Genomic DNA, 56,253 nt, shown 5'->3' on the forward strand with positions numbered 1-56,253 from the left:
CGGTTCCGGCCGGAGGGTGCGGGCCGGATCCTGGTTCTGGCCGGGGCGTGGGCCGGATCCCGGTTCCGCCCGGGGAGCGCGGGTCAGCTCCCGGTTCTGGCCGGGCGGCGGAACTCGGTGTCCACGTCGGCGGCGTAGACCGACCGGCTGCAGCGCGCGCAACGGTACATGATCGGACCCTCGTCGAGGGACGTTCCGCAGCGGGGGCAGGCGTGGCGGCGAATAGTGGAGTTTGTCATGGTTCTCACCTCCTGTGTTGTTCCCAGGGTGCCTCGCGGCACCTGCATTCCGATTGCGAACGACTTGCCGGCGGCTCACCCGGCACCGGGACATGGCATGCTGCTCGTCATGGCGGCAACCGATCCGGCACCCGTGATCCTGATACTCGGCGACGAGGAACTCCTGGCCGACCGCGCGGTGAGCGAGGTGACCTCGGCGGTCAAGGCCGCCGATCCGACCGCCGAGGTGCACGATCTGCCCGGCTCGAAGATGGAGCTCGGAGAGCTCACCCGCATGACGTCGCCCTCACTGTTCGGCGACAGGTCCGTGGTGGTCGTCCGCTCGGCCCAGGACCTCGGCAAGGACGTCATCGCCGAGGTCGTCTCCTACGCGGCCCACCCGGTGGACGAGACCGTGCTGGTCCTCGTCCATCCGGGAGGCGTCAAGGGGAAGGCCCTGGTCGACGGGGTCAAGAAGGCCGGAGCCCAGGTGGTCTCCGTCACCAAGGTGACCAAACCGGCCGAGCGCCTGGCGTTCGTCAAGGCGGAGCTGAAGCGGGCCGGACGCACCATCGGGGCCGACGCCGCCGCCGCGCTCCTCGACGCCGTGGGCAACGACCTGCGCGAGCTGGCCGCCGCGTGCAACCAGCTCGCCTTCGACACCCCCGGCAAGACGATCGACGAGGCCGCCGTCGCGCGCTACCACCGGGGCAGGGCCGAGGTCAGCGGGTTCACCGTGGCCGACTCGGCCGTCGAGGGACGGCTGGGCGACGCCCTGGAGCAGCTGCGCTGGGCGCTCTCGACCGGTACGGCGCCGGTCCTGCTGGTGAGCGCGCTCGCCGGAGGCCTGCGCTCGCTGGCCAAGGTGGGAGGCGCGCCCCGCAACCTCCGGGGCGGCCAGCTCGCCAGCCATCTCGGCATGCCGCCCTGGAAGATCGACCGGGTCCAGCGGCAGCTGAACGGCTGGGGCCCCGAGGGTCTCGCCCGCGCGATCCAGGCCGCCGCCACCGCCGACGCGCAGGTGAAGGGCGGCGGAGCCGACCCCGCGTACGCGCTGGAGCACATGGTCCAGACCGTGGTCGCCAGCCGCACGGGGCGTTAGGTGTTTCGGGGAGAGACGGCCTGAGCCACAGGGCGGGACATGGGGGGCACCGGGAAGAGGCGCCTGAAACGCAAGAACGCCGCATCCCCGAAGGGTGCGGCGTTCGCGAAACGTGGAGCTACTTGGCGACCGACAGGGCGGCGGCGCGCTGGGCGATCGCCGACTTGCGGTTGGCGGCCTGGTTCTTGTGAATCACGCCCTTGCTGGCAGCCTTGTCCAGCTGGCGGGAGGCGGCGCGCTGCAGCGCGGCGGCCTCTTCGACGTTACCCTGGTCGGCGGCCTCGCGGAACTTGCGGATGGCCGTCTTCAGGGAAGACTTGACAGCCTTGTTACGCAGCCGGGCCTTCTCGTTCTGCCGGTTGCGCTTGATCTGGGACTTGATGTTCGCCACGAAGAAGCCTCGGTGAATGTCGTTGGATGGGGCGCGCGGGCAGAGAGGGCGCGCCACACGCAGTTGACTAGGCTACCAACTGCCATGGTCGACACTCAAATCGACAGGCCAGGCAGAAGGATGCCTGATCAGTTTAGCGTGTGGTCGTGGTGGCTCGGACCGTAATCCTCACGGCTTGAACCAGAACTTCTCGTACTCCGCCCAGTCCTCCTTGGTGGCGGCGAAGTCGACGTAGAGCGCCAGGCCGAACCGTTCACGCGGTTTGCCGTACGAGGTCAACGCCAGCCGGGCGCCCCTGGCCGCCTTCTCGACGCTCTCGGCCGCGTCGGCCCAGGAGACGTCGTGGTCGTGATAGGCCGGGGCGCCGATCAGCACCGTCTTCTCCTCGGGGACGAGCTCCAGCGCCAGCGAGCTCTGCCGTACGACGTAGCCGCCGTAGACGGAGGGGAAGGGGAGGTAGGAGTCGTAGGTCATGATCGCCACCTGGTCGGTGAGCTTCGCCACCTGGCGGAAGTAGTCGGGTGACCAGTACTTGTCGTGGCCGATGGCGGCGCGCGCGGCCGGGCGGACGAGCGGGAACGGCTCGATCTGCGGGGTCGAGGTGGACAGCAGGCCGTCGCCCACGATCGCGCGGGTCCGGGTCAGCAGGTCGAGGAAGTCGGTGTCGCCGTCGCCGATCGGCTCGAAGTTGTAGTGGACGCCGTCGAAGCCGAGCGCCGTGATCGCGCGGGCGCCGTCCAGCACGCGCTGCCTGGAGGCCGCGTCGTCGAGGTCCAGGACGCCGTCGACCTTCTGGCCGAGCCAGGCCGACACCCTGACCTTGGGGAGTTCCTCGCGCCACCACTTCAGGAAGTCGGCCGCCTTCGGATATTTGGCGACAGGTAGTGTCCCGTCCGGGTCGAACGGGCCAGAATGGACGTACACGTCCTTGATCCCGGTCTTTCGCAGCCGGGCGGCGAGGGTGCGCACGTCGTCGGCCGTCTTGCGGCCATCGACCCACGCGTGGCCCAGCCACAGGGCGTCGTGGCCGGTCGTCTTCGCCCATGGGGCGGGTGTCCCGGTAAACTGCAGGGTGAGGGTGGCCACGGCCACCCCTGGAAGCGCGAGGAGCAGGGCCGCCACCATAGCGAGGAACCGCAGGCCGCGCCGTGCTCTGGTCCGGGCAATCACCCGGACATGTCACCATGGAAGACGGCTGGCATGCCAGCCGTATGATCGTCATCAATCTGTTGAAACGGACCCCGGTGCGCATTCAGCCTGGCCAGACCGACCCCGCTGTGCTCCGCAACTTCTGCATCATCGCGCATATCGACCATGGCAAGTCGACGCTCGCCGACCGCATGCTGCAGATCACCGGAGTGGTCGACGACCGTTCCATGCGCGCCCAGTATCTCGACCGGATGGACATCGAGCGCGAGCGCGGCATCACGATCAAGTCGCAGGCGGTCAGGCTGCCGTGGCAGGTCGGCGACACCGACTACGTCCTCAACATGATCGACACCCCCGGGCACGTCGACTTCACCTACGAGGTCTCCCGGTCGCTCCAGGCGTGTGAGGGCGCGATCCTGCTGGTCGACGCCGCGCAGGGCATCGAGGCGCAGACCCTGGCCAACCTCTACCTGGCCATGAACAACGACATGACGATCATCCCGGTGCTCAACAAGATCGACCTGCCGGCCGCCCAGCCGGAGAAGTACGCCGCGGAGATCGCCCACCTCATCGGCTGCGAGCCCGAGGACGTGCTGAGGGTCTCCGGCAAGACCGGCATCGGCGTCCGCGAGCTGCTGGACCACGTGGTGGCGAACGTCCCGGCCCCGGTCGGCGACGCCGACGCGCCCGCCCGCGCGCTGATCTTCGACTCGGTGTACGACACCTACCGCGGCGTGATCACGTACGTCCGGGTGATGGACGGTCACCTGGGCAAGCGCGAGCGCATCCTGATGATGTCCACCACCGCGGCCCACGAGACGCTGGAGATCGGCGTCATCTCGCCCGAGCCGAAGATCGCCGACAAGGGGCTCGGCGTCGGCGAGGTGGGCTACCTGATCACCGGCGTGAAGGACGTCCGCCAGTCGCGGGTCGGCGACACGGTGACCTCCGTGACGCGTCCGGCACTCAAGGCGCTCAGCGGCTACGAGCACCCCAAGCCCATGGTCTTCTCCGGCCTGTATCCGATCGACGGTGACGACTACCCCGACCTTCGCGAGGCCCTGGACAAGCTCCAGCTCAACGACGCGGCCCTGGACTACGAGCCGGAGACCTCCGCGGCCCTGGGCTTCGGATTCCGCTGCGGCTTCCTCGGCCTGCTCCACATGGAGATCGTCCGCGAGCGGCTGGAGCGTGAGTTCAACCTCTCGCTCATCTCCACCGCGCCCAACGTGGTCTACCGGGTGATCATGGAGGACGGCAAGGAGGTCGTCGTCACCAACCCCTCGGAGTTCCCCACCGGCAAGGTGGAGAAGGTCTTCGAGCCGATGGTCAAGACGACCGTGCTCGTCCCCTCGGAGTTCATCGGCGCCATCATGGAGCTCTGCCAGAACCGCCGGGGCAACCTGCAGGGCATGGACTACCTGTCCGAGGACCGCGTCGAGATCCGCTACACCATGCCGCTCGGCGAGATCATCTTCGACTTCTTCGACCAGCTCAAGTCCCGTACGCGCGGCTACGCCTCGCTGGACTACGAGCCCTCGGGCGAGCAGGAGTCGGACCTGGTGAAGGTCGACATCCTGCTCCAGGGCGAGGCCGTGGACGCCTTCAGCGCCATCGTCCACCGGGAGAAGTCGTACGCCTACGGGGTCGAGATGGCCAAGAAGCTGCGCGAGCTCATTCCCAGGCAGCAGTTCGAGGTGCCGATCCAGGCGGCCATCGGTGCCCGGGTCATCGCCCGGGAGAACATCCGCGCCATCCGCAAGGACGTCCTCGCCAAGTGCTACGGCGGCGACATCTCCCGCAAGCGCAAGCTGCTGGAGAAGCAGAAGGAGGGCAAGAAGCGGATGAAGATGGTCGGCCGCGTCGAGGTTCCCCAGGAGGCGTTCGTCGCCGCGCTGTCCACCGAGTCCTCCACGGACAAGGCCAAGAAGTAGGCACTCCCCCAGGCGCGCCCGGGTCCGCCCCGCGACCGGCCCGGCCCACCCCGCGCCGTCCCCGCACCGGCTCGGCCAGGGGTGAAGGGCGCCGGGGGAAGAACGTGCGGGCGAGGCCGCTGGTGACCCGGATCCTGCGGCCTCGCCCGGTATGAGGGGGTCGCTCAGCGCAGGACGCTGTAGAGCGCCGAGGTGAGCGACGCCTTGGTGTCGTCCTGGTCGATGGACCACATCATCGAGCCGCCGAGGTCCTTCAGACGGATGTAGGCCGCCTTCTGGAGCAGCGAGGCCGGGTCGTCGTAGGACCAGAACTCGTTGCCGTCGTAGAGCCACACGGACCCGGTCAGCAGGTCGCGGTAGCGCTTGCCCGGCTTGTTCACGAGGATCTTGTAGTCCTCGCTTCCCGCGGCGAAGGTGCCGGGAGCGGGGCCGGTGGCGGTGCCGTACAGGCCGTTCCTCCCGCCGGTGACGCCGGTCCAGCCCTGGCCGTACGCCGGTACGCCCACCACGATCTTCTTGGCGGGTGCGCCGCGCGTCAGGTAGTCGCGGACGGTCTGGTCCACGCTGTACTTCACCGGGTGGGGGTCGCGCCGGTCGTTGAACAGGTTGCCGTTGTGGCCGGTGACGGTCTCCCACGAGCCGTGCAGGTCATAGCCCTGAACGGTGGCGAAGGTGAGCTGCCTGAAGACGTCGCGGACCTCGAAGCCCGCGTCGATCTTCGCGGCGGCGGCGGGCAGGAAGGCGGTCAGCTCGGTGCGCCGGTCGAACTCGTTCATCTGGCGGCGGAGCTCGGTGACGAACAGGGTGAAGTTCCGCTTGTCCTCGGGACGGATGATGTTGCCGTCGGCCCCGGAGGAACCGGGCCACTCCCAGTCGAGGTCGATGCCGTCGAACACGCCCGCCCCGGTACCGGCGGCGGTGCCGGGCAGGTTGCCCTTGAGCCACAGGTCGATGCAGGAGGAGGCGAGCTTGGCACGGCCCTCGGGGGTCAGCACCGCGTCGGAGAAGTACTTCGAACCGGTCCAGCCGCCGAGGGAGATCAGCGCCTTGAGGCCGGGGTGCTTGGCCTTGAGCTTCTTCAGCTGGTTCAGGTTGCCGTTCAGCGCCTGGCCCTCGGTGTCGGCGACGCCGTCCACGCTCTGTTCGGCGGGCACCGGGCGCTGCCAGTCGGCCCACGGGTCGGGGGAGTAGCAGTCGCCCCCGGCGTTGACGAAGCCGAAGGCGTAGTTGATGTGGGTCAGCTTGGCGGCGGCGCCGCTGGTCTCCATGTCCTTGACGTGGTAGTTGCGACCGTAGACGCCCCACTGGATGAAGTAGGCGACCCGCTTGTAGCGGTCACCGTGCTCCCGGGGGGTCTGGGCCTGGGCCGCGGCCGGCACGGCCACGGCCGCGAGACCCGCGGCGAGGGCTGCCGCGAGCATTTTACGGAGGAGTCTCTGCACGGGCTTCTCCACTGCTTGAAATAAGTAACTTATAGGAAACTTTCCTTTAAGTTTTCCCGGATCGTAGACCTGCGGGATCTGGCCGTCAACGGCCAACGGCGTTTTGACCGGTGGACGGCGGGATGCTTCGGCTAACTTGGTAAGGCATGGAGCAGCAGGCGTTCTGCAACCGATGTGGCACCCCTGTGCGCGGGCTGTCGCGATGCCCCGGGTGCGGGGCGTCGACGGGGGGCCGGCCTCCGCTGGATCAGTCCTCGCCGGCCCGGTTTCCACCGGCTCAGCCCTCGCGGGACGTTCCCGCGGGCGGGGCCCGGGTCCCGCCGGAGGAGTGGCGGCAGGACCCCGCCGACTGGCAGCAGCATCTCCCCCCGGACCAGCGGCCCCGGCAACCCCCGGCGGGGGACCGGGCTCCGGCACCGCCGCCGGGCCGAGGCCGGGACCGGCCGCCCCGCGAGGATCGCAAGGTCTGGCCACTGGTCGCGACGGCCACGGTCCTCGCGATGTCGCTGGCCACCGCGGGGTCCTTCTGGCTCACCCCGCGAGGCGGCGAAACGTCCGTGGCGGGCGGCATCCGGACGGCGACGACCGGCGACCGGGCGGAGGCCGAGGCCGAGACACCCCCGGCGGGGCGCGCCCCCCAGGGGCCCCAGGACGCCGAGACCCAGGCCAGGGTCCTCGACGCCCTGCTCGCCGACAGCGGCGGCTCCAGATCGGGCCTCGGCTCGGCCCTCGACCAGCTGCGCTCCTGCGAGGGCACCGCCACCGGGCTCGCCACGCTCCAGCGGATCACCGCGGCCCGCCGCGAGCAGGTGATCCAGGTCGACGCGCTGGGCACCGGCGAGCTCGACGGCGGCGACGCGGTCAAGGCGCGCCTCACCAGGGCCCTGACCGCCTCGTTCAACGCCGACGAGGCGTTCCTCGCCTGGGCGACCCGCCAGGAGGCCGGGTGCAGCCGCGCCTGGAGCCGCGACGACGACTACCGGCGCGGTCTCGCCTTCTCCGGCGAGGCGACCACCGCCAAACGGGGCTTTCTGAAGCTGTGGAACCCCCTCGCCCGGCGGTACGGCCTGCCGGTGCGGGACGAGCACGAGATCTGACGCCCGGGAGTGCCGCTTCGGCGTCCCCGAGCACCGGATCCTCGGCGTACCGGGCATCGCGGAGGAGGCGGCAGACTTGGGGCGTGCCATCCACACTTCCCGACGGGGACCCCGCGCCCGCCTCGGGCGAGCTCCCGGAGAGCGCGCTCGCCGGGCTCGGCGAGCGCCCCTTCGGCTTCTACGTCCACGTCCCCTTCTGCGTGACCCGGTGTGGTTACTGCGACTTCAACACCTACACGGCGTCCGAGCTCGGTCCCGGCGCGTCGCAGAAGGACTACGCGGACACCGCCGTCGACGAGGTGCGACGGGCGCGGGCCAACCTCGGCGCCGCGCACCTCCCCGTCGAGACCGTGTTCTTCGGCGGGGGAACCCCCACCCTGCTCCCCGCCGGCGACCTTGTACGGATCCTGCGGGCGATCGAGGAGGAGTTCGGGCTCGCCCCCGGCGCCGAGGTGAGCACCGAGGCCAACCCCGAGTCGGTGGATCCCGCCTACCTGGCGGAGTTGCGCGCGGGCGGGTTCAACCGGATGAGCTTCGGGATGCAGAGCGCCCGCGAGCACGTGCTCCAGGTGCTGGACCGCCGCCACACCCCCGGCCGCCCCGCGCGGGCCGTACGGGAGGCGAGGGAGGCGGGGTTCGACCACGTCAACCTCGACCTGATCTACAGCACGCCCGGGGAGAGCGACGACGACTGGCGCGCGTCGCTGGCCGCGGCGATCGAGGCGGGCCCCGACCACGTCTCCGCGTACTCGCTGATCGTCGAGGACGGGACGAGGCTGGCCGCCAGGATCAGGCGCGGCGAGCTCCCGATGCCCGACGACGACGTGGCCGCCGACCGTTACCTGATCGCCGACGCCATGCTGGCCGAGGCGGGGTTCGAGTGGTACGAGGTGTCCAACTGGGCGACCTCGGAGGCCGGGCGCTGCCGGCACAACCTGCTGTACTGGACCGGCGGCGACTGGTGGGGCGTCGGCCCCGGGGCGCACAGCCACGTCGGCGGCACCCGCTGGTGGAACGTCAAGCACCCCGCCGCCTACGCCCAGCGCCTGGCCGCGGGCACCTCGCCCGCGCACGCGCGCGAGGTGCTGGGCCCTCAGGACCGGGCGGTGGAACGGCTGATGCTGGAGCTGCGGCTCGCCCGGGGCTTCCCGCTCCGGGAGCTGGAACGCCCCCCGGTGGTCGCCCGCGCGCTGGCCGACGGCCTGCTGGAGGTGGAGCCGTTCAAGGCGGGCCGCGCGGTGCTCACCCTGCGCGGCCGCCTGCTGGCCGACGCCCTGGTCCGCGACCTCACCTGAGGCTCCACCCCGGGCCCGGACAGGTCAGCTGACGAAGCGGATGTTCATCGGATAGCGGTACCTCTCTCCCCGGTTGGCCGCCACCGCGGCGACGATCGCCATGACGATCGACGCGACCCACAGGAAGAACATCAGCACGAAACCGATGAGCACGAACGCCAGGATCCAGGAGACGAAGTAGACGATCAGCACTGTGAGCTGGAAGTTGAGCGCCTCGGCGGCCTGGTCGCGCACGTAGGGCGACTCGTCCTTCTTCGCCAGATAGAGCACCAGCGGCCCGACGAAGGAGGTCAGCAGGCCCAGCAGGTGGGCGAGCATCGACATGGTGGCGTCGTCGCTGCCGGGCCGCGGTCCGTACGTGCCCGGCGGAGCCTGGTAGCCGTATCCCTGTGCCGCGCCGTACGCGCCGTACTGGGAGTATCCGGGCTGGTGGCCGCCCGTGGGGCCGCTCTGGTAACCGCCCGCGTCGTACGGTGAGGCGGGCGGCGGGTAGCCCCCGTACCTCGGGTCCGGCTGCCCGTATTCCTGACTCGGCTGCCCGTAGCCCTGGCCGGGTTGCCCGTACCCCTGACCGGGTTGCCCGTACCCCTGGTCAGGCACTCCGTAGCCCTGGCCGGGAGGCGGGGCACCCTGGCCCGGCCACGTGTGGCCGGGCGGGGGATCGCCGATGCGCCGCGTCCGGTCGTCGCCCGGCGGGTCCTCGGGGTTCTCGCTCATGTCCCCTCCTGATGGGTTGACGGCCCTGACGGGTCAGACGGGCTGGCCGTCCTCGCCGGGAACCGTCACGAAGTCGATCAGCTCCTCGACGGGGCCGAGGAGCTCGGGCTCTAGATCGGCATATGTCGTGACCGATCCGAGAATGTGGCGCCATGCGGCGCCGGGCTCCACGTTCCAGCCCAGCGCGGCGATGACGCCCTCCTTCCAGGGCACGCCGCGCGGCACCGAGGGCCAGGAGGGGATCTTGAGCACGTGCGGCCTGACCGCCTGCCAGACGTCCACGAACGGATGCCCGACGATCAGCACGTGCGGTGAGGAGACCTGCGCGGCGATCCGGCTCTCCTTGGAACCGGGGACCAGGTGGTCGACGAGCACGCCCAGCCGCCGCCCCGGCCCCGGGCCGAACTCCTCGACGATCGAGGGCAGGTGGTCGACCCCCTCCAGGTACTCCACGACCACGCCCTCGACCCGCAGGTCGTGCCCCCAGACCTTCTCCACGAGCGCGGCGTCGTGCACGCCCTCCACGTAGATCCGGCTCTCCTTGGCGACCTGGGCCCGCAGGCCCTCCACCGCGATGGAACCCGACGCGCTCCGCCGGGGACCGCGCGGTGCCGCGGCGGGCCGTACGAGCGTCACCACCTTGCCCTCCAGAAGGAACGCGGCCGGCTCCAGCGGGAACACCCGCCGGCGCCCGAAGCGGTCCTCCAGGGTGACGGCCTCCTTGTCGCAGGCCACCACGGCGCCGCAGAAGCCGCCGTCGGCGTCCTCGACGACCAGGTCGAGCTCCGCGGGCACCTGGGGGATCGTCCCCCTGCGCGGGCGCCGCCAGTCTCCCGCCAGAACGTCACGCTCGTACATCACCGACCGCCCACCCTCTCTCGCCGGGGATCAGGTGGGACGCTAGCAAACACCACCGTCACCTGCCGTAGGGTCCCGGCTGTCCCCACTGCCCCACCGGCACCGCGGCGGCCCGGCGCTTGCGGGCGTTGCCGCGCTTCACCAGTACGACGATCGTCACGACGATGGCGAGCAGGATCCCGACGCCGGGGATCACGAACAGGGCGACCACCCCGCCCACCAGCGATTCGGCGGCGAGCTCCTTGCCCACGCCGAACCTGGTGCCCTCGGCGGGATCGGCGGAGCACTGGACCTGGTAGTCACCCGCCTGGTCCACGCCGACCCGCAGGCCCATCTCCCAGGTGACCCCGTCGGACCCCGCGACGGTCTGCTGGAGGTCCGGCTTCTGCAGCCTGGGGGTGCCCGTGCCGCCCTTCAGCGTGCACTCGAACCGGGTGGGCCCGCCCGTGGCGACGTAGATCGCAGGCTTGTCCGCCGGGTCGATCGTGACCGTCTTGGCCTCGCCGGGAGCGAAGGTCTGCGTCGGGGCCGCGTCGGTGACCGCGCCGACGAGGCCGCCGGCGAAGCCGCCGATGCCGACGATGACGCTGACCAGGGCGAGCAGCCAGACCCCGACGATCCACCCGATGCCGGGCTTGATCTTCCCGGCGGGGGGCGGCGGTCCCTGCGGGGCGCCGTAACCGGGAGGCGCGTAACCGTACGAGGGAGGCTGCTGGCCGTACTGCTGCTGGCCATACGGCTGCTGGGGGCCGCCGTGACCGGGGCCGCGGGAGGCGTCACCCGGATAAGAACCGAAATCGTTGGACATGACCGAATTCTGATGGGTGCCGCTTGGATCGCGATAGCAGTTGACTTGACAACGGCTTGCCGTCATCATCCGCAGCTCTTGCTTATCGCGCCTTCCGCACCGGGGCCGTACACTTGGCACTCGGGAACACAGAGTGCCAAACCTCGTGTTTCCCTCTGAACGCAGGCAGGGAGGTGACCACGTTGGTCGACGACCGCAAGCTCGCCGTGCTCCGCGCCATCGTCGAGGACTACGTGTCCACCAACGAGCCGGTGGGTTCGAAAGCCCTCGCGGACCGGCACAACCTGGGGGTGTCCCCGGCGACGATCCGCAACGACATGGCGGTGCTGGAGGAGCAGGGCTACATCGCCCAGCCCCACACCAGCGCCGGCCGGGTGCCCACCGACAAGGGCTACCGGCTCTTCGTCGACCGCCTCTCGCAGGTGAAACCCCTGTCGAGCGCGGAACGCAAGGCCATCGAGAGCTTCCTCGCGGGCGCGGTGGACATCGACGACGTCGTCATGAGGACGGTGCGGCTGCTGGCCCAGCTCACCCGGCAGGTCGCCGTGGTGCAGTACCCGACGCTGACCCACTCGACGGTCAGGCACGTCGAGCTGGTGCCGCTGAGCGAGCGCCGGCTGATGTTCGTGCTCATCACCAACACCGGCAGGGTCGAGCAGCGCGTGATCGAGCTGCCCCACGTCGTCGACGAGCAGCGCGTGGCCCATCTGCGCGCGATGCTCAACGCCTCCCTCGACGGGTGCGGGCTCACCAGCGTCCCCGACAAGGTCGCCGACCTGCCGGAGCGGCTGCCCGCGGAAGACCGGCCGCTCGCTGCCACTATCCTGTCAGTGCTGCTGGAGTCCCTGGTGGACCGGCACGATGAGAAGATCGTTTTTGCCGGAGCCGCCAACCTCGCGGGAGCCGACTTCACCGTCGGGCTCCGCGACGTGCTGGAGGCTCTGGAAGAGCAGGTCGTGCTCATGCGACTGCTCGGTGAGACCTCCGACCTTTCGGCGCTGACCGTGCGGATCGGCTCGGAGAACCCCTACACCGGACTCCAGGGCACGTCCATCGTCGCCGCCGGATACGGTTCTGGGGACAAGCAACTGGCCCGGCTCGGTGTGCTGGGCCCGACGCGAATGGACTACCCGGTCACGATGGGCGCGGTGCGCGCGGTGGCACGCTACGTCAGCCAGATCCTGGCTGCATCATAAGAGGTCAACGAAAAGTGGCTAAGAGCGACTACTACGGCACCCTCGGGGTGCGCCGCGACGCCAGTGCGGAAGAGATCAAGAAGGCGTACCGACGCCTGGCGCGCGAGCTGCATCCCGACGTCAACCCCGACCCCGAGACCCAGGAACGCTTCAAGGAGATCACGCAGGCCTACGAGGTCCTGTCCGACTCCAGCAAGCGGCAGATGTACGACATGGGCGGCGACCCGTTCGCCTCGGGCGGCGGCGCGGGGGCCGGGGGCTTCGGCGCAGGCTTCCCGTTCAGCGACATCATGGACGCCTTCTTCGGCGCGGCCGGTGGCGGCGGCCGGGGTCCCCGCTCCCGTGCCCGACGCGGGCGCAACGCCACCATCCGGGTCGAGCTCGACCTGCGCGAGTCGGGCTTCGGCACGACCCGCGAGCTGGTCGTCGACACCGCCGTGGTCTGCGAGGTCTGCACGGGCTCCGGCGCGGCCGCCGGCACCCACCCCGACACCTGTGACATGTGTCACGGCCGGGGTGAGGTCTCCCAGGTCACCCGGTCCTTCCTCGGCCAGGTCATGACCTCCCGCCCCTGCCCCCAGTGCGGCGGCTTCGGGTCGATCATCCGCAACCCCTGCCAGGAGTGCTCCGGCGACGGCCGGGTCCGCACCCGGCGGACCATCAAGGTCCGCATCCCGGCCGGGGTCGAGGACGGCACCCACATCCAGCTCGCCGGCGAGGGCGAGATCGGCCCGGGGGGAGGCCCGCCCGGCGACCTGTTCCTGGAGATCGTCGAGCGTCCCCACGAGATCTTCGAGAGGCGCGGCGACGACCTGCACTGCACCGTGCAGATCCCGATGACCGCGGCCGCGCTCGGCACCATCCTGACCATGGAGACGCTCGACGGCGCCGAGGACCTCGACATCCGTCCCGGCACGCAGTCGGGGCAGACGATCCCGCTCTACGGGCGGGGCGTGCAGCGCCTGAACGAGACGGGCCGCGGCGACCTGCTGATCCACGTGAACGTGGAGACCCCCTCCCGCCTCGACGCCGAGCAGGAGGAGCTGCTGAAGGAGCTCGCCAGGCTCCGCGGCGAGGAGCGCCCGCCGGGCAAGTTCGCCCCCGGGCAGCAGAGCTTCTTCTCCCGCCTGCGGGACGCCTTCAATGGCCGCTGACCCGGCCCGAGCCCGGTCACCTCGCGGCCTGGCCCGACCGCGGCCGGGGCGTCCCGCCCAGGCCGTCCCGGGGGTGTGTCACCCGGGCCGGGCCGGCTCCGACGGCCCATGACCGTCCCGGTCTTCCTGGCCGACCCCGCCGACCTGGCCAGGCCGGCGTTCGTCTTCGGCGGTCCCGAGGGGCGCCACGCGGCGGCCGTACGGCGGCTGCGGGCGGGGGAGCGGCTCGACCTGACCGACGGGGCGGGTTCCGTCGCCGAGTGCGTGGTGACCGAGGCGGGCAGGGACTCGCTCCGGGTCGAGGTGCTGCGCCGCCACGACGTGCCCGTGCCGTCACCGCGCCTGGTCGTGGTCCAGGGCCTGCCCAAGGGCGACCGGGGCGAGCTGGCCGTGGAGATGATGACCGAGGCGGGGGTCGACGTGATCGTCCCCTGGGCCGCGGCCAGGTGCGTCACCCAGTGGAAGGGCGAGCGGGCGGCCAAGGCGCTGGCCCGCTGGCGGTCCACGGCACGCGAGGCGGGCAAGCAGTCGCGCCGTTTCCACCTGCCGGAGGTGACGGAGCTCGCGTCCACCGCGAAGGTCGCCGGCCTGCTGTCGGCGGCGGCGCTGGGCGTGGTGCTGCACGAGGAGGCCGCCGCCCCGCTGTCCGGCCTGCCCCTTCCCGCCGGTGGTGACATCGTCGTGGTGGTCGGCCCCGAGGGCGGGGTCTCGGGCGAGGAGATCGCCGCGTTCCTTGAGGCCAAGGCGGTGCCGGCGCTGCTCGGGCCGACGGTGCTGCGTACCTCGACCGCCGGGGTCGTCGCGGCGGCGGTGCTCCAGACGCGCAGCGGCCGCTGGTGACATCCCGCCGGTGCGCGGCGGGTCACCCCTCGGCGGTCGCCGGTCCCGGCGAATCCGTGTCGTGAGGCCCCGGGAAGCGTGAGGCCACCGGGGAGTGTCCGTGAGGCCCCCGGAGACCCGCCCCCGCGAGTGGGTGACGAGGAGAGGACCGGTCAGGGCTCGCCGTGACCGGTCACCGCGCTAACTCTGGGTGGGGACGGGAGCCGGGGTGCTCGCCTCCGTCGGCATGGGGGGCGAGGCGTCGCCCGACGGCGCGCACTCGTCGGGCGAGCACGGGCTCTCCGAGGGAGCCGGCCTCGTCTTCGTCGGCGTCGGTGTCGCCTCGATCTCCTCGCACCTCCTGAAGACCCCGCTGGGCTCGACGGTGGGGCTGTCGAGGGGGATGGGGCAGGTGGGGGTCGGCGTCGGCGTCGGCCGGGGAGCCGTCGTCGCCGGGTCGGGCCTGGAGGTCGGCCGCGTGCTGGGCGCCGCGCTCCTGGACGGTGCGGGCCTCGGCGAGAGCATGGTGGCGCCGGGATCCGACCTGCTGGCGGCCGGAAGCGGGGCGTGGACGGACGGCGGCTGCGAGGAGGGCGCCGGGGGACGCGAGGTGGCGGACCCGTCGACGGGAGGGGTCGACGCGGTGAAGTTGACCCATTCGGTTCTCACCTGGCGGCCCACCTCTTCGCGGAACTGGGGAACCACCATGACGACGGCCGCCGCGACGAGGATCGCGCTGGCGACGGAGGCTCCGGCGCGCCACCACACCAGCCGGCGGATCCCGCGCCGCTCGATGCGGCCGCGGATCACCTCCAGCCCGTCCGGGGAGGGAACGACCGAGTTCGCCTCCGCGCTGAGCGCGCGGCGAAGCAGCTCGCCGTACTCATCCGGGGAGTCGGTCATGACAGTTGCTCCAGTGAGGTTCGTAGGGCGGCCATGCCGCGAGCCGTATGGCTCTTGACCGCGCCTTTGCTGATGCCCATCGCATGGGCGATCTGCGCCTCGGACAGGTCTCCGTAGTAGCGCAGCACCAGGGCCTCCCGCTGGCGTGCGGGCAGCCCGCGGAGCGCCTCGATGACGGCGGAACGCTCGAACTCGCCGATCGCCCCGTTCTCGGCGCTCGGCGCGTCGGGCATGCCCTTGGGCGCGTACTTCTCGACGACCGCCCGATGCCGAAGCACCGAACGTGATCGGTTGACGACCGACTGTCGCAGGTAGGCCAGTGCCTTGTCGGTGTCGCGCAGTCGGCGCCAGGCGCCATGGATGGCGACGAACGCGTCCTGCACGACCTCCTCCGCGGTTGCCATGTCGCGGACGAGTAAGACGGCGAGACGGACAAGAGACCGATAGTGCGCGCTGTAGAGCGCGGTAACGGCCATGTCGGCATCCCATCCGACGGGCACCGCCCCGAGCGACCTGTCGGCCACGAGGGTCTCGGTGGTCACATCAGTGGGACGCTTGGCCTTCCCAGAGGGTTTACGCTCTTCCGGTTCATTAGGGGGCATGACCCAGTCGTGTCCTCGCCAGGCGGCCATATATTGCTGCGCGCAAAGGGCTGTCGTGGTTGAAGTTTTGCACACCCACCATATCTGGGCGGATCTTTGTTTGCGGACGGGAACCATCACCGATTCGCAACGTCCTCGACGGTATGGTGCCTGTCATGGTGAGCGAAGCCGACTGCCTGTTCTGCAGGATCGTGGCCAAGGAGATTCCCGCGGAGATCGTCTACGAGACCGATCGCACGCTGGCCTTCCGCGACGTCGATCCCCAGGCGCCGACCCACGTGCTGGTGATCCCCAAGGGCCACTACCGGGACGCGGCCGCCCTGGCCGCCGCCGACCACGGCCTGGCCGACGAGGTGATCAAGGCCGCGCACGAGGTCGCCCTGCGCGAGGGGGTCGCAGAGTCGGGCTACCGGCTGGTGTTCAACACCGGGCCCGGGGCCGGCCAGACCGTCTTCCACGTGCACGGACACGTGCTCGGCGGGCGCGGCCTGCGGTGGCCGCCCGGCTGAAAACCGGTAGGCGCGATCCTGGCGATCGCGGCTAGCATGGCGGTGAAGTTCCGCGCCTATATCTGGAGGCGAACAGGCCGTCAGGCCCGCTCATGTCCGAGACAAACGATTCCAGCAGAACGCCGCCGCGGTCCCGGGGTGCCAGCCGGACCCAGGCGAAGGTGGTTATTCCGGACGATCAGTCGATGGTCAGCCTGCTGGGCTCGCGCGACGAGCTGTTGCGCGTCATCGAGGGCGCCTTCCGCGCCGACATCCACGTCCGGGGCAACGAGATCACCGTCACCGGCAGCCCCGAGGAGAGCAGCACCGTGGTGCGGCTCTTCGAGGAGATGTCCGAACTCGTCCGCGGGGGCGCGCAGCTCACGGCCGACGCGGTCGAGCGCAGCATCGCCATGCTGCGGATGACCTCCGACCGGCCCGCCGAGGTCCTCTCCCTGGACATCATCTCCTCGCGGGGCCGGACCATCCGCCCGAAGACCGTGAACCAGAAGCGTTACGTCGACGCGATCGACAAGTTCACCGTCGTCTTCGGCATCGGACCGGCCGGCACGGGCAAGACCTATCTCGCCATGGCGAAGGCGGTGAAGGCCCTCCAGGAGAAGAAGGTCAACAGGATCATCCTCACCCGCCCCGCGGTCGAGGCGGGCGAGCGGCTGGGATTCCTGCCCGGCACGCTCTACGAGAAGATCGACCCCTACCTGCGTCCGCTCTACGACGCGCTGCACGACATGCTCGACCCCGACTCGATCCCCAGGCTGATGGCCGCGGGCACGATCGAGGTCGCCCCCCTGGCCTACATGCGCGGCCGTACGCTCAACGACGCCTACATCATCCTGGACGAGGCGCAGAACACCTCGCCGGAGCAGATGAAGATGTTCCTGACGCGGCTGGGCTTCAACTCGAAGATCGTCGTCACCGGTGACGTCACCCAGGTCGACCTGCCGAACGGCACCCAGAGCGGCCTCAGGGTCGTCCAGGACATCCTCGACGGCATCTCCGACATCCACTTCAGTCGCCTGACCAGTGCCGACGTGGTGCGGCATAAGCTGGTGGGAGACATCGTGGACGCATACGGGCGCTACGACGAGACGCAGCGCCAGAGCAGCGCGGTGGAGCAGATCAAGGGCGTGGTCAAGCAGCGCCCCCGGGGGAGATCATGAGAGTGGACGGGCCGGCGGCCGGTCGAGAAGCGGTGGGCGAGCGATGAGCACGGAGCGGCTCCGGCGCGGGAAGCGGATCGGGTCGCGTGGCACGAACCGGTCGCGCGGCGGGCGGGGAGCGGGGAACGGCCGATGAGCGTCGAGGTCAACAACGAGTCCGGCGTCGAGATCGACGAGGGGCTCATCGTCTCCCTGGCGGGGCACGTGCTGGAGCGGATGGGCATCAACCCGCTCGCCGAGCTGTCGATCCTGGTCGTCGACGAAGAGGCCATGTCGGTGCTGCACGAGCAGTGGATGGGTGAGCCGGGCCCCACGGACGTGCTCGCCTTCCCGATGGACGAGCTGCGTCCCGGTCCCGGCGCGGGTGCCAGGCAGGAGGGCGACGCGCCCACCGACCCGGCGCTCCTCGGCGACGTGGTGCTCTGCCCGCAGGTGGCCGCCAAGCAGGGGGCCGAGGCCGGGCACGGCACCGAGGCCGAGCTGGAGCTGCTGTGCACGCACGGCATCCTCCACCTGCTCGGCTACGACCACGCCGAGCCCGAGGAGCACAAGGAGATGTTCGGCCTGCAGGGCGAGCTTCTGGAATCGTGGCGGGAGGTGCGCCCCCAGCGGTGAACTTCGCCAACGGGTGGTTGTTCTCGGCCGTCGTCCTCGTCGTGGTCGGCGGGTTGATCGCCAGCGCGGAGACGGCCCTGACCCGCATCTCAAGGGTTCGCGCGGAGGAGTTCGTCCGCGACGGCCGCCGGGGCGCGGAGCGCCTGCAGGCCATCGTCGCCGACCCGCCGCGTTACCTGAACCTGCTGCTCCTGCTCCGGTTGAGCTGCGAGCTGGTCGCCACGGTGATCGCCACGCTGCTGTTCATCGACTGGCTCGGTGACCAGGGCTGGGCCTACACCGCCGCGGCGGCCGTCATGATCGTCGTCAGCTACGTGATCGTCGGGGTCTCTCCGCGCACGCTGGGCCGCCAGCACGCGGAGCCGATCGCGCTCGCCAGCGCGCCCCTGGTCTACGGCCTGACCCGGATCTTCGGGCCCCTGCCCAAGCTGCTCATCCTGCTCGGCAACGCGGTGACGCCCGGCAAGGGCTTCCGCGAGGGGCCCTTCACCTCCGAGGCCGAGCTGCGCGACCTGGTCGACCTGGCCGAGGAGCGCAGGGTCATCGAGCCCGACGAGCGGGAGATGATCCACTCGGTCTTCGAGCTCGGCGACACCCTGGTCCGCGAGGTCATGGTGCCCCGCACCGACATGGTGTTCATCGAGCGCGGCAAGACGCTGAACCAGGCCCTGTCGCTCGCCCTGCGCAGCGGTTTCTCGCGGATCCCCGTGGTCGGCGAGAACGAGGACGACGTCATCGGCATCGCCTATCTCAAGGACATCGCGCGCCGGGTGCAGGACACCGGCGACGAGGGACGCGCCGAGCCGGTGGAGTCCCTCATGCGCCCGGCCACCTACGTGCCGGAGAGCAAGCCGATCGACCAGCTGCTCCGCGAGATGCAGGCCCGCCAGATCCACCAGGCCATCGTCATCGACGAGTACGGCGGCACGGCCGGCCTGGTCACCATCGAGGACATCCTGGAGGAGATCGTCGGTGAGATCGCCGACGAGTACGACCAGGAGGCGCCCAGGGTGGAGCCGCTGGAGGGCGGCGCGGTCCGGGTGACCGCCAGGCTCCCGGTCGGCGACCTGGAGGACCTGTTCGGCATCGAGCTGGAGGTCGACGACGTCGAGACCGTCGGCGGGCTGCTGGCGCACGCGCTGGGCCGGGTGCCGATCGCCGGTTCCCAGGCGGTGGTCGAGGGGCTCAGCCTGACGGCCGAGAGCCTCGCCGGTCGCCGCAACCGGATCGGTACGGTCCTCGTCACCAGGGCCGTTCCCGCCGAGCCCGACTCGGTCTCGGCCTCCGCCGACCAGTGAGGGCTCCCGGGCCGCCGCGGTGGCCCGGGGAGCGCCCGGGACGGGCGGATCCGGGTCGGCCGACCCGGTGGGTGGATCCGGTGGGCCGATCCGTTCCCAAGCCGTCCGCAAGCCTCCTGCAAGCGGGGCGCGCGATGCTTCTCTCACGGCACCCGGTCGCGCGGGGGCCGGTGGAGAAGGTCCCGGCGCCCGGAGGGGTTCGCGGTGCGGGGGATCGGCTTCAGGGGGAGACAGAGTCACGCAGGGCTCCGAGGCTGTTCTGCGTCACTCGCTCAAGGGTGTTCTCGACCGTGAAATGCGGTTGAGGGCACCCTTGGGCGTTTATTGAATGATTGCCGCTTTTGCCGACGGGGAAGAAAACGAGTCGGTGGGGACGGGACGCCTCGCCCATGACGTCGGGGGAATGCTCATGGCACGGGGAACGAACTTTGTCGTTTTTGCGGTGCTATGTGGGCTTTTATCGGGCATTTCGGCCGGGTGTGGCGGTGAGGCGGGGCCCCACGACGCCACGGACCGCGCCGCGGAGCTGAACCGGCTGCGGGGGGTGCTCAGCGAGGCGCGGGACCTGCCGGACGGGTTCTCGGCCCGCCCGCGCAACGGCTGGCGCGCCCCCTTCCGGGCCGTCGACGAGGACTGCAGGCTCGTCCTCGACGCCGCCGGAGGCAGGCCGCCGCAGCGGGCGCTGGGAGCGCGGGCCGCCGTGACCTATCAGGGTGACGGGGTCGGGGAACTGGCCGGGTTCGGTCTCGCCTCCTACGGCGGTGACGACGCGGCGCTCCACTTCGGCGAGCTCGCCGAGGCGCTGGGCGGCTGCCCGGTCGCGCGGGCCCCCGCCGCCGGGCGCGGCACCGCCTTCAGGGTCTCCGATCTGGACCTGGGCCCGGTCGGTGAGGGGGTGCAGGCCAGGCGGCTGAACGGCAGGCTGAACGGATACCCGTACGAGATCCACCTGGTGTTCGCCCTCAGCGGCCACACCCTGATCTCGCTGGTGCACGCCGGGGTCAGGGACGTCGACGCCGCGCGTACCGGGCAGCTCGCCCGCCTGCTGGTCGGCGAGGTCGGCGCGTGAGAGGTCACCGTCCGGGCTGTGGGAGGCCACCGTCCGGCGAAGGGGTCACCCTCTGGGAGGTCACCGTCCGGGTGAGCCCCGTCCGGGTGAGCACCGCCTGGGGGAGGTCGCCGGGGTGCCGCTGTTCCAAGGGGATCTCCGCCTGGGCGAGGCCGGGTCGCCGTGGGGGCCGGGAGCTGAATACCCTTGTGCCGTGAGTGACGCGACCCTCGATCCCGAGGACAAGAAGATCATCGTGCTGGCCCGTTCCGCCCGTGCCCGCAACGGTGCCGCCGAAGGGGCCGCCGTGCGGGACGAGACCGGCCGGACCTACTCGGCGACCAATGTGGCACTGCCGTCTCTGACCTTGTCGGCGCTCCAGGTCGCCGTGGCGATGGCCGTGTCCAGCGGAGCGGAGTCGCTGGAGGCCGCCGCGCTGGTCACGGCGGGTGACGGTCCCTCCGACGCCGACACTTCGGCGGTCCGCGATCTGGGCGGCGAGACCGTGCTCGTGGCCGGTCCCGACGGGACACCGCGTCAGAGCTGAGCCCGGCATCGGCGACAATGGTTGACGTGAGTTCCTCAGCTGCTGATTTCCATGCCGGTTTCGCCTGCTTCGTCGGCCGGCCCAACGTCGGCAAGTCCACGCTGATGAACGCGTTGGTCGGCACGAAGGTGGCGATCACCTCTTCCAAGCCCCAGACGACCCGCCGGGCCATCCGTGGCATCGTGCACCGCCCCGACTCCCAGCTCGTCATCGTCGACACGCCGGGTCTGCACCGGCCGCGCACGCTCCTGGGCGAGCGGCTGGACAGCCTGGTGCTCTCCACCCTCACCGAGGTCGACGTGATCGGCTTCTGCGTGCCCGCCAACGAGCCCATCGGCAAGGGTGACCGGTTCATCGCGGAGAAGCTCGCGGGCATCAAGAAGACCCCGGTGGTCGCCGTGGTGACCAAGTGCGACCTGGCGACCCGCGAGCAGATCGCCGCGCAGCTGCTCGCGATCTCCCAGCTCGCCGACTTCGACGACATCGTCCCGGTCTCCGCGCAGTCGGGCGAGCAGCTCGACGTGCTGGCCGACGTGCTGGTCCAGCGACTCCCGGAGAGCCCGCCGCTGTACGAGGGGGGACAGCTCACCGACGAGCCCGAGCAGGTGCTGGTGGGCGAGCTGATCCGCGAGGCGGCCCTGGAGGGCGTGCGCGACGAGCTGCCGCACTCGATCGCGGTCGTCGTCGACGAGATGATGCCGAGAGAGGGCCGCGACGACCTCCTCGACATCTACGCGCACATGTTCGTCGAGCGCCCGTCCCAGAAGGCCATCGTGATCGGGCACAAGGGTTCCCGGCTCAAGGACGTCGGCAGCCGCGCCCGCCAGCAGATCGAGGCGCTCCTCGGCACCCGCGTCTACCTCGACCTGCGCATCAGCGTCGCCAAGGACTGGCAGCGCGACCCCAAGCAGCTCCGCCGCCTGGGCTTCTACGACTGACGGCCCGGCCGCTCCCTCAAGGGCGGTTCCGCGACCGAGAGTCCGGCTCCACCCCTTCAAGGGCGGTTCCGTCACCAGGAGTCCGGCTCCACCCCTTCAAGGGCGGTTCCGTCACCAGGAGTCCGGCCCCGCGCCGTCAAGGGTGGTCGCCTCCTCGCCGTGCCGGAGCCGCCGCCGCAGTTCGACGGCGTCCCGGCCGAGTGCGGAGACCAGGGTGCCGGGGCCGGCCAGGGGGAGGACGGCCCAGCCGTCCCCGACCACCGTCTCCGGTGCCCGTCCGGTGACCAGGGTGCTGCCCACGCAGCGGGCGTCGCCGTAGACGGCGGAGCTGCCGTCGATCTCCGGGTCGCCCACCACGAACTCCTGGCGGAGCAGCGGCATCCCGCCGAGGACGGCGTCGAAGCGCGAGTGGCAGCGTCCCGGCCGCTCGCCGTACCGGCCGAAGACGATCTCCTCGCGCCAGAACACCCGCGCGTCCTCCGCCAGGTCCAGCCGGACGACCGCGCGGTGCAGGCAGCCCGCCGCGAGCACCGTCGGCTCCGGCGCGAACCGCAGCGAGGCGCCCGCGCCGACCCTGGCCGTGATCGTCATCATCGACTCGGCCCCCGTGGAGCCGGGCAGCACCAGCGTGCTCGCGACCGACCGCACCTCCAGCGAGGTTCCCGGCGCCACCTCGATGTCGAGGGCCAGGTCGTCGCCGCCCAGCGGACCCGCCGCGGTGGACACCAGGTGCACCCGGCCCGGCGCGGTCGCCCGCACCGTGAGCGGCGGGCCCGAACGCATCGTGGCGAGGACGGTCCGGCCGCCGGGGTCCCGGCGGGTGACGATCGCCGCCCGCGCCCTCATCGACCGCCGCCCGGCCGGCCCCGGCTCCGGCCGTACGGACCGTGCGGGTGTGGGGACGTCGTTGTGGACGGGTACGGGGGCGGGAACCGGGGCGGAGTCGGTGACGGGCATGGGGTCAGGCGTTGGAGTGCTCGTGGGCCCAGGACTCGACCAGTCCGGTGACCCATTCGGAGACCGCGTGCGCGCTCGGATCCTCCCTGATCGAGGTGAACAGCACGGGCCTGCCCTCCCGCACGGCCGCCGCGTCGCGCGACATGACCGTGAGGTCCGCGCCGACCATCGGGGCCAGGTCGGTCTTGTTGACCACGAGCAGGTCGGCAGTCGTCACGCCCGGGCCGCCCTTGCGCGGGACCTTGTCGCCGCCCGACACGTCCAGCACGAAGATCTGCCGGTCGGCCAGGCCCCTGCTGAAGGTCGCGGTGAGATTGTCCCCGCCGCTCTCCACGATCACCAGGTCGAGCGGGCCGAACCGCTCCTCCAGGGTCTCCACCGCGTCGAGGTTGGCCGCGATGTCGTCGCGGATGGCGGTGTGCGGGCAGCACCCGGTCTGCACGGCGACGATCCGCTCCGGGTCGAGCACGCCCGCCCTGCGCAGGAAGTCGGCGTCCTCGGTGGTGTAGATGTCGTTGGTCACCACGCCCAGGCGCATCGAGGGGCCGAGTGTCCGGCACAGGGCCGCGGTCAGCGCGGTCTTGCCGCTGCCGACGGGCCCTCCGATGCCCAGGCGCAGTGCTCGTCCGTGAGGGTCGGCGGCGTGATGGTGGTCGTCGTGGTTGGCGCCCATGGGGGTCACCGTCCTTCCAGGTGGTCGTCAGGAGACGAAAAGCCTCAGATCTGCGCGGATGTGCTGTTCGGCGAGCAGGTCGAGCGCGGGGGCGGCGTGCGCGGGAAGTGACTCCCAGGAATCCCTAGAATCCCGGGAATTCCAGGGCTCCTGGGAGTCCCGCGACCGCGGGGCCTTCCCGGCGGGGACGGTGGCCGCGACCCGTTCCAGGGCCGGGGCGAGATCGGCGAGCAGGCGGTGGACGGCGACCGGGTCGAGGCCCAGCAGCCGCACCGCCGCCGTGGCGGGTCCGGTGACGGAGGTGTAGGCCGCCGCGAGGGCGGCCTCGGCGGGCGAGCACCCCGCCACGGCCGCCACCGCGCCGAGCGCCAGCGGGTGGTGGACGACCTGGGACACGGCCCCGGCCAGGGCGTCGAGCACGGGGGAGGGCCAGATCCTCCGCGAGGTACGCAGCAGCAGCCTGCCCTGCGTGCGGCTCGCCTCCCGCTGGGCGGGAGAGGAGATCCTGGCATCGGCCTCCGCGTCCAGCCGTACCCACCCGGAACGGCCCGTCTCCGGATGGGGGAACGAGCCGTTCGAGGGAGCGGAACCGTGCGCGGGAGCGGGAGCGGGGGCGACGCCGTTCGTCCGCGCGGGGACCTCCGTCGGCGGGCCGTCCGCCGGGGGCGGAGGGCTCGCGGAGAGGTGGGCCGCGCCGAGCTCGCAGGCCGCGGCGGCGAGGGCGGCCGTCACCAGGCCCGCGGTGGCCAGGCGGCCCCGCAGGAAGGCGGCGAGGCCGGGAAGGTCGTGGATCGCGCCGATCCTGACCGCCTCCTCGGCGCCCCCGGAGTGGCCGTGACCCCCGGCGGGCAGCCGGGAGTCGGCCAGGAGCAGCAACGCGGCGTTCATGCGCTACGGGGTCTCCTTTCGGCTGGACGAGACCGGCTCGACGGGGCCGGCCGGACGAGACGGCGTGGCGGTCGATCAGGAGCCGGTCAGAACAGGAAGTAGCGCTGGGTCATGGGCAGGGTCTCGGCGGGGGCGGGTTCGATCACCTCGCCGTCGACGCTGACGGCGAAGGTGTCGGGGTGGACCTCGATCCTGGGCATGGCGTCGTTGAGCGGCATGCTCTCCTTGCCCCTGCGCCGGACGTCGGCCACCGGCAGCAGGCGCCTGCGCACGGCCAGGCGGTCGGCGAGGCCATCCTCGAGCGCGAGGGGGGCGACGAAGTGGACCGACGTGGCGGCGGCGGTGACCGGGGCGGCACCGAACATCGGGCGCGGCATGACCGGCTGCGGGGTCGGGATGGACGCGTTGGCGTCGCCCATCTGGGCGTACGCGATGACACCGCCCTTGACCACCAGGTCCGGCTTGACGCCGAAGAAGGCCGGGTCCCACAGGACCAGGTCGGCCAGCTTGCCGGTCTCCACCGAGCCGACCTCGCCGTCCAGGCCGTGGGCCGTCGCCGGGCAGATCGTGTACTTGGCGACGTAGCGCCGGGCGCGGAGGTTGTCGGCCGGGCCGTCGCCGGGCAGCGCGCCGCGGCGGCGCTTCATCACGTGCGCGGTCTGCCAGGTACGGATGATCGTCTCGCCCACCCGGCCCATCGCCTGGGAGTCCGATCCGATCATCGAGATCGCGCCCATGTCGTGCAGGATGTCCTCGGCCGCCATCGTGGACGGCCGGATCCGTGACTCGGCGAACGCCAGGTCCTCGGGGATGGACGGGTTGAGGTGGTGGCAGACCATCAGCATGTCGAGGTGCTCGTCGAGCGTGTTGACGGTGTGCGGGCGGGTCGGGTTGGTCGAGGACGGCAGGATGTTGCCGTAGGAGGCGACCCGGATGATGTCCGGCGCGTGGCCGCCGCCCGCTCCCTCGGTGTGGTACGCGTGGATCATCCGGTCGCCGATCGCCGCCAGCGTCGACTCCACGAACCCGGCCTCGTTGAGGGTGTCGGTGTGGATGGTGACCTGGGTACCGGTGGCGTCGGCGACCGACAGGCAGGCGTCGATGGCGGCCGGGGTGGTGCCCCAGTCCTCGTGCAGCTTGAAACCCGAGGCCCCGGCGCGGAGCTGTTCGAGCAGACCCTCGCGGCTGACCGTGTTGCCCTTGCCGAGCAGCGCGACGTTGATCGGGTAGGAGTCGAGCGACTCCAGCATCCGGGCGAGATACCAGGTGCCGGTGACGGTGGTGGCCTTGGTGCCCTCGGCGGGCCCGGTGCCGCCGCCCACGACGGTGGTCACCCCGGCGGCGAGGGCCTCGTCGAGGATCTGCGGGCAGATCAGGTGGACGTGGGAGTCGATCGCGCCGGCGGTCAGGATCTTCCCGTTGCCCGCGAGGATCTCGGTCGAGGGGCCGATGACCAGGTCCGGGTGGACGCCGTCCATGGTGTCGGGGTTTCCCGCCTTGCCGATCGCGACGATGCGGCCTTCCCTGATCCCGATGTCGGCCTTGACCACGCCCCAGTGGTCGAGGATCACCGCGCCGGTGATCACCAGGTCGGGCGAGCCCTCGGCCCTGGTGGTCCTGGCCTGGCCCATCGACTCCCTGATGACCTTGCCGCCGCCGAAGACGGCCTCGTCGCCCGCCCCCGACGGGCCCATCGAGAGGTCCTCGGTGACCTCGATGAGCAGGTCGGTGTCGGCCAGCCTGATCCGGTCGCCGGTGGTGGGGCCGTAGAGCGCGGCGTAGCGGGACCGTTCAATGAACACTGGGGCTCCCGTCGAGAGGTCCGGCCCACTCCGGGCGGAGACCGGGGACGATCCGCAGCCCGCCGATCGGTACGAGGGTCACGTCGCGCTCCACGCCGGGCTCGAAGCGCACCGCCGTGCCGGCCGGGACGTCGAGCCGGGTGCCCCAGGCCGCCTGGCGGTCGAACTCCAGACCCGGGTTGCACGCGGCGAAGTGGTAGTGCGAGCCGACCTGGATCGGCCGGTCGGCGGTGTTGACGACGCGGACGGTGACGCGCTCGCGGCCCGGGTTGAGCGGGATGGGCGCGTCGCCGTACTGGATCTCACCGGGTGTCATCGGCGTTCACCGTTCCTGGGTGCGGCAGGGCGTGTCGCGGATCGCCCGCGTGCGCGGGGCGGCTGGTTCTCACGGGATCGGCCGGGGCTCACGGGATGGGCTGGTGGACGGTGACGAGCTTGGTGCCGTCGGGAAAGGTGGCCTCGATCTGGACCGACGACAACATCTCCGGCACCCCGTCCATGACGTCGTCGCGGGACAGCACCTTGCGGCCCGCGTCCATCAGTTCGGCGACGGTGCGCCCGTCCCTGGCGCCCTCCATGAGGAAGGACGCGATGATCGCGGTGGCCTCGGGGTGGTTGAGCCGGAGGCCCCGTGACCTGCGGTCGCGGGCGACACCGGCGGCGACGTGGATGAGCAGGCGTTCCTGCTCGTGTGGTGTGAGCCGCATTCCCGGACCATAGGAACCGACGGTTTCCATGATGTTGCGCGTCGATGTCGTGCCGGTTTCCAGGTGCCGCGAGTGGTGCGAACGGGGAAGAAGCGCTCCTCGACGCGTTCTTTCCTGCGGGTATGCCGCCGCATTTTGAAGCAGATATCACGAAATTTGGTGATATGTCGGGATAAAAAATGGCGTGGTGTCCGCGCTGCCGCGTCCTGTCACGGCGGTGAAATCCCGGTAAAGCGCAATTAACAATCACGAACTAGGCGGGAAACCTCACTCAGTCACCTTGACGGCAGATAGATCGGTGCGGGGGCCGTACCGGCAAGGAGGAAAGTCATTGAGGAACACAGCATGGCGCTCCGGAGTCGTCGTCGCGGCGCTGGCCACGGCGCTGGCCGCCTGCGGAGGCGAAGCCCCCTCGGGCACGAACGCGGCCTCCGCCGGCGGTGAGGACGGCATCAAGGTCGGCATCCTGCACTCGCTCAGCGGCACCATGGCCATCAGCGAGGTGACCGTCCGGGACTCGGAACTGCTCGCCATCGAGGAGATCAACGCCGCCGGAGGCGTGCTCGGCAAGAAGCTGATCCCCGTCGTGGAGGACGGCGCGTCCGACTGGCCCACCTTCGCGGAGAAGGCCACCAAGCTCATCCGCCAGGACAAGGTCGCCACCACCTTCGGCGGGTGGACCTCCGCCAGCCGCAAGGCGATGCTGCCGGTGTTCGAGCGGAGCAAGGCCCTGCTGTGGTACCCGGTCCAGTACGAGGGCCTGGAGAGCTCGCCGTACATCTTCTACACCGGCGCCACCACCAACCAGCAGATCATCCCCGGCCTCGACTACCTCAAGGAACAGGGCAAGAAGAAGATCTTCCTGGTCGGCAGCGACTACGTCTTCCCGCGGACCGCCAACAAGATCATCAAGGCGTACGCGGCGGCGAACGGGATGGAGATCCTCGGCGAGGAGTACACCCCCCTCGGCCACACCGAGTACAGCACGCTGACCAACAAGGTCGTCCAGGCCAAGCCGGACGCCGTCTTCAACACCCTCAACGGCGACAGCAACGTCGCCTTCTTCAAGCAGCTCAACAGCGCCGGGGTCACCGCCGAGCAGATGCCCGTCCTGTCGGTGAGCGTCGCCGAGGAGGAGGTCAAGGGCATCGGCGTCGACAACATCGCCGGACACCCCGTCGCCTGGAACTACTACCAGACCACCGAGAACCCGGCCAACGAGAAGTTCGTCGCCGCGTTCAAGGCCAAGTACGGCGCCGACAAGGTGACCTCCGACCCGATGGAGGCCGGATACAACGCCGTCTACCTCTGGGCCGAGGCCGCCAAGAAAGCCGGGTCCGTCGAGGTCGAGGCCGTCAGGAAGGCCGCCGGAGGCATCGCCCTGGAGCGTCCCGAGGGCCTGGTCACCATCGACGGCGAGAACCAGCACATGTACAAGACGGCCAGGATCGGGGTGATCCAGCCCGACGGCCTCATCAAGGAGGTCTGGAACTCCGGCGAGCCGATCAAACCCGACCCCTACCTCAAGGGTTACCCCTGGGCGAGCGGCCTGGCCAACGGCTGATCCCCTCTCAGACCGGCTCCGGGCCGGGCCGTGACCAGATCACGGGCAGCACCGTGACGCATCCACAATGCGGCACGGCCCGCCCCGGAGCCAAACACTCGTAGGAAGGGGACCTTCGGTGGAGGCGTTTCTCAACCAGCTCCCGATCGGCCTGTCCATCGGCGCCGTACTGCTTCTCATCGCCCTCGGCCTGACGTTCACGTTCGGCCAGATGGGCGTGATCAACATGGCCCACGGCGAGTTCATCATGGCGGGCGCGTACACCGCCTACCTGCTCCAGGACCTCACCGGCCGGATGGCCGTGATCGTCGCCCTGCCCGTCGCCTTCCTGGTCGCCGGGCTGATGGGGCTCATCCTGGAACGGACCGCGATCCGGCACTTCTACGGCCGCCCGCTCGACACCCTGCTGCTCACCTGGGGCGTCAGCCTCGTGCTGCAGCAGCTCGCCCGCGACCTGTTCGGCGCGCCCAACGTGCAGGTCCAGGCGCCCACCTGGCTGCAAGGCGGCATCGCGTCACTGCCGTACAACCGGCTGTTCATCTTCGCCCTCGCCGTCGCCACCGTCGTCGGCGTCTGGGCCTACATGAACCGCACCGGCCAGGGCCGCCGGATGCAGGCGGTGATGCAGAACCGGCAGCTCGCCGCGGTCAGCGGCATCAACACCGCCCACGTCGACCAGCGCACCTTCTTCATCGGCTCGGGCCTGGCCGGGGTCGCCGGGGTGGCCCTCACCCTCATCGGCCCCGTCGGACCCGCCCTCGGCACCTACTACATCGTCGACGCCTTCCTGGTGGTCGTCGCCGGAGGGCTCGGCCAGCTGCGCGGCGCCGTCATCGCCGCCGCGGGACTCGGCCTGCTCAACTCCTACGCCGAGTTCTGGAGCGACGCCAGCCTGGCGAAGGTCATCGTGTTCGCCGCGATCATCGCCTTCCTCCAGTTCCGGCCGCAGGGCCTGTTCGTACTCCGATCGAGGGCGCTCACATGAATCTCGCACGCCTCAGAGGGCCCGGGGTCTTCGCGGTGGTGGCCGTGCTGGCCCTGGTGGTCGCACCACTGCTGCTGGAGCCCTTCCGCCTCGGCCTGCTGGCCAAGTATCTCTGCTTCGCGATCATCGCCCTGGGCATCGGCCTGGCCTGGGGGCAGGGCGGCATGCTCGTCCTGGGCCAGGGCGTGTTCTTCGGACTCGGCGGCTACGCGATGGCCATGCACCTGAAACTGGTGGACGCCCAGGGCGACCTGCCCGACTTCATGGTGTGGAGCGGGGTCGAGCAGCTGCCCGCCCTGTGGAAACCGTTCGCCAACCCGGTGTTCGCGCTGGCCATGGTCGTCGTCGGGCCGATGCTGATCGCCACGGTGCTGGGCCTGCTGGTGTTCAGGCAGCGGGTGCGCGGCGCCTACTTCGCGATCCTCACCCAGGCGCTCGCCGCCGCGTTCGTCATCCTGCTCGTCGGCCAGCAGGGCCTGACCGGCGGCACCAACGGCCTGACCAACTTCTACGACCTGTTCGGCCAGGACCTGGCGGCCGACTCGACCCAGCGCGGGCTGTACTTCACGGTCGCGATCGTCACCGGGCTGCTCTACCTCGGCGCCCGCCAGCTGGTCAAGAGCCGCTTCGGGCGGCTGCTCGTCGCCATCAGGGACGGCGAGGACCGCGTCAGGTTCCTCGGCTACGACCCGGCCAGGGTCAAGACCGTCACCTTCGCGCTCTCCGCGGGCATGGCCGGGCTCGCGGGGGCCCTGTTCGTGCCCGTGGTCGGCATCATCTCGCCCGCGCTGCTGGGTGTGGTCCCCTCCCTCGAACTCGTCGTCGCGGTCGCGGTGGGCGGCAGGTTCGCGCTGGCCGGGGCGATCCTCGGCGCGGTCGTGATGGGGTACGCCAAGACGTCCTTCAGCGAGCAGTTCGCCGACGGCTGGCTCTACCTGCAGGGCGCGCTGTTCATCCTCGTCATGACCCTGGCCCCCAAGGGGATCCTCGGTGTGGCGGCGTCGGCGCGCGACGCCTGGGCGCGCAGGTCGGGGCGCCGTACGGACCCCGAACCGCCGCCCGCGGACGCTCCCGGTACGAGAGTGATGGAGGAGGTCGGATGAGCCCGATGATCGAGGTACGCGGGTTGTCGGTGGTCTTCGACGGCTTCCGCGCCATCGACGGCATCGACCTGACGGTCGAGAAGGGGGAGCTGCGATTCCTGATCGGCCCCAACGGGGCCGGGAAGACCACGCTCATCGACGTCATCACCGGCCTGACCCGCCCGACCACCGGCGAGGTCGTCTTCGACGGGCGCAGCCTGGTCGGCCTGCGAGAGCACAGGATCGTCCGGCTCGGCGTCGGGCGGACCTTCCAGACCTCGGTGGTCTTCGAGGAGCTCACCGTCCTGGAGAACCTCGACCTGGCCGCGTCCTTCCGCCGCCCGCTCTGGTCGCTGGCCCGGCGCAGGCGAGGCGTCTCCGACGCCGTCGCCGAGGCCCTGGAGACCACCGGCCTGAGGGAGCTGGCCGACCGGCCCGCGGGGGTGCTCTCCCACGGGCAGCGGCAGTGGCTGGAGATCGGCATGCTGCTCACCCAGCGCCCCAAATTGCTCCTGCTGGACGAGCCGGTGGCCGGTATGTCCAAGGACGAGCGGGAGCGCACCGGCGAGCTCCTGACGTCCGTGGCGAACGACCACACGGTGATCGTGATCGAACATGACATGGAGTTCCTGCGCAGGTACGCCTCGCAGGTCACCGTCCTGCACGAGGGCAAGGTGCTGATCGAGGGATCGGTGGACCAGGTCCGCGACGACCCGCGCGTGCAGGAGGTCTACATCGGAAGGAAGCGCAGCGATGCTGTCGGTACGGGAACTTGACGCGGGGTACGGCAGGGCCCGGGTGCTGTTCGGGGTCTCCCTGGAGGTGGAGCCCGGGCAGCTGATGTGCGTGATGGGCCGCAACGGGGTGGGCAAGACCACCCTGCTCAACACCGTGATGGGAGTGCTGCCCGCCACCTCGGGGTCGGTCACCTTCGAGGGACGCGACGTGACGCGCCTGCCGCCTCACGAGCGGGTCCGGCTCGGCATGGCGTACGTCCCCCAGGGGCACGAGACCTTCCCCCAGCTCAGCGTGCTCGGCAACCTCCAGGTCACGCTGGAGGCCGCCAAGGGGCCGCAGGAGGCGCTGGAGGAGGCCCTGGAGACCTTCCCGCGGCTGAAGCCGCTGCTCAAGCGGCGCGCCGGGTTCCTGTCCGGCGGGCAGCAACAGCAGCTCGCCATCGCCCGCGCCCTGGTCACCCGTCCCAAGCTGCTCATCCTCGACGAGCCCACCGAGGGCATCCAGCCGTCGATCATCATCGAGATCGAGGAGGCGATCGAGCGGCTGCACGCCACCGGCCTGTCGCTCCTGCTGGTCGAGCAGTATCTGGACCTGGCGCTCCGCCTCGCCGACCGCTTCCTCATTCTCGACGCCGGGCACGTCGTCCACTCGGGGGAGGCCGAGGAACTGCGCGGGGAGGGAATTCACCGCCTTCTCGCCGTCTGACCGCTAAAGCTCTGAATCGGATTTTTCAGAGCAAGAAGGCTGCGTTTGATCACTTCTTGATGAAGAGGCTCCCGCCACGAGCGATGACGACATAGCCTGCCCAGAAAAGCGGAGTCCGGGGGTGTCATGGCGAAGGAACCTGCGGACGGGGAAGAGCGGCCGGAGCGGGTGTCCCTCCCTCCGGAGCCCTCCGAGTCTCCCGCGAAGCGGGGCCGGTCTCCTGGCGGGAAGAGCGGCTCTTCCCGCCAGGAGACCGGGGGCCCGGCCGGTGACGAGCGCGAGGCAGGGCCCGGCCGCGCGGCCGGTGAGCCGGCCGGTGACGCTCCCGGCCGGCGAATCGGCGGGGAGACGGGGGAGACGCCCCTCGACGAGCGCCGGGACCGGGCCGCGGGCGAGCGTGACCGGCGGCCGGGCGACGAGCGTGACCGGCGGCCCGATGACCGCTACGAGCACGACCGCTACGAGCCCGACCGGCGGGACGGCGACCGGTACGGGCGTGGGCGGCGCTCCTCAGGAGCGTACGAGCGCGACCGCTGGGACGACGACCGCTACGAGCCCGACCGGCGGCCCGATGGCCGGTATGACCGTGACCGCTGGGACGACGACGACCGGTACGACCGCGACTCGCGGTCCGAGGACGCGGACGCCGAGGGCCCCCGCTCAGGGCCGCCGACCGGCCCGCCCGGACCGTCCGGACCGCCCCGCCGTCACCGGTTCCGCCGCTTCCGGCTGGCCGCCTGGATCGCGCTGGCCCTCGCCGCGGTCGTGGTCGGGGTGTCCGTCGTGTGGGTGAGCGGGCCTCCCACCGAGGCCGAGTTACGGGAGAAGGCGGGGCTCCTCAACAAGGACAGGCTGCTGATCGGCGTGAAGGAGGACACCCCGGGCATCGCCCTGCGGAAGCCGGGCGAGACCGGTTTCACCGGCTTCGACATCGACATCGCCTACATGATCGCGGCGGATCTGGGCTTCCGGCCCGACCAGGTCGACTTCCTGTCCATCGAGACCGAGGACAGGGCGCGCATGCAGGCCCGCGACACGGACGGCGCGTTCGTCAAGGTCGACCTCGTGGTGGCGACCTTCAGCGTGACGCCGGAACGCAGGGCCGATCCCTCCGTCGGCTTCTCGACGCCCTACCTCTACACCGAGCAGTCGGTGGTGACCAGGGCCGACTACCCCGACGACAACGTCGCCTCCCTGGGGCAGCTCGAGGGCAAGAGGGTCTGCTCGCTCGGCACCTCGACCTCCCTGGTCGAGCTGAAAAAGGCGATCAAGGTCGACCCCATCGCCGAGCTCCTGATCAGCAAGTGCGTGGACCGTCTCGCGGACGGCCTCGCGGCCAACAGGGCGGCCGACGCGGTGACCACCGACGCGGCCCTGCTGGCCGGGTTCGTCGCGGAACCGGGAAGGAAGCTGCGCCACCACGACATCGCGCTGGAGAAGACGGAGATGTGGGCGGTGAACGCGGGTTCCAACGGCGCGCTGCGCACCCTGGTCGACCTCGCGCTCTACCGCTCCTACGCCGATCCGGACAACAAGATGTGGGAGGGGGCGTACGAGAAACACATCCGGCCGTTGCTGGCGGCCAACCCGGGGGTGGACGTGGCGCAGGCACGGCAGCCGTGCGCGCTTCCCCCGGACGTACGCCGCTGGCCGTGGGAGCGAACCCTCCCCGTCCAGGATTGTCCCTCCGCCCCTTGAAACCCGACGCGCGGGTGAGGGACGCGCCGAGGAACCAGGAGTGGTTCCTCACGCTGCTGCCGGTGTTCCCGATCGTCCTGCTGGTGATGCGGCTGTGGTACGCCAGCAAGCAGGACACCCAGACGCTGCTCCTGCTCGTGCAGACCATCAGCCCGCTGGGCCTGCTGAGCGCGGTCCTGCTGACCACGGTGTGGGTGCTGCCCGTCGTCGTGGTCGGCGGCAGGCTTCTCGGCACCCTTCACTGGATCAGCACGGGCCGCTCCTCGTGGCTGGTGCACAGCGCTCAGCGGCTGCCCGGCTGGGTGGTGGTCCTCGCCGTCGCGATGGGCGTGTGTACCTGGCAGCTGCGCTTCCTGCCGACGCTGGCGATGCTGTCACTGGCTCTGCTCGGGCTCACCGTGCGTGAACGGTTCCCGGACCACGAGGAGCTGCGGACCACGTTCTGCTACGCGCTTCCGGTGATCGCCGCCGTGCTGTCGTACGTCCTGCTGTGGCCGGCCATCGTCTCCGCGTTCGCCGCGCGGGACGTGGCGACCGCGATCCTCCTGACCCTTCCCCCGGTGTTCGCGGCGCTGCTGACCGGTCCGGTGCCCGAGGCGCCGGCCAGGGTGCTGACCCACGGCATCGCGATCGCGATGGCGGTGTTCACACCGTTCCTGGTCGGCGTGGTCGTGATGAGGGCGCCGATCCTCCCGCTGATCGCCATGCAGATCACCCTGGAGAAACCGACCGAGGAGAGGTCCGCGGAGGTGGTGGTGGGCTACATGGTCGCCAGCGACGACCAGATGACCACCGTCCTCAAGCGTGACGGTGTCGTGGAGTTCATCCAGAACGACCGGCTGCAGTCGAAGGTGCTCTGCCCCGACCCCGGTGAGGTGCCCCGGACGTGGGTGAACCTGCACGGCTGGTACGTCGAGCACAGCGTGATCTCCTGGCTCGCCCCGGTCTCGCAGCGGACTCCCGCCGACTCGCGCTGTGAGGGTCGCCCGGCCGGGGAAACCGGCCCGGCCCCACCGAACTCGAGCTCGTCTCCGAGCCCGTCGCCGTCCCCGGGGTCGTCGTCCCCGAGCTCGGGCTCGGGCTCGGATGAGTCTCGGGGTCCGGCCGGGCCTTCGAGCCCCGCCGAGCCTCCGCCCCCGGCCGGATCGCGCGGCGGGTGAGTCCCGGCGGACCGTGCGGCGGGCGTGCGGGAGCGGCGTGGGGGCGGCACGGGGGTAGCACGGAGGTCAGCCCGCAGGGCGGGCGACGGCTTCCCGGAGGGGGCTTCCGGGACCGGCGATCACTGAAGGTAGTCTTCGACCTCGTCGATCGGGCGGGGGGCCGCCGAGTTGGGGTCCTCACCGAACTCGCGGCGCGCCCGGCGCTGCCTGAGCAGGTCCCATGCCTGGTCGAGGGCCTCCTCCAGGTGCTGGATCCGGTTGTTCTCCTCGTGCGAGGAGATCGAGTGCGAGCCCAGCTTCGCCCGGAGCTCCTGCTCCTCGGCGATCAACTCGTGGATATGGGCGAGGATGTCGCCGTCCCTCATGTCCGTTCCCCCTGTCAGAGTTTTTCTGGACTGTATCCGATCGGCGGGTCACCGCACCGTCGGAGGCCGACCCCGCGACGGCGGCCCTTCCGCGGGTGAGACGCCGGAGATCTCCGGGCCCCGCCAGGTGAGCGAAGATCTTCGAGTCCCGCCATGTGAGACCGGGGCCCGGGCATCCTGAGACGTCTGCTAACGTGCTAGGCATGCTGCGCGGCCTGCTTCTTAGCTGCCGCGACGAGGGCCTGTAGAGGCCGGCTCCCTCGTCGCGGAGCGAGCCATGCGCGTCGGCCACGATTGTTTTCCCAGTCGAGGAGCCTTGCATGTATCCGCAGCAGCAGCCCAGTCCCATGCCGTTCAAGCGCTATGAGTCCTTCGCGCCGATCCAGCTGGCCGACCGCACCTGGCCCGGGAAGGTCATCGACCGGGCCCCCCGGTGGTGCGCCGTCGACCTGCGTGACGGCAACCAGGCGCTGATCGACCCCATGGACGCCCACCGCAAGCTCCAGATGTTCGAGCTGCTGGTGAAGATGGGCTACAAGGAGATCGAGGTGGGCTTTCCCGCCGCCTCCCAGACCGACTTCGACTTCGTACGGCAGATCATCGAAGAGGGCCTGATCCCCGACGACGTGGTGATCCAGGTCCTGACCCAGTCCAGGGCCGAGCTGATCGAGCGGACCTTCGAGTCGGTGCGCGGGGCCAAGCAGGCGATCATCCACCTGTACAACTCCACCTCCACCCTCCAGCGCCGGGTCGTCTTCGGCCAGGACCGCGAGGGCATCACCGCGATCGCGGTCGAGGGCGCCAAGCTCTGCAAGAAGCTGGCCGCCGGGATGGACGACACGGAGATCTACTTCCAGTACTCCCCGGAGTCCTTCACCGGTACCGAGCTGGAGTACGCGGTGGAGGTCTGCGACGCCGTCAACGACGTCTGGCAGCCCACCCCCGACCGCAAGGTCATCCTCAACCTGCCCGCCACCGTCGAGATGGCCACGCCCAACGTCTACGCCGACCAGATCGAGTGGATGCACCGCAATCTGGCCTACCGCGACTCGATCGTGCTGTCCCTGCACCCCCACAACGACCGCGGCACCGCCGTCGCCGCCGCCGAACTGGGCTACATGGCCGGGGCCGACCGGATCGAGGGCTGCCTGTTCGGCAACGGCGAGCGCACCGGCAACGTCTGCCTGGTCACGCTGGGCATGAACATGTTCTCGCAGGGCGTCGACCCGGAGGTCGACATCTCCGACATCGACGAGATCCGCCGGGTCACCGAGTACTGCACCCAGTTGCCCGTCCACCCGCGCCACCCGTGGGGCGGCGAGCTCGTCTACACCGCCTTCTCCGGCTCCCACCAGGACGCCATCAAGAAGGGCTTCGAGCACCTGGAGCGCGACGCGGCCGCCGCGGGCGTCCCGGTCGAGGAGTTCGCCTGGGCGGTCCCGTACCTGCCGATCGACCCCAAGGACATCGGCCGCACGTACGAGGCGGTCATCCGGGTCAACAGCCAGTCCGGCAAGGGCGGGGTCGCCTACATCATGAAGGCCGACCACCACCTGGACCTGCCGCGGCGCCTGCAGATCGAGTTCTCCCGCGCCGTCCAGACCCACACCGACACCATCGGTGGCGAGGTGAACGCCACCCAGATGTGGGAGGTCTTCACCGACGAGTACCTGCCCAACCCGACGAGCCCGTGGGGCCGCCTGGGCCTGCTGGCCCACCGGACCACCTCCAGGGGTGACGGGCAGGACGCCATCAGCGCCGACCTGCGCCTCGACGGGGAGATCCGCGAGGTCGAGGGAGTCGGCAACGGTCCCATCTCCGCCTTCTGCGACGCCCTGGCCCGGGTCGGGGTCCAGGTACGCGTCCTCGACTACGCCGAGCACGCCATGAGCGCGGGGACCGACGCCAAGGCCGCCTCCTACATCGAGTGCGAGATCGCCGGCCGGACCCTGTGGGGTGTCGGCATCGACTCCAACACCACCACCGCCTCGCTCAAGGCCGTCATCTCCGCGGTCAACCGCGCCGGCCGCTAGCGGAGCGGACGGGGCGGCACGGCTCCCACGTACGGCCGCGCCGGCCGCGCGCCTCTCGCCCGGCACCGTCCGCGTCGCCCCGCACCCCGTACCACCCACTCCCTCCCGCACAGTCCCCGCCTCGCCCGGCACGATCTGCCGTACGAGGTCCGACGGCCGCCCACAAGGCGTCCACGTCGCTCACCCGACCGCGCCCACCGCGAGATCCGTCCGGGCGCGGTCGAGTCGTTTCCGCTCGCCCCGGGGCACGAGGACGCATCGGTGGAGCCGTCGTGGCCTCGCGGATTCCGGGTCGGTACCGCGAAACCGGCTTTTCCGGGTATGGATCGGCGCCGCGGACGGGCTCGCGGATCCCTCTCCATCCGGGCCGTCCGGCAGGTTTCCCGCCTGCCGAATTCATGGCATTCCATGGCGAGTCGCTGCGAGACATCCCAACATCATCGACATAGCCTCTTTGCAGCTCAGGGTGTAACTCGCTCCCCCCAAACTGACCGAACGCGACATATTCGGCTGTTTATGGAATCTGTATTTATCGGGGGAACTCATGCGATGTATCCTCGGCCTGGCCACCGCCGGGCTCGTCATCCTCAGCGGTACCGCCGCCGCGGACGCGCAGCCGGCGCACTACGAACCCGGCCCGCCCGTGGCTCAGCCGACCGTTGATCCGCCCCCGTGGCCGCCCCGGCCGCCCCACCCCCTGCCGCCCCGCCCGAACCCGGGGCCTCCCATCCCCGACCCGCCGTGGGTCCGGCCGACCCCGCCCCGGCCGACCCCGCCGCGTCCGCCGTGGGGGCAGCCGATCCCGCCCCGCCCGCCCGTCGTGACCCCGCCGTGGGGCCCGACGATCGACGGCCCGTACCCCAAGCGCCTCACGTTGACCGTCTCGCGAATGGGCAGGACGCGGACCGTCCGGCTCGCGTGCGCGCCGATGTACGGCATGCACCCTCGCGGACCGGAGGCGTGCGCGCTGCTGAGCCGGGTGCAGGGCAACCCCACCTACCTCAGGCTGCCGTGGGCGGCCTGCCCGCGATATCACGATCCCGTCACCGTGTCCGCGACCGGCACCTGGAACGGCCGTTTCGTCCAGTACCGGCGAACCTTCAGCAACCAGTGCGAGCTGCGCGCCGCGACCGGGGCGATCTTCTCCTTCTAGGACCCGTCCTGTGGAACGCGCCGGGAACACATGTCCCGGACCCGCTCGGTGTCCGGGGGGCGGCAGGCGCCGCAGGGACCGGAGAGACCGGAGAGACCGGGGGATCGAAGCGGGCCCGTCGTCGGACGGCGGGCGGAGTGGCCGACGGCCCGCTCGCCGGCGGATGGCCGCCGGTTTCCGTGAAAGGGGCTCGTACGGCGGCGGGGACGTCCCCGCCGCCGTACGAGCCCCTCCGGGCTCCGGGCGGGGGCCGCTCACCTCACGAGCCGTAAAATGGAGGGAAGTCCCAGGTCGGCGGCCTCGCGTCACGAGCCGGCGACGCCCACGGCCAGGAGCGGATCCGCGGTAGGACGGGGTGAGACGGCGATGGGCAAGCAGCCTTCGGGAACCGTGCTTTCTTCTGCTCAGCGGGCGGCCATGCGGGATCTTCTGACCGCGGACCGCGAGAGGACGGTGGTCCAGATCACGGCGTTGACGCGCGACTGGGACGACCTCGTCGATTCGTCGACGCTGGTGGCCAACGACGACGAGCACGACCCGGAGGGGGCGACGATCGCCTTCGAGCGGTCCCATCTCCAGGCCCTGCTCGACAGAGCAAGGGATCATCTCGCCGCCCTCGACGAGATGGTCGAGCGACTCCAGCAGGGCACCTACGGCGTGTGCGACGACTGCGGGCGGCCCATCGCCCTGGAGCGCCTGAAGGCCCGCCCGGTCGCCCGGACCTGCATCGAGTGCGCCGGACGCGGGCGGTGACGACGCTTGAGAGGCCCTGAGCGAGCCGGGGCCCGCCACCCGCGCCGAGTGCGCCGGACCGGGCGGTGACGACTCGCGGCGGATGTAACGAAATTCCTGAACTACCCTGGGTGCGGCGATGCCCGCCGTCGCGCTTCGGATGATCACCGGCCATGAGCCGTGCCCCGCCCGGCCGCGACCCGTGCCCCCCACGGTCACCCGGTGAGCCCGTGTCCCACACGATCACCCGCGTGTGGCGCGCATCCGCCGCGTACGGCCTGGCGTGAGGCGTAGAGAGGGCACATCGTGACCGGAGAACCGCAGAACTGGGCGGGCAACATCACCTACGGCGCCGCGCGGTTCCACCGCCCCGGCGGCATCGAGGAGCTCCAGGAACTGGTCGCCGGCAGCGGCGCCGTCCGGCCACTCGGCACCCGCCACTCCTTCAACGAGATCGCCGACCGTCCCGGTGGGGACCTCGTCTCGCTGGAGGGCCTGCCCGCCGATTTCGAGCTCGACCCGGTACGGGGCACGGTCACGGTGGGTGGCGGGGTGCGCTACGGCGAGCTGAGCCGGTGGCTGTACGACCGGGGCCACGCACTGCCCAATCTCGGCTCCCTGCCGCACATCTCGGTCGCCGGCGCCTGCGCCACGGCCACGCACGGCTCCGGCGTCGCCAACGGCAACCTGGCCACCGCCGTCTCCGGCCTCGAACTGGTCACCGCGGACGGTGAGATCACCGTCCTCAGCCGGGAGAAGGACGGCGACCGCTTCGCCGGGGCGGTCGTCGCCCTCGGTGCGCTGGGCATCGTCACCAGGGTCGTCCTCGACGTCGTCCCGGCCTTCGAGGTGCGGCAGTACGTCTACGAGAACCTGCCCTGGGCGCGGATGGAGGAGCACTTCGAGGAGATCCTCTCGGCCGCGTACAGCGTGGGCCTGTTCACCGGCTGGACCGGTTCCGGGATCGACCAGGTGTGGGTGAAGCGCCGCGACGGCGACCCCGGCCCGTGGGAGCCGGAGCCGATCTGGCTGGACGCCACGGCGGCCACGGCCGACCGGCACCCGCTGCCGGGGATGTCCGCCGTCAACTGCACCGCGCAGATGGGCGTGCCCGGTCCCTGGTACGACCGGCTGCCGCACTTCCGCCTGGACTTCACGCCGAGCAGCGGGGAGGAACTCCAGTCGGAGTATCTGTTGCCGCGCCGCCACGCCCTCGCCGCGCTCCGCGCGCTGGACGCGGTCAGGGACGTCGTCGCCCCGGTCCTGCAGATCTCGGAGATCCGCACCGTCGCGGCGGACGACCTGTGGCTGAGCACCTCCTACCGCGAGGACGTCGTCGCGGTCCACTTCACCTGGAAGAAGGACTGGCCCGCGGTGAGCCGGGTGATCGCCGTGGTCGAGGAGGCGCTGGAGCCCTTCGAGGCCCGCCCGCACTGGGGCAAGCTCTTCCTGATGGGGCCCGAGCGCCTGAACTCCCTGTACGACCGGCTTCCGGACTTCCGGCGGCTGGCCGCCGAGCTCGACCCCACGGGTAAGTTCCGCAACCCGTTCCTCGACGCCCGGGTTTTCGGGGGGAGTCCCGTTTCCTGACCGTTCGCAGCCTCAACCTTGATCTGTACATCAGTAGATGAGCGGATCGCATGAGTAGATCCGGGTAGTTAACCCCCATCACAGCGGTAACAGCGCGATGTTAACCATAAAGGTCGCGAATCCGACACTTGTGACGAGGGGGAGACGCATGGAACGCAATACGGTCGTGCGCGCGATGCACGATGTGGGGCTGGCCGCCTGGTTCGGGGGCTCGTTGATGGGCGCGATCGGCCTCAACGGCGCTGCCAACGTGGTCAGTGACAGAAGCGAGCGCCTGCGGGTGGCGAACGTGGGATGGGGGCGCTGGAGGCCGGTCAACGCCGTGGGCATCGGCGCCTTCCTCATCGGCTCGGCCGGCCTGCTGGCGGCCAACAAGCAGCGCGTGGCGCATCAGCGGGGAGTGGGGGCGAGCACCGCGGCCAAGGCCGCGCTGACCGCCGCCGCGCTGGCCGCGACCGCCTACACCGGGGTGCTCGGGGCCAAGCTCGCGGACGCGGGCGACGTGCCCGTGGAGGGCGCGGTGAAGCCGGAAAAGGAGACACCGGAAGAGGTCGCCAAGGCGCAGCAGCAGTTGCGCGTCATGCAGTGGGTCATTCCGGCCGTCACCGGGATGATCGTTGTTCTCACCTCCCTGCACGGGGAGCAGCAGCGGCCGGGCCAGATCCTCCGGGGAGCCATGCGCAAGAAGTTCTCCCGGTAGGAGGCTTCAGGCCGGTCACACGGTCTCGCGGAGATCGTCGTACGCCCGCGGAGCGCCGCCGTCGGCACCTCGGCCGCGCGGGCGGCGTCAGACGACCTCCGGTCACGTCGGCGACGTAGCGGCGCGCCTCTTCCACCTGTGAGAACGGGCGGAAGAGGCGCGCCGCCCTGTTCGCCGGGCGGGAGCGCGGAGGGGACGGCCTCAGGCTTTGGACATCAGGCCGCGGCTGATGGCCTCCTCGCGGAGGCGTTTCAGCGGCAGCGCGGCGCCGTCGCGCTCGATGCGCCAGACGTCCCGCCCGGCGCACGCCCTGGTCCCGGCGACCGCGGCTCCGGCGGCCGACAGGGAATGGTAGGCCTGGCCCGTCGCCGCCACCCTGATCGTCCCGCCCTCCTCGACCGTGGCGAAGTGCATCTCGCCCCTGACCGTGCGGAAGATCTTGGCGTTCGGCGCTATCAGGCCGCATTTGATGAGGTCGACGACCTCGACGCCGTAGTGGCGGCGGGACCCGGACTGCTCGGGGGCGGGGGGCGGGAGGACGATCACCGGCATGCGGAAGCCGAGCCTGGCCGGGTTCCAGATCTCCTCGCAGAGGAGCCGGTAGAGGTTCTGCCGCCGTTCGATCTCCCGTACGCCGAACTCCGGGCAGGGCTGGAACGCCCGGTCCAGGCCCGAGTCCCTGAGGTAGTGGGTGAACGGGGTGTTGCGCAGGCGGCTCTTGGGGTGCAGGGAGGCCGCGAGCCGGTTCTCCGCGTAGTAGTGCTCGAGCTTCCGCTCGTAGGGGTCGTCGCGGAAGCTCGCGTTGACGGACCTGGGCAGGAGCAGCAGGGCACCGAGGCGGTTGCGCCGGATGTAGAACTCCGCCGTGGTCCTGACCTCGGCCCTGTGTCGCTCGAAGCGGTTGGCCCAGACGTGCTCGATCTCGTACTCGCGCGGTCCCCGCAGGAACGCGTACTCGTGGTTTCCCCCCTCGCACTCGCGCTGGACATGGGCGGTCATCCGGGAGAGCAGGTAGCGGACCAGGCGGCGGTTGTTGGCCCGGAGCCCGAAGGAGGCCAGCTCGCGGAAGTCGTGTTCGAGCAGGGAGGTCTCCCGGCCGAGGACCGTGGCGACGTCGTCGGTGGTCCGGCACATCCGCAGGAGGGGGATCAGCCGGTGGACGATCTCGTCGAGGTCGCGGCGCTGCACGGGGAGGTTGTTGACGGACCTGCGCACGTAGACGAGGTCGAGGAACGACGCGACCATCGAGCACTTGCGGGTGAACACCTCGTCGGAGTCCTCGGGCGAGACGACGGAGAGCAGCAGCGTGAACTGGCCGTCGATGCCGTTGTGACCGTTGAAGTAGACGCCGGCCAGGGAGGGGGTGAACTCCCGGCAGGCGCGGAGCAGCTCGCAGTAGCGCTTCGACACGTTCGTGAGCCTCTGCACGAACGCCTGCGCCTCGGCCACGCGGCCGAGGCCGAGCTGGACGTCGTTGCGCAGGATCCACTCGTGGACGGCCCGCCCGATCCCGGCGGCGTCCGTGGACCCCTCGCCGAGATCCGCGTACTGCGCGAGGAGGAACGAGCGGACGTACGCGCTGGGCGTGTTGGCCTCGGGGGAGTCGGTCTCGGAGGTGGTGAGGCGGGCGAGCATGTCGGCCCAGGCCCCGCCGAGGTCCTCGCGCGCCTTCACGTCGACCCGCCGGAAGAGATGGCCCTTCAGCAGGTCCACGTGGCTCAGCCGGAGCCCCCGGTCGTTCATCGACACGAAGATCTCGCGGCCGTTCTCCTGGTCGAGGGCCCGGATGCCGACCAGGCAGACGCGGTCGAGCAGCCAGTGGACGAAGGGCACCAGGGCCTCGCCGCGCAGCACCTCGGGGAACTCCCCGTCGATCTCCCTGCTCCGGTCGTGCAGGGGTTTCCACTGGCTGAGGAAGCGCTGGCCGAGGTCGTCGATCAGCGTGCCGACCTCGTGGCGGGTCCAGGTGTACTCCCGCTGGTAGTAGTCCAGCGCGAAGGAATTCCGCTCGAACAGCGTGCGGACCGTCACGCCTTCGCCGTGAATAGGACTTTCCACCATGAAGTCGGGGGTGCCTTTCGTCCATCGAGAAAACGGCTCATTCGAGAGCCTTTCACCTCGTTTATCACTCCAGACAGGTGGACGTTACTCATCGCGGCCGAGTCGTGACGTATCAGGCAGGTAGCCCGAGGGTGCGGGCCTGGCAGCGCATGGCGTGGTCGAAGGCCGCCGCGAGGTCGAGGATCGCGTTGTTGAACTGGCCGAACAGCTCGAAGTTGAGCCAGCCGAACAGGCCGGTCCAGGCGATCAGGCCGCGGACGATCACGTCGTCGGGGACGTCGGGTATCAGCTCGCGCACCCGCGCGGCATCCTCGTGGAAGGACGGCGGGACGGGCGGCTGGGTGGTGTCGGGCGGGTTCAGCGCTCCGGCGCGGTGGGCGTCGGAGACGATCCGGCCGTAGACGACGGTGTCGCGGACCGCGGCGGGGACGGTGTCCTGCGGTGCCCGGTAGCCGGGTACGGGTGAGCCGTACAACAGGGCGTACTCGTGCGGATGGGCCAGGGCCCAGTCCCGTACGGCGTGGCAGACCGCCATCCACCTGCCCCGGTGGTCCTCGGGCGGTACGGCCGCGTCGGCGTTCTCCACGGCCTCGCCGACGGCGTTGTAGCCGTCGATGATCAGGGCCGTGAGCAGGTCGTCCCTGGACGGGAAGTAGCGGTAGATCGCCGACGAGGCCATGCCCATCTCGCGGGCGACCGCGCGCAGGGACAGGCCGCTCGCGCCGTCGACGGCCAGCTGCCGCCGGGCGACGTCTGTGATCTCGCGGGTCAGCTCGGCTCTGACCCTCTCGCGTGCGGTGAGGCTCGAACTCATGCCGTGACCATATCAGAGCACCGAGAACAAAAGAGAGCACTGCTCTTGACGAGCAGTGCTCTTTATCGAGAGCATTGCTCTCAGAACGGAACGGGCGCAAAGGCACATCAGTGATCAGTGAAGGAAGAAGAGGAATCATGGCCAAGCACGTCATCGCGGGAGCCGGTCAGGTCGGCTCCGAGGTCGCCCGGCAGCTGGCCGGGCAGGGGCACGAGGTCGTCCTCGTCAGCCGCTCGGGCTCGGGTCCCGACCTGCCGGGCATCCGCAGGGTCGCCGCCGACGTGAGCGACCGCGAGAAGCTGACCGCCCTGACCGGGGGCGCCGCCGTCCTCTACAACTGCGTCAACCCGCGCTACCACGAGTGGGCGCGCGACTGGCCGCCGCTCGCCGCGTCACTGCTGGGAGCCGCCGAGACCACCGGTGCGGGGTACGTCATCCTCGGCAACCTCTACGTCTACGCGGCTCCCGACCGGCCGATGAGGGAGGGCGACCCGCTGAACCCGCCCAGCGCCAAGGGTGCGATCCGGGTCAAGGTGTGGCGGGATGCCCTGGCCGCGCACGAGGCGGGCCGGGTCAGGGCGACCGAGGTGCGCGGATCCGACTACTTCGGCCCCGGCTGCCTCGACCAGTCGCACCTCGGGGAGAGGTTCGTCCCCGCACTGCTGGCCGGCAAGACCGTCCGCTTCGCCGGCGACCCCGCCCAGCCGCACAGCTGGACCTACGTGCCCGACGTCGCGCGGACCCTGGTCGCGGCGGGCGAGGGCGACCGTGCCTGGGGCCGCGCGTGGCACGTCCCGACGAACGAGCCGATGTCGGTGCGCGAGGTCGCCGAGCGCCTGTGCGCGCTCGCCGGAGTCCCCGACCCGGGGGTCAAGGCCATGCCCCACTGGTTGCTGCGCGCCGCCGGGCTCTTCTCGCCGATGCTCGGGGAACTGGAGGAGTTGCGCTACCAGTTCGTCCGCCCCTTCGTCCTCGACTCCGGCGAGTCCCAGGCCGCCCTCGACCTGGCGCCGACCCCGATGGACGAGGCGCTGGCCGCGACGCTCGCCTGGTGGCGCGACCGCTTGGCCGTGGCGGCGTAGCGGAGGACGTCCCACGTCGTACGCGGGGGACCGCGGCGCACCCCCGCCGGGCGGGACCGGCGGCACGCCGCCCCTGCCGGAGCGGGGCCGCACCCGCCCGAACGGGGAGGCCGGGGCCGCACCCGCCGGGGCGGGGCCGGGGACACGCCGTACGCTTTGAGCATGAAGATCGCTGTCATCGGCCTCGGGGACATCGCGGAGAAGGCGTACCTGCCGGTCCTCGGCGCGACCCCCGGACTCGACCTCCACCTGTGCACCCGTGACCGCGCCACGCTCGACCGCCTCGGCGACGCCTACCGGGTCGAGCGCCGTTTCTCCTCGGTGGAGGAGGTGCTCGGAGCGGGAATCGAGGCGGCCTTCGTGCACGTCGCGACGGCCGCGCACGTGAAGGTCGTCGAGCCGCTGCTGCGAGCGGGCGTGCACGTCTACCTGGACAAGCCGATCGCCTACACCCTCGCCGAGTCCGAGCGCCTGGTGCGGCTGGCACGCGAGAGCGAACGGTCGCTGCTCGTCGGCTTCAACCGCCGCAGGGCGCCGTCCTACGCGGCGCTGCGCGACCTTCCCCGCGACCTGGTGGTGATGCAGAAGCACCGCGCGCGCCACCCCGCCGACCCGCGGACCGTCGTCTACGACGACTTCGTCCACGTCGTGGACACCCTCAGGTTCCTGGTGCCCGGCGAGGTCGAGCACACAGGCATCCGTACCCGGGTCAGGAACGGGCTGCTGGAGTACGTGACGCTGGAGCTGTCCGGGGACGGCTTCACCGCCTTCGGGATCATGAACAGGATGAGCGGTACGGCCGAGGAGACCGTGGAGGTCATGGGAGGCGGTGCCAAGCGCCGCGTGGTCAACCTGGCCGACGTGACCGACTATGCCGGCGCCGAGACTCACACCAGGCGAGGCGACTGGACTCCGGTCTCCCGGCAGCGGGGCATCGAGCGGGTCTGCCTGGAGTTTCTCGACGCGGTCCGCTCCGGCACCGTCCTCGACGCCGGCGACGCCCTGGCCACCCACGCGATCTGCGAGGACATCGTCACCGCCGCGACCTGACCGTCCGCGTCGCGCGCCCCGGTGGCACGACGCGGACGGCCGGCTCGCCGGGTTCCCGGCGGGACGTCCCCGGTCAGCGTTCGGCCAGGTATCTCCGGCCGAGGGCGCGCAGGCGATCGTGGGCCGACTCGTAGGCGTCCGGACGGCCGAGGACGGACTTGGGAAGCTTGGCGACCATCGTGTAGTTGGTGTCGCAGACGTTGCCGACCGGGGCCTCGCCGATCTGGCTGACCAGCTGGTAGGCGTCCAGCGGGTCCAGGCCGGTGAGCTCGGAGGCCCAGGTGACCAGGTCGTGCTGGCTGATCCGGTAGGCGTCCTCCAGCGGGCGGGCCGAGCCGGTGGACATCAGGTGGGCGTCGTCCTCCAGGCGGGGCCACGGGGTGCTCACCCCCTTGATCAGCTCCACGGCGACGACGGTGTTCATCGCCGCCTCGACGGCGGTGCCGCACACCTCGCCGTGCCCCTGCCTGGCGTGCCCGTCGCCGATCGCGAAGAGCCCGCCCTCGACGTTGACGTCGAGATAGACGGTCACCCCGGCGCGCAGCTCGGGGGTGTCCATGTTGCCCCCGTGGGCGTCCGGGGTGATCGTCATGCGGGCCTCGGACGCGGCGGGCGCGACGCCGACCGTGCCGTGCATCGGGTCGAGCGGCAGCTCGACCGTGAAGTCGCTCCTGCGGGCGTGGTAGCGGACCACGCCCGCGGCCGTGTCGATGTCGTAGCGCCACACCAGCTCCTCCAGGGGAGGGGTGAGCATCGCGGTGGTGTGGGTGCCCGTCAGCGCGCCGAAGTGCGGGAACGTGGCCGACACGGCCCAGTCCCTGGCGGGTTCGATGGAGACGAAGTGCAGCGCGAGCGTGTCGCCGGGCTCGGCCCCCTCCACGTGGAAGGGTCCGGTGACGGGGTTGAGGTAGGGGAACTCGCAGACCCGTGAGGGCAGGTCGTCGACCGAGGTCACCAGGCCGCCGAAGCAGTCCTCGGTGTACGTCTCGACGATCGAGCCGGGGGCGACCCTGGCCACCGCGGGCCGGCCGCCGAAGGTGTAGCTGAGGTCCTCGGGCGCGGGGCGGTAGGAGAAGACGTTCATCGCGCGCCCTCCAGGGGGAGCGGCACGGAACCGCGTCCCGCGACGGGAAGGGCGGAGGGGGCGCGGAAGGAGCCGAGCCCCTCGCCGACCTCCAGGAAGATCTCGAACACGGTTCTGCCCTCGCATGTTGTGGGTGGGTGGGACGGGGGGCGTGGGCTCTCAGGGCTTGCCGACCGTGCCGGGTGCCGCGGCACGGCCGGGTGCCTCCGGGGCGTCGACGAGCCCGGCCAGCGTGGGCCGGCGGCCTGTGGCGTAGGAGACGCCGAGTACCACCAGGCCGACGCAGAACCAGACGATGCCGAGCGTCTGGGCCGCGATGCTGGCGTTGATCACGACGTAGAGCAGGATCGCGAAGCCGAGCACCGGGACGACGAGGTGCCGCCACAGGTCGCGGCTGCCCCGGCGCACGACGTAGTGGACGACCACCGACACGTGCAGCGCGAGGAAGGCGGTCATCGCCCCGAAGTTGACCAGCCCGCTGATCAGCGTGATGCCGTCGTCGCGGGTGGTCAGGTAGAGACCGACGATCAGGGAGACCGCGGCCACCACGAGGGTGGCGTTGACGGGCACCCGGTGCGTGGGGTGGATCCTGGCCAGGAAGGAGGGGAGCTGGCGGTCGCGGGCCATCGCGAACAGCAGCCGGGAGGTGGCGGCCTGGGCGACCAGGGAGTTGGCGAAGCCCCAGGCGACGGCGGTGGCGACCGCGGTCAGCACACTGAGCCAGTGGCCCCCGGCGAACGCGGCCATGTCGTAGAAGGCGGTGCCCGCGGGGTCGCCCTTGGCCAGCAGGTCGGACCGGTCGGGGGTGAGCAGCGCGGCCACCCAGGTCTGCGCGATGAACAGCACCCCGGCCAGGCCCAGCGCCGCGACCATGGACCTGCCGAGCCGCCGCGAGTCCTCGCGGCTCTCCTCGGCCATCATCGAGATGCCGTCGAAGCCGAGGAAGGACAGGACCGCGATCGAGACCGCGCCGAAGACGAGCGACCAGGAGAAGGTCGAGGAGTCGAACAGCGGGCTGAGCGCGCCCGCCTGGGCCTTGCCCTGAGCCAGGGCGACCACCCCGACGACCATGAAGATCGCCAGCACGATGAGCTCACCGATCAGCATGATCTTCGTGATGCGCGCGGTCATCTGGATGCCCGTGTAGTTCACGACCGTGTTGAGCACCACGAACACGATCAGCCAGCCCCAGACGGGGATGGCGGGCACGAAGGAGGCCATCGCCGCGCTCGCGATGAGATAGAGCAGGGCGGGCACCAGCACGTAGTCGAGCAGGATCACCCACCCGGCCAGGAAACCGACGGGCGCGGCGATGCCGCGGCCCGCGTAGGTGTAGACCGATCCGGCCATCGGGAACGCGCGGGCCATCTGCGCGTACGAGAGCGCGGTGAAGGCCATCGCGACCATGCCGATGGCGTACGCGAGGGCGACCATGCCACCCGAGGCCTGGAAGACGCCGCCGAAGATGCCGAACGGCGCGATCGGGACCATGAAGATCAGGCCGTAGACGAGCAGGTCGGTGAAGCTCAGTGACCTGCGGAGTTCCTGTCGGTAGCCGAATTGCTCCAGTGAGGGCTCGGTTGTCATGTACGGCTCCTTGAAGTGGCTGCAGCCGTACCCTAGAACTTTTGCTTGCAAAGGAAAAGTTTTCAGTCGGAAGTTTTTGTCCGACCTCGACCCGCCGCGCACCTAGCGGACGATGTCGAAGTCCAGCCCGTCGGCCCGGCCGATGTGGGCCTGCCGCCGTACCCCGCGTCCGCGCAGGGTCAGCCGCCCCCGCGCGGTGACGATGGAGGTGCCGTCGGCGATCGCGTCCACCTCGGGCACGGCGAGCGTCCCGGCGCGCGAGCCGAGCGCGGCGAGCATCAGCACCGCCTCGTAGCAGCCCTGCCCGTGCCCGTTGAGCAGCGGCGCGGTCGAGCCGAACCTGCGGGCGTAGCGCTCGCCGAGGCTCAGGCTGTCGTCGGTGCCCAGGCTCGCGAAGTACCCCATCGCCCCGTACAGCTCGCCGGTGGCGTCGCCGCCGATGCCGAGCAGGCCGTGCTCCTCCAGCGCGCCGCAGAGCCGCGGCCAGGACAGCCCGGCCGCCGCGAAGGCCCGGTTGAAGGCGACCAGGTCGCTGCCCACCAGGCTGAGCAGCACCGCGTCGGGGCGGGCGGCCACCAGTCTCTCCAGGGCCGAGGAGAAGTCGCGGGTGCCGTACGGCACCAGGAGCTCGCCGACGACCCCGGCGTCCCGTGCGGCGAGGTGGCGGCGGGCCGCCCCGTGGACCAGGCGCGGCCAGACGTAGTCGTTGCCGAGCAGGAACCACCTGCGCGCCCGGCGGCGGTCGATCAGCCAGTCGAGGCCGGGCCGCAGCTGGCGGGCGGGGGTCTCGCCCAGGAAGTAGACCCCCGGCGCGTGACCGCCCCCCTCGTACGGCGGCGCGTAGACGAACGGCACCCCGCCGGCCAGCGCCCGCACCACCTCGATCCTGACGTCGCTGCCGTGGGTGCCGACCACGGCGTCGATCGCGCCGCAGCGCGCGAGCCCCGCCACCTCGGCGGCCACCTGCGCCGCCGGACGGCCGCCGTCGACCAGGACCAGCTCCACCGGCCTGCCGAGCATCCCGCCCGCGAGGTTCACCTCGTCGGCGGCGAGGATCGCGCAGTTGATCGCGCACGGCCCCACCAGGCCGAGCACGCCGGAGATCGGCACGACCAGCCCGACGCGCAGCGCGTCCCCCGGGAGCAGCCGGGCTTCCAGGGGTTCTATGACGGGTGTGATGGCTTCTGCCACACAGACGAGTATCCTCCGGAATGGATGGGTACGGCAGTCCCGTCACTCGGACGGGACACGGATCGTGACGCAGACGGGAGCTCCATGTGGTGACGACCGGGCTGGGATCCTCGCTCGCCTACCTCCTCAGCAGGGCCGAGCGCAGTGTCAACCGGGGACTCGCCGCGGCGGTGACCGCCCAGGACGTCTCCGTCGAGCAGTGGCGCATCCTGCGCGCCCTCGCCGACGGCCGGGGGCACTCGATGGGAGACCTGGCCGAGGCCGTGCTGATGCCGCACCCGACGCTGACCAAGGCCATCGACCGGCTCATCGACCGTTCCCTCGTCTATCGGGGTCACGACCCGGGCGACCGCCGGAAGGTCGCCGTCTTCCTCGCCGACCGCGGGTCCGAGCTGCTGGCCCGGGTCGAGGGCGGGGTGGCCGAGCACCATCGGCTGATCGAGGCGGTCTACGGCACCGAGCGCACCGAGCGGCTCATGCGGGATCTGGAGGGGCTGGTCACCGCCCTGGACGATGCTCCGGCGGTCCCTTCGCCGGCGGTCCCGGAGCGCGCCCCCGGCGGCCCCGGCCGCTCGTGACGCGTCCCGGCCGGCGGCGTCGGAGCCCGTGCGCGCTCTGACCCGCGGGGACCGCGCCGCGCCCCGGTCCACGGCTTCGTCAGGCCCCATGACACGCCCCCTCACGACTTCAGGAGTGCAGCCCGCGTGCCCGGTGGGCCTCGGCGACACGGCCGGCACCGATCACGACTTCAGGAGTGCAGCCCGCGTGCCCGGTGGGCCTCGGCGACACGGCCGGCACCGATCACGACTTCAGGAGTGCAGCCCGCGTGCCCGGTGGGCCTCGGCGACACGGCCGGCACCGATCACGACTTCAGGAGTGCAGCCCGCGTGCCCGGTGGGCCTCGGCGACACGGCCGGCACCGATCACGACTTCAGGAGTGCAGCCCGCGTGCCCGGTGGGCCTCGGCGACACGGCCGACACCGATCACATGGGCCGCCTGGCGCAGGGTGATCCCGTGCTCGGCGGCGACCGTCGCGGTCGTGTCGAACGCGTCCTCCACGATGCCGCGGAGCCTCGCGTCGACCTCGCGCGCGCTCCACGAGCGCGCCTGCATGTCCTGCAGCCACTCCAGGTAGGAGACGATCACGCCGCCCGCGTTGGCCAGGATGTCGGGGACCACGGTGACGCCCGCCTCGGCGAGGACGCGGTCCGCCCCGGGCGTGGTGGGGGAGCTGGCGCCCTCCACGACCAGACCGGCCCTGATCCGGGTGGCGTTCTCCTCGGTGATCGCCCCTTCCATCGCGGCGGGGACGAGCACGTCCACGTCGAGCTCCAGCAGTTCCTCCCGCGACAGCGCGTCCGCCCGGTGGTAGCCGCGTACGCCGCCGGTCTCCTCCGACCACGCCCGCAGGTCGTCGACGTCCAGGCCGGAGCGGTCGATCACGGCCCCGGTGCGGTCGGAGACGGCGACCACGAGGCAGCCCGCGTCGGCGAGGTAGCGCGCGGCCGGGGCGCCGACCTTGCCGAAGCCCTGGATCGCGACGGTGCGGCCCTCGGGGGAGCCGTCCAGGGCCCTGAGCGCGGCGATCCGCACGCCGCGAGAGGTGGCCCCGGTCCGGTCGGGCGCGCCGCCGGGGGTCACGGGACCGCCGATCGTCACGCCGGGCACCGGGTAGCCCGCGTTCACCGAGTAGGTGTCCATGATCCAGGCCATCGTCCGCTCGTCGGTCCCGACGTCGGGGGTCGGGACGTCCCTCTCGGGACCGATGATCGGCAGGACCTCGTTGACGTAGCGCCGGGTGACCCGTTCCAGCTCGCGGGCGCTCAGCGAGGCGGGGTCCACCGAGACACCGCCCTTGGCGCCCCCGTAGGGGATGCCGGCCAGCGCGCACTTCCACGTCATGCCCATGGCCAGGGCGGTGACCTCGTGAACGTCGGTGCGGGGGTGGAAGCGGATGCCGCCCTTCGCCGGGCCCCGGGTAGTGTTGTGCTGAACCCGGAAACCCTGCACGACGTCCATCCGGCCGTCCTCGCGGCGGACCGGGACCGAGACGGCGAGCGAGCGGCGGGGGGTGGCGAGCATGGCGCGCAGGCTGTCGTCCAGCTCCAGCCGGTCGGCCGCCTGGTCGAGCCGGAACAGCGCGGAGTCGAGGGCCTGCCGGCCCGGACTGACGGGAGCGGTGGCGGCCGGCGTCGTCGACGGCACCGTGAGCGTTGTCAAGGCAAACCTCCGTACGGTGAGCGGAGCGCCCTTGCTCCACTCGGGGCACATGGTCACGATCAGAGTAGGTGCGGTTTTTTGCCCGCAGGGACGGGCCGTGTTTCGTTCTGATGACTGATCACCGGGCCTGTTCGCGAGCACGCGACCAGGAGGTGCGTTGTTATCCGCCGGTCCTCTTGGGCAATCTGGGGGTAACGCGCAGATTCGGCAGTCTCCGGTCAAGGATTCTTGCCGTTGTGCAGTGGCTGAGGGGATGAACGTGCCGGAACTTGTGGTCGGACCGATGCTGCGTTACGTCGACGAGACGAGCGCGTCGGTATGGGTGGAGACGAGCGAGCCGTGTGAGGTGACGGTCGAGGTCGGCGGCGTGCGTTCGGAGGCCAGGACGTTCACCGTCCACGGCCACCACTACGCGATCGTCGACGTGGAGAGCGGCGGGACCTACGAGGTGCGCCTGGGCGGGGAGACCGTGTGGCCGCTGCCCGACCAGCCGCCGAGCCGCATCCGCCTGCTCGGCCCGGACGGCCCGAACCGCGTCATGTTCGGCTCCTGCCGGACCAGCGTGCCGCACGACCTCGTGTACACGATCTCCCACGGGGTGGACGTGCTGCGCGCGTACGGCGGCACCCTGCCGGACGCGCCCGACGAGCGCTGGCCCGACCTGCTGCTGCTCCTCGGCGACCAGGTCTACGCCGACGAGCCGTCCGCCGAGATGCTGGAGTTCATCGCGAGCCGCAGGGACACCGACCCGAAGAAGGAGATCGCCGACTTCGAGGAGTACGCCGAGCTGTACCGCCTGGCGTGGACCGACCCGGAGATCCGCTGGCTCCTCTCCACCGTGCCCACCGCGATGATCTTCGACGACCACGACCTGCGCGACGACTTCAACACCTCCATCTCCTGGCGCAAGGCGATGGAGGACGTCCCCTGGTGGCGGCACCGGGTGGTGTCCGGGATCGGCGCCTACTGGGTCTACCAGCACCTGGGCAACATGTCGCCGGCGGAACGCGCCTCCGACGAGGTGCTCAGCAAGGTGTGCGCGGCCGAGGGGGACGGCGCCGAGGTCCTCGACGTCTTCGCCGAGCACGCCTACGACGTTCCCTCCGACAGCCGGTGGAGCTACGCCCGCGACCTCGGCGACACCCGCCTGATCATGCTCGACTCCCGCTGCTCCCGCCAGCTCGACCCCAGGGACCGGCGCATGATCGACCCGGTGGAGTGGGAGTGGCTCACCGAGCAGCTCCGCAGGGACGGCGCGAAGCGCTTCGTGATCGGCTCCTCGGTGCCGTTCCTGCTCCCGGCGGGCATCCACCACATCCAGAACTGGAACGAGGCCCTGGCCCAGGGCGCCTGGGGCAAGACCGTGGCCCGCTGGTCGGAGACCCTGCGCCAGGCCGTCGACCTGGAGCACTGGGCGGCCTTCCGCCGCTCGTTCGAGGACCTGTCCAAGCTGCTGATGGGGCTGGGGAAGCCGGTGATCATGCTCTCCGGCGACGTGCACTACTCCTACGTGGCCAAGGCCCGCGGGCTCCCCATCTACCAGCTGGTCTGTTCCCCGATCCGCAACCCGCTGAGCCGCACCCTCCGCCTGGCCAACATCGTCGCCCAGTTCGGCATCGCCAGCCTGATCGGCCGCTCGCTCTCCCGCGCGGCCAGGATCCCCAAGCCGCCGTTCAAGTGGCGGATCACCAACGGCCCGTGGTTCTCCAACGCGGTGGCGATCCTCTCCCTGGGCACCGTCCCCACGTCGGTGCGCTGGGACACCGCCACGGGCACCGAGGTCTCGGAGATCACCGTCGTGGAGCTGGAGGACTCACCCGTCCGCTAGAGGCCCCGGGATTCCGGTGCGGCGCGTCCCCTCCGGGACGCGGGCCGCACCGGAGGGGTCACCGCGCGAGTTCCGCCAGGACCGCGCCGAGCTGGTCGACCGCCCACACGAGGTCCTCCTCGGAGACGACGATCGGCGGGGCGAGCCGGATGGTCGAGCCGTGGGTGTCCTTGGCCAGGACGCCGTGGGCCATGAGCGCCTTGGAGACCTCCCGCCCGCTCGCCAGCGACGGGTCGATGTCGACCCCCGCCCACAGACCGCGCCCGCGCACGGTGATCACACCGTGGCCGATCAGCGCGCGCAGCCTCTCGTGCATGACCTCGCCGAGTTCCCTGGCCCGCGCCTGGTACTCGCCGGTGCCGAGCAGCTCGATGACCGCGTTGGCGACCGCGCAGGCGAGCGGGTTGCCGCCGAAGGTCGAGCCGTGCTGCCCCGGCCTGATCACGCCGAGCACGTCCTCGTTCGCGGTGATCGCCGAGACCGGGACGACACCGCCGCCCAGGGCCTTGCCCAGCACGTAGATGTCGGGGACGACGTCCTCGTGGTCGCAGGCGAAGGTCTCGCCGGTGCGGCCGAGCCCCGACTGGATCTCGTCGGCGATCATCAGGATGTTCTCCGCGGTGCACAACTCGCGGACCTGGGTGAGGTAGCCGTCCGGCGGCACCAGCACCCCCGCCTCGCCCTGGATGGGCTCCAGCAGCACCGCGACCGTGTTGGCGTCGACGGCCTCGCGGATCGCCTCGACGGAGCCGTACTTCACGATCCTGAAACCGGGGGTGTACGGGCCGAAGCCGCCGCGGGCGTCGGGGTCGGTGGAGAAGCCGACGATCGTGGTGGTCCGGCCGTGGAAGTTGTCCTCCATCACGATGATGTTGGCCTGCTCGGCGGCCACGCCCTTGACCTCGTAGCCCCACTTGCGGGCCACCTTGATCGCGGTCTCCACGGCCTCGGCGCCGGTGTTCATCGGCAGGACCATGTCCTTGCCGGTGAGGTCGCCCAGCCCGGCGGCGAAGGTGGCGAACTGGTCGTGGAAGAAGGCGCGGCTGGTCAGGGTGAGCCGCGACAGCTGCTCCTGCGCCGCTGCGATGATCTTCGGGTTGCCGTGTCCGAAGTTCAGTGAGGAGTAGCCGGACAGGCAGTCGAGGAACCGCCTGCCCTCCACGTCGACGACCCAGGCGCCCTGCGCCTCGCGGATCACGACGGGCAGGGGATGGTAGTTGTGCGCGCTGCGGCGCTCGCTCAGCTCGATGAAGTCGTCGGTGCCGGTCATCCGATGTCCCGCCCCTCCCTGGTTCGCCTGGTCCGTGCCCGTCATGCCGCGCGCCGTCCCCGGATCTCCAGCGTGCAGCACTTGGGGCCGCCGCCCGCCTTGCGAAGCTCCGACAGATCCACCGGGATGACCTCGAAGCCGCGGCGCTTGAGTTCGAGCTGCAGGTCGGCGGCCTCGGCGTTGATGACCACGTTGACGCCGTCGCTGACGGCGTTGAGGCCCAGTACGGCCGCGTCGTCCTCGCTCGCGATGACGGCGTCGGGGAAGAGGGCGCGGAGCACCTCCTGGCTCCCCGGCGAGAAAGCCCCTGGGAAGTATGCCACGTTATGTCCGTTTAGCGGGAAGAGTGCGGTGTCCAGGTGGTAGAACCGGGGGTCCACCAGCTGCAGCGTCACCACCGGGCGGCCGAGGAACTCCTGGGCCTCCTTGTGCGCGGTGATGTCGGTGCGGAACCCGGTCCCGGCCAGCACCAGGTGGTCGAGCGTGAGGAAGTCGCCCTCGCCCTCGTTGGTGAAGGCCGCGTCGTGGACCCGCTCGTAGCCGTTGTCGACGAACCACTTCAGGTACGCGGGCCCCTCGGCCGCGCGCTGCGGGTGGGTGAACCGCGCGCCGTACACGCGGCCGTCCACGACCAGCGCGCCGTTGGCGGCGAAGACCATGTCCGGCAGGCCCTCCACCGGGTCGATGAGGCTGACGCGGTGCCCGAGCTCCTCGTAGGCGCTCCTGAGGGTCT

Annotated in this window: 54 protein-coding genes (1 of these 54 cut by a window edge); 30 read left to right on the forward strand and 24 right to left on the reverse strand. The window is 70.9% G+C overall.

The genetic code is table 11. From position 1 onward, the window contains the following. Nucleotides 1–83 precede the first annotated feature (83 nt). A complete protein-coding gene (locus tag ACTOQ3_RS10275) occupies nt 84–239 on the reverse strand; it encodes a hypothetical protein (RefSeq protein WP_440083111.1) in 156 nt (51 codons plus the stop codon). 109 nt (nt 240–348) lie between these two features. Here ACTOQ3_RS10275 and holA point away from each other — a divergent pair, with 109 nt between their 5' ends. Then, nucleotides 349–1,320 (forward strand): DNA polymerase III subunit delta, encoded by a 972-nt coding sequence (gene holA, locus ACTOQ3_RS10280; protein ID WP_440083112.1) that lies wholly within the window; start codon nt 349–351, stop codon nt 1,318–1,320. Nucleotides 1,321–1,438: 118 nt separating this feature from the next. Here holA and rpsT read toward each other — a convergent pair whose 3' ends face one another. Beyond that, the gene (gene rpsT, locus ACTOQ3_RS10285) at nt 1,439–1,711 is read right to left on the reverse strand and encodes a 30S ribosomal protein S20 (protein ID WP_440070123.1); all 273 of its coding nucleotides are present in this window, start codon (nt 1,709–1,711) and stop codon (nt 1,439–1,441) included. A 168-nt stretch (nt 1,712–1,879) separates the two neighbouring features. Next, nucleotides 1,880–2,881: a hypothetical protein gene (locus ACTOQ3_RS10290; RefSeq protein WP_440083113.1), complete on the reverse strand. Its 1,002-nt coding sequence runs from the start codon at nt 2,879–2,881 to the stop codon at nt 1,880–1,882. Between the two features lie 41 nt (nt 2,882–2,922). Here ACTOQ3_RS10290 and lepA point away from each other — a divergent pair, with 41 nt between their 5' ends. After that, nucleotides 2,923–4,794, forward strand: coding sequence for a translation elongation factor 4 (gene lepA / locus ACTOQ3_RS10295; protein ID WP_440083114.1), 1,872 nt, complete (start codon nt 2,923–2,925; stop codon nt 4,792–4,794). A gap of 164 nt (nt 4,795–4,958) precedes the next feature. On the opposite strand, the gene ACTOQ3_RS10300 is transcribed toward lepA, so the two are convergent. Beyond that, nucleotides 4,959–6,236, reverse strand: a complete 1,278-nt coding sequence (locus tag ACTOQ3_RS10300) for a glycoside hydrolase family 18 protein (protein WP_440083115.1) — start codon at nt 6,234–6,236, stop codon at nt 4,959–4,961. A gap of 500 nt (nt 6,237–6,736) precedes the next feature. Here ACTOQ3_RS10300 and ACTOQ3_RS10305 point away from each other — a divergent pair, with 500 nt between their 5' ends. Both ACTOQ3_RS10305 and hemW read left to right on the forward strand, forming a co-directional pair. Next, on the forward strand, nt 6,737–7,333 hold the full coding sequence (locus ACTOQ3_RS10305; RefSeq protein WP_440083116.1) for a hypothetical protein: 597 nt from the start codon (nt 6,737–6,739) through the stop codon (nt 7,331–7,333). An 83-nt stretch (nt 7,334–7,416) separates the two neighbouring features. Further along, nucleotides 7,417–8,628, forward strand: coding sequence for a radical SAM family heme chaperone HemW (gene hemW / locus ACTOQ3_RS10310; protein ID WP_440083117.1), 1,212 nt, complete (start codon nt 7,417–7,419; stop codon nt 8,626–8,628). A gap of 24 nt (nt 8,629–8,652) precedes the next feature. On the opposite strand, the gene ACTOQ3_RS10315 is transcribed toward hemW, so the two are convergent. From ACTOQ3_RS10315 to ACTOQ3_RS10325, 3 genes are read right to left on the reverse strand one after another with little or no spacing between them, the layout of a single operon-like run. After that, nucleotides 8,653–9,345 (reverse strand): DUF4870 domain-containing protein, encoded by a 693-nt coding sequence (locus ACTOQ3_RS10315; protein WP_440083118.1) that lies wholly within the window; start codon nt 9,343–9,345, stop codon nt 8,653–8,655. Nucleotides 9,346–9,378: 33 nt separating this feature from the next. Further along, on the reverse strand, nt 9,379–10,203 hold the full coding sequence (locus ACTOQ3_RS10320; RefSeq protein ID WP_440083119.1) for a DUF3097 domain-containing protein: 825 nt from the start codon (nt 10,201–10,203) through the stop codon (nt 9,379–9,381). A 58-nt stretch (nt 10,204–10,261) separates the two neighbouring features. Then, a complete protein-coding gene (locus ACTOQ3_RS10325; protein WP_440083120.1) occupies nt 10,262–11,011 on the reverse strand; it encodes a hypothetical protein in 750 nt (249 codons plus the stop codon). 182 nt (nt 11,012–11,193) lie between these two features. Between ACTOQ3_RS10325 and hrcA the strand changes: the two genes are divergently transcribed. The 3 genes from hrcA to ACTOQ3_RS10340 all read left to right on the forward strand — a co-directional run bounded on the left by hrcA (nt 11,194) and on the right by ACTOQ3_RS10340 (nt 14,201). Next, nucleotides 11,194–12,207, forward strand: a complete 1,014-nt coding sequence (gene hrcA / locus ACTOQ3_RS10330) for a heat-inducible transcriptional repressor HrcA (protein ID WP_440083180.1) — start codon at nt 11,194–11,196, stop codon at nt 12,205–12,207. A gap of 14 nt (nt 12,208–12,221) precedes the next feature. Continuing rightward, nucleotides 12,222–13,361: a molecular chaperone DnaJ gene (dnaJ, locus tag ACTOQ3_RS10335; protein ID WP_440083121.1), complete on the forward strand. Its 1,140-nt coding sequence runs from the start codon at nt 12,222–12,224 to the stop codon at nt 13,359–13,361. Nucleotides 13,362–13,469: 108 nt separating this feature from the next. Then, complete coding sequence (locus ACTOQ3_RS10340; RefSeq protein ID WP_440083122.1) at nt 13,470–14,201, forward strand: 16S rRNA (uracil(1498)-N(3))-methyltransferase; 732 nt, start codon at nt 13,470–13,472, stop codon at nt 14,199–14,201. 180 nt (nt 14,202–14,381) lie between these two features. Here ACTOQ3_RS10340 and ACTOQ3_RS10345 read toward each other — a convergent pair whose 3' ends face one another. Further along, entirely contained in the window at nt 14,382–15,083 is a 702-nt protein-coding gene (locus ACTOQ3_RS10345; RefSeq protein WP_440083123.1) for a hypothetical protein, read from the reverse strand. Further along, complete coding sequence (locus ACTOQ3_RS10350; RefSeq protein WP_043655278.1) at nt 15,080–15,559, reverse strand: SigE family RNA polymerase sigma factor; 480 nt, start codon at nt 15,557–15,559, stop codon at nt 15,080–15,082. Before ACTOQ3_RS10350 ends, ACTOQ3_RS10345 begins: the two co-directional genes overlap by 4 nt. 284 nt (nt 15,560–15,843) lie before the next feature. Between ACTOQ3_RS10350 and ACTOQ3_RS10355 the strand changes: the two genes are divergently transcribed. The 7 genes from ACTOQ3_RS10355 (at nt 15,844) to era (ending at nt 21,800) form a co-directional block, all read left to right on the forward strand. Then, on the forward strand, nt 15,844–16,194 hold the full coding sequence (locus ACTOQ3_RS10355; RefSeq protein ID WP_440083181.1) for a histidine triad nucleotide-binding protein: 351 nt from the start codon (nt 15,844–15,846) through the stop codon (nt 16,192–16,194). Between the two features lie 92 nt (nt 16,195–16,286). Next, nucleotides 16,287–17,354: a PhoH family protein gene (locus ACTOQ3_RS10360; protein WP_440083124.1), complete on the forward strand. Its 1,068-nt coding sequence runs from the start codon at nt 16,287–16,289 to the stop codon at nt 17,352–17,354. A 132-nt stretch (nt 17,355–17,486) separates the two neighbouring features. After that, the gene (gene ybeY / locus ACTOQ3_RS10365; protein WP_344742683.1) at nt 17,487–17,969 is read left to right on the forward strand and encodes an rRNA maturation RNase YbeY; all 483 of its coding nucleotides are present in this window, start codon (nt 17,487–17,489) and stop codon (nt 17,967–17,969) included. Continuing rightward, nucleotides 17,966–19,267, forward strand: a complete 1,302-nt coding sequence (locus tag ACTOQ3_RS10370) for a hemolysin family protein (protein ID WP_440083125.1) — start codon at nt 17,966–17,968, stop codon at nt 19,265–19,267. The genes ybeY and ACTOQ3_RS10370 overlap by 4 nt, the downstream gene beginning before the upstream one ends. Before the next feature lie 544 nt (nt 19,268–19,811). Further along, nucleotides 19,812–20,336, forward strand: a complete 525-nt coding sequence (locus tag ACTOQ3_RS10375; protein ID WP_440083126.1) for a hypothetical protein — start codon at nt 19,812–19,814, stop codon at nt 20,334–20,336. Nucleotides 20,337–20,529: 193 nt separating this feature from the next. Next, nucleotides 20,530–20,862 (forward strand): cytidine deaminase, encoded by a 333-nt coding sequence (locus ACTOQ3_RS10380; RefSeq protein WP_440070110.1) that lies wholly within the window; start codon nt 20,530–20,532, stop codon nt 20,860–20,862. A 17-nt stretch (nt 20,863–20,879) separates the two neighbouring features. Beyond that, nucleotides 20,880–21,800: a GTPase Era gene (gene era, locus ACTOQ3_RS10385; protein WP_440083127.1), complete on the forward strand. Its 921-nt coding sequence runs from the start codon at nt 20,880–20,882 to the stop codon at nt 21,798–21,800. Nucleotides 21,801–21,911: 111 nt separating this feature from the next. Here the strand turns inward: era and ACTOQ3_RS10390 are convergent, their stop codons facing one another. The 6 genes from ACTOQ3_RS10390 to ACTOQ3_RS10415 form a co-directional block, all read right to left on the reverse strand. Next, a complete protein-coding gene (locus ACTOQ3_RS10390) occupies nt 21,912–22,757 on the reverse strand; it encodes an urease accessory protein UreD (protein WP_440083128.1) in 846 nt (281 codons plus the stop codon). Between the two features lie 4 nt (nt 22,758–22,761). Further along, on the reverse strand, nt 22,762–23,430 hold the full coding sequence (ureG, locus tag ACTOQ3_RS10395) for an urease accessory protein UreG (protein WP_440070107.1): 669 nt from the start codon (nt 23,428–23,430) through the stop codon (nt 22,762–22,764). A gap of 27 nt (nt 23,431–23,457) precedes the next feature. Further along, complete coding sequence (locus ACTOQ3_RS10400) at nt 23,458–24,318, reverse strand: urease accessory protein UreF (RefSeq protein ID WP_440083129.1); 861 nt, start codon at nt 24,316–24,318, stop codon at nt 23,458–23,460. An 86-nt stretch (nt 24,319–24,404) separates the two neighbouring features. Next, entirely contained in the window at nt 24,405–26,120 is a 1,716-nt protein-coding gene (locus tag ACTOQ3_RS10405; protein WP_440083130.1) for an urease subunit alpha, read from the reverse strand. Further along, a complete protein-coding gene (locus tag ACTOQ3_RS10410; protein WP_435287046.1) occupies nt 26,110–26,436 on the reverse strand; it encodes an urease subunit beta in 327 nt (108 codons plus the stop codon). The genes ACTOQ3_RS10405 and ACTOQ3_RS10410 overlap by 11 nt, the downstream gene beginning before the upstream one ends. 88 nt (nt 26,437–26,524) lie before the next feature. Further along, nucleotides 26,525–26,827 carry an urease subunit gamma gene (locus ACTOQ3_RS10415; RefSeq protein WP_362677318.1) on the reverse strand — a complete coding sequence of 101 codons (303 nt, stop codon included), beginning with the start codon at nt 26,825–26,827 and terminating at the stop codon, nt 26,525–26,527. Between the two features lie 331 nt (nt 26,828–27,158). On the opposite strand from ACTOQ3_RS10415, the gene urtA reads away from it, so the two are divergent. The 7 genes from urtA to ACTOQ3_RS10450 all read left to right on the forward strand — a co-directional run bounded on the left by urtA (nt 27,159) and on the right by ACTOQ3_RS10450 (nt 34,759). Continuing rightward, complete coding sequence (gene urtA / locus ACTOQ3_RS10420; RefSeq protein WP_440083131.1) at nt 27,159–28,391, forward strand: urea ABC transporter substrate-binding protein; 1,233 nt, start codon at nt 27,159–27,161, stop codon at nt 28,389–28,391. Nucleotides 28,392–28,509: 118 nt separating this feature from the next. Further along, entirely contained in the window at nt 28,510–29,376 is an 867-nt protein-coding gene (urtB, locus tag ACTOQ3_RS10425; protein WP_362677314.1) for an urea ABC transporter permease subunit UrtB, read from the forward strand. After that, a complete protein-coding gene (gene urtC / locus ACTOQ3_RS10430; RefSeq protein WP_440083132.1) occupies nt 29,373–30,479 on the forward strand; it encodes an urea ABC transporter permease subunit UrtC in 1,107 nt (368 codons plus the stop codon). The genes urtB and urtC overlap by 4 nt, the downstream gene beginning before the upstream one ends. Beyond that, nucleotides 30,476–31,234 (forward strand): urea ABC transporter ATP-binding protein UrtD, encoded by a 759-nt coding sequence (urtD, locus tag ACTOQ3_RS10435; protein WP_440083133.1) that lies wholly within the window; start codon nt 30,476–30,478, stop codon nt 31,232–31,234. The genes urtC and urtD overlap by 4 nt, the downstream gene beginning before the upstream one ends. Beyond that, on the forward strand, nt 31,212–31,901 hold the full coding sequence (urtE, locus tag ACTOQ3_RS10440; RefSeq protein WP_440070101.1) for an urea ABC transporter ATP-binding subunit UrtE: 690 nt from the start codon (nt 31,212–31,214) through the stop codon (nt 31,899–31,901). The genes urtD and urtE overlap by 23 nt, the downstream gene beginning before the upstream one ends. Before the next feature lie 126 nt (nt 31,902–32,027). Then, a complete protein-coding gene (locus tag ACTOQ3_RS10445; RefSeq protein WP_440083134.1) occupies nt 32,028–33,599 on the forward strand; it encodes a transporter substrate-binding domain-containing protein in 1,572 nt (523 codons plus the stop codon). After that, entirely contained in the window at nt 33,596–34,759 is a 1,164-nt protein-coding gene (locus ACTOQ3_RS10450; protein ID WP_440083135.1) for a hypothetical protein, read from the forward strand. Before ACTOQ3_RS10445 ends, ACTOQ3_RS10450 begins: the two co-directional genes overlap by 4 nt. A gap of 119 nt (nt 34,760–34,878) precedes the next feature. Here the strand turns inward: ACTOQ3_RS10450 and ACTOQ3_RS10455 are convergent, their stop codons facing one another. Further along, the gene (locus ACTOQ3_RS10455; RefSeq protein ID WP_440083136.1) at nt 34,879–35,124 is read right to left on the reverse strand and encodes a DUF2630 family protein; all 246 of its coding nucleotides are present in this window, start codon (nt 35,122–35,124) and stop codon (nt 34,879–34,881) included. Between the two features lie 320 nt (nt 35,125–35,444). On the opposite strand from ACTOQ3_RS10455, the gene leuA reads away from it, so the two are divergent. The 5 genes from leuA to ACTOQ3_RS10480 all read left to right on the forward strand — a co-directional run bounded on the left by leuA (nt 35,445) and on the right by ACTOQ3_RS10480 (nt 41,332). Beyond that, nucleotides 35,445–37,157 carry a 2-isopropylmalate synthase gene (gene leuA / locus ACTOQ3_RS10460; RefSeq protein ID WP_440083137.1) on the forward strand — a complete coding sequence of 571 codons (1,713 nt, stop codon included), beginning with the start codon at nt 35,445–35,447 and terminating at the stop codon, nt 37,155–37,157. A gap of 544 nt (nt 37,158–37,701) precedes the next feature. After that, nucleotides 37,702–38,310, forward strand: a complete 609-nt coding sequence (locus ACTOQ3_RS10465) for an SSI family serine proteinase inhibitor (protein ID WP_440083138.1) — start codon at nt 37,702–37,704, stop codon at nt 38,308–38,310. A 366-nt stretch (nt 38,311–38,676) separates the two neighbouring features. Next, nucleotides 38,677–39,063, forward strand: coding sequence for a TraR/DksA family transcriptional regulator (locus ACTOQ3_RS10470; protein ID WP_440083139.1), 387 nt, complete (start codon nt 38,677–38,679; stop codon nt 39,061–39,063). Between the two features lie 285 nt (nt 39,064–39,348). Then, nucleotides 39,349–40,632, forward strand: coding sequence for a D-arabinono-1,4-lactone oxidase (locus tag ACTOQ3_RS10475; protein WP_440083140.1), 1,284 nt, complete (start codon nt 39,349–39,351; stop codon nt 40,630–40,632). Between the two features lie 148 nt (nt 40,633–40,780). After that, nucleotides 40,781–41,332, forward strand: coding sequence for a hypothetical protein (locus ACTOQ3_RS10480; RefSeq protein WP_440083141.1), 552 nt, complete (start codon nt 40,781–40,783; stop codon nt 41,330–41,332). A 201-nt stretch (nt 41,333–41,533) separates the two neighbouring features. Here ACTOQ3_RS10480 and ACTOQ3_RS10485 read toward each other — a convergent pair whose 3' ends face one another. Both ACTOQ3_RS10485 and ACTOQ3_RS10490 read right to left on the reverse strand, forming a co-directional pair. Continuing rightward, nucleotides 41,534–43,363: a GmrSD restriction endonuclease domain-containing protein gene (locus ACTOQ3_RS10485; protein WP_440083142.1), complete on the reverse strand. Its 1,830-nt coding sequence runs from the start codon at nt 43,361–43,363 to the stop codon at nt 41,534–41,536. A gap of 142 nt (nt 43,364–43,505) precedes the next feature. Beyond that, nucleotides 43,506–44,207: a TetR/AcrR family transcriptional regulator gene (locus ACTOQ3_RS10490; protein WP_440083143.1), complete on the reverse strand. Its 702-nt coding sequence runs from the start codon at nt 44,205–44,207 to the stop codon at nt 43,506–43,508. Between the two features lie 137 nt (nt 44,208–44,344). Here ACTOQ3_RS10490 and ACTOQ3_RS10495 point away from each other — a divergent pair, with 137 nt between their 5' ends. Together ACTOQ3_RS10495 and ACTOQ3_RS10500 are read left to right on the forward strand one after the other, a co-directional pair. Beyond that, the gene (locus ACTOQ3_RS10495) at nt 44,345–45,289 is read left to right on the forward strand and encodes an NAD-dependent epimerase/dehydratase family protein (protein WP_440083144.1); all 945 of its coding nucleotides are present in this window, start codon (nt 44,345–44,347) and stop codon (nt 45,287–45,289) included. Nucleotides 45,290–45,451: 162 nt separating this feature from the next. Then, nucleotides 45,452–46,339, forward strand: a complete 888-nt coding sequence (locus tag ACTOQ3_RS10500) for a Gfo/Idh/MocA family protein (RefSeq protein ID WP_440083145.1) — start codon at nt 45,452–45,454, stop codon at nt 46,337–46,339. Between the two features lie 73 nt (nt 46,340–46,412). Here the strand turns inward: ACTOQ3_RS10500 and ACTOQ3_RS10505 are convergent, their stop codons facing one another. The 3 genes from ACTOQ3_RS10505 to ACTOQ3_RS10515 form a co-directional block, all read right to left on the reverse strand. Continuing rightward, the gene (locus ACTOQ3_RS10505; RefSeq protein ID WP_440083146.1) at nt 46,413–47,423 is read right to left on the reverse strand and encodes an acetamidase/formamidase family protein; all 1,011 of its coding nucleotides are present in this window, start codon (nt 47,421–47,423) and stop codon (nt 46,413–46,415) included. A 159-nt stretch (nt 47,424–47,582) separates the two neighbouring features. Then, nucleotides 47,583–49,010, reverse strand: a complete 1,428-nt coding sequence (locus tag ACTOQ3_RS10510) for an APC family permease (protein WP_440083147.1) — start codon at nt 49,008–49,010, stop codon at nt 47,583–47,585. Between the two features lie 102 nt (nt 49,011–49,112). Beyond that, complete coding sequence (locus ACTOQ3_RS10515) at nt 49,113–50,201, reverse strand: substrate-binding domain-containing protein (RefSeq protein ID WP_440083148.1); 1,089 nt, start codon at nt 50,199–50,201, stop codon at nt 49,113–49,115. A gap of 86 nt (nt 50,202–50,287) precedes the next feature. On the opposite strand from ACTOQ3_RS10515, the gene ACTOQ3_RS10520 reads away from it, so the two are divergent. Continuing rightward, nucleotides 50,288–50,779 (forward strand): MarR family winged helix-turn-helix transcriptional regulator, encoded by a 492-nt coding sequence (locus ACTOQ3_RS10520; RefSeq protein WP_440070083.1) that lies wholly within the window; start codon nt 50,288–50,290, stop codon nt 50,777–50,779. A gap of 353 nt (nt 50,780–51,132) precedes the next feature. Here ACTOQ3_RS10520 and ACTOQ3_RS10525 read toward each other — a convergent pair whose 3' ends face one another. Beyond that, a complete protein-coding gene (locus ACTOQ3_RS10525; RefSeq protein ID WP_440083149.1) occupies nt 51,133–52,422 on the reverse strand; it encodes a Glu/Leu/Phe/Val family dehydrogenase in 1,290 nt (429 codons plus the stop codon). 259 nt (nt 52,423–52,681) lie between these two features. Here ACTOQ3_RS10525 and ACTOQ3_RS10530 point away from each other — a divergent pair, with 259 nt between their 5' ends. Continuing rightward, nucleotides 52,682–54,250 carry an alkaline phosphatase D family protein gene (locus ACTOQ3_RS10530; protein WP_440083150.1) on the forward strand — a complete coding sequence of 523 codons (1,569 nt, stop codon included), beginning with the start codon at nt 52,682–52,684 and terminating at the stop codon, nt 54,248–54,250. 58 nt (nt 54,251–54,308) lie between these two features. Here the strand turns inward: ACTOQ3_RS10530 and rocD are convergent, their stop codons facing one another. Next, nucleotides 54,309–55,520, reverse strand: coding sequence for an ornithine--oxo-acid transaminase (gene rocD, locus ACTOQ3_RS10535; RefSeq protein ID WP_440083182.1), 1,212 nt, complete (start codon nt 55,518–55,520; stop codon nt 54,309–54,311). A 41-nt stretch (nt 55,521–55,561) separates the two neighbouring features. Next, a protein-coding gene (ddaH, locus tag ACTOQ3_RS10540; protein WP_440083151.1) for a dimethylargininase crosses the window boundary here: on the reverse strand, nt 55,562–56,253 show its 3' portion. Its footprint extends 115 nt past the window's final position; the window shows 692 of its 807 coding nt (coding positions 116–807); its start codon lies off the right edge, out of view; the stop codon is at nt 55,562–55,564.

This window comes from Streptosporangium sp. LJ11 (genome assembly GCF_051918945.1).
GTDB lineage: Bacteria > Actinomycetota > Actinomycetes > Streptosporangiales > Streptosporangiaceae > Streptosporangium.

What these genes read in the sequence shown, in the direction of transcription:
- ACTOQ3_RS10275 (WP_440083111.1), bottom strand. Translation starts at nt 239, where the DNA reads ATGACAAACTCCACTATTCGCCGCCACGCCTGCCCCCGCTGCGGAACG.
- holA (WP_440083112.1), top strand. Translation starts at nt 349, where the DNA reads ATGGCGGCAACCGATCCGGCACCCGTGATCCTGATACTCGGCGACGAG.
- lepA (WP_440083114.1), top strand. Translation starts at nt 2,923, where the DNA reads ATGATCGTCATCAATCTGTTGAAACGGACCCCGGTGCGCATTCAGCCT.
- ACTOQ3_RS10305 (WP_440083116.1), top strand. Translation starts at nt 6,737, where the DNA reads ATGTCGCTGGCCACCGCGGGGTCCTTCTGGCTCACCCCGCGAGGCGGC.
- ACTOQ3_RS10315 (WP_440083118.1), bottom strand. Translation starts at nt 9,345, where the DNA reads ATGAGCGAGAACCCCGAGGACCCGCCGGGCGACGACCGGACGCGGCGC.
- ACTOQ3_RS10320 (WP_440083119.1), bottom strand. Translation starts at nt 10,203, where the DNA reads ATGTACGAGCGTGACGTTCTGGCGGGAGACTGGCGGCGCCCGCGCAGG.
- ACTOQ3_RS10325 (WP_440083120.1), bottom strand. Translation starts at nt 11,011, where the DNA reads ATGTCCAACGATTTCGGTTCTTATCCGGGTGACGCCTCCCGCGGCCCC.
- ACTOQ3_RS10340 (WP_440083122.1), top strand. Translation starts at nt 13,470, where the DNA reads ATGACCGTCCCGGTCTTCCTGGCCGACCCCGCCGACCTGGCCAGGCCG.
- ACTOQ3_RS10345 (WP_440083123.1), bottom strand. Translation starts at nt 15,083, where the DNA reads ATGACCGACTCCCCGGATGAGTACGGCGAGCTGCTTCGCCGCGCGCTC.
- ACTOQ3_RS10350 (WP_043655278.1), bottom strand. Translation starts at nt 15,559, where the DNA reads ATGGCCGTTACCGCGCTCTACAGCGCGCACTATCGGTCTCTTGTCCGT.
- ACTOQ3_RS10360 (WP_440083124.1), top strand. Translation starts at nt 16,287, where the DNA reads ATGTCCGAGACAAACGATTCCAGCAGAACGCCGCCGCGGTCCCGGGGT.
- ybeY (WP_344742683.1), top strand. Translation starts at nt 17,487, where the DNA reads ATGAGCGTCGAGGTCAACAACGAGTCCGGCGTCGAGATCGACGAGGGG.
- era (WP_440083127.1), top strand. Translation starts at nt 20,880, where the DNA reads ATGGTTGACGTGAGTTCCTCAGCTGCTGATTTCCATGCCGGTTTCGCC.
- ACTOQ3_RS10390 (WP_440083128.1), bottom strand. Translation starts at nt 22,757, where the DNA reads ATGCCCGTCACCGACTCCGCCCCGGTTCCCGCCCCCGTACCCGTCCAC.
- ureG (WP_440070107.1), bottom strand. Translation starts at nt 23,430, where the DNA reads ATGGGCGCCAACCACGACGACCACCATCACGCCGCCGACCCTCACGGA.
- ACTOQ3_RS10400 (WP_440083129.1), bottom strand. Translation starts at nt 24,318, where the DNA reads ATGAACGCCGCGTTGCTGCTCCTGGCCGACTCCCGGCTGCCCGCCGGG.
- ACTOQ3_RS10410 (WP_435287046.1), bottom strand. Translation starts at nt 26,436, where the DNA reads ATGACACCCGGTGAGATCCAGTACGGCGACGCGCCCATCCCGCTCAAC.
- ACTOQ3_RS10415 (WP_362677318.1), bottom strand. Translation starts at nt 26,827, where the DNA reads ATGCGGCTCACACCACACGAGCAGGAACGCCTGCTCATCCACGTCGCC.
- urtC (WP_440083132.1), top strand. Translation starts at nt 29,373, where the DNA reads ATGAATCTCGCACGCCTCAGAGGGCCCGGGGTCTTCGCGGTGGTGGCC.
- urtD (WP_440083133.1), top strand. Translation starts at nt 30,476, where the DNA reads ATGAGCCCGATGATCGAGGTACGCGGGTTGTCGGTGGTCTTCGACGGC.
- urtE (WP_440070101.1), top strand. Translation starts at nt 31,212, where the DNA reads ATGCTGTCGGTACGGGAACTTGACGCGGGGTACGGCAGGGCCCGGGTG.
- ACTOQ3_RS10445 (WP_440083134.1), top strand. Translation starts at nt 32,028, where the DNA reads ATGGCGAAGGAACCTGCGGACGGGGAAGAGCGGCCGGAGCGGGTGTCC.
- ACTOQ3_RS10455 (WP_440083136.1), bottom strand. Translation starts at nt 35,124, where the DNA reads ATGAGGGACGGCGACATCCTCGCCCATATCCACGAGTTGATCGCCGAG.
- leuA (WP_440083137.1), top strand. Translation starts at nt 35,445, where the DNA reads ATGTATCCGCAGCAGCAGCCCAGTCCCATGCCGTTCAAGCGCTATGAG.
- ACTOQ3_RS10465 (WP_440083138.1), top strand. Translation starts at nt 37,702, where the DNA reads ATGCGATGTATCCTCGGCCTGGCCACCGCCGGGCTCGTCATCCTCAGC.
- ACTOQ3_RS10470 (WP_440083139.1), top strand. Translation starts at nt 38,677, where the DNA reads ATGGGCAAGCAGCCTTCGGGAACCGTGCTTTCTTCTGCTCAGCGGGCG.
- ACTOQ3_RS10480 (WP_440083141.1), top strand. Translation starts at nt 40,781, where the DNA reads ATGGAACGCAATACGGTCGTGCGCGCGATGCACGATGTGGGGCTGGCC.
- ACTOQ3_RS10490 (WP_440083143.1), bottom strand. Translation starts at nt 44,207, where the DNA reads ATGAGTTCGAGCCTCACCGCACGCGAGAGGGTCAGAGCCGAGCTGACC.
- ACTOQ3_RS10495 (WP_440083144.1), top strand. Translation starts at nt 44,345, where the DNA reads ATGGCCAAGCACGTCATCGCGGGAGCCGGTCAGGTCGGCTCCGAGGTC.
- ACTOQ3_RS10500 (WP_440083145.1), top strand. Translation starts at nt 45,452, where the DNA reads ATGAAGATCGCTGTCATCGGCCTCGGGGACATCGCGGAGAAGGCGTAC.
- ACTOQ3_RS10505 (WP_440083146.1), bottom strand. Translation starts at nt 47,423, where the DNA reads ATGAACGTCTTCTCCTACCGCCCCGCGCCCGAGGACCTCAGCTACACC.
- ACTOQ3_RS10510 (WP_440083147.1), bottom strand. Translation starts at nt 49,010, where the DNA reads ATGACAACCGAGCCCTCACTGGAGCAATTCGGCTACCGACAGGAACTC.
- rocD (WP_440083182.1), bottom strand. Translation starts at nt 55,520, where the DNA reads ATGACCGGCACCGACGACTTCATCGAGCTGAGCGAGCGCCGCAGCGCG.